The organism is Sphingobium sp. TomTYG75, assembly GCF_054771635.1.
Genome location: NZ_BSRE01000001.1, coordinates 905919 through 960236 on the forward strand (window position 1 = coordinate 905919; position 54318 = coordinate 960236).

At 59.6% G+C, this 54318-nt stretch carries 65 protein-coding genes and 1 tRNA gene (2 of these 66 running past the window's edge); 19 read left to right on the top strand and 47 right to left on the bottom strand.

The genetic code is table 11. The annotated features are described in order from the left end of the window. From ACYU81_RS04490 to ACYU81_RS04535, 10 genes are all read right to left on the bottom strand, one after another. Positions 1-490, bottom strand: the 5' portion of a protein-coding gene (locus ACYU81_RS04490) for a thioesterase family protein (RefSeq protein WP_460986538.1). 248 nt of this gene lie to the left of the window's left edge; the window shows 490 of its 738 coding nt (coding positions 1-490); its start codon is at positions 488-490; the stop codon falls past the left edge of the window. Positions 491-539: 49 nt separating this feature from the next. Next, complete coding sequence (locus ACYU81_RS04495; RefSeq protein ID WP_460986539.1) at positions 540-2171, bottom strand: AMP-binding protein; 1632 nt, start codon at positions 2169-2171, stop codon at positions 540-542. Then, a complete protein-coding gene (locus tag ACYU81_RS04500) occupies positions 2168-3571 on the bottom strand; it encodes an aldehyde dehydrogenase family protein (protein WP_460986540.1) in 1404 nt (467 codons plus the stop codon). The genes ACYU81_RS04495 and ACYU81_RS04500 overlap by 4 nt, the downstream gene beginning before the upstream one ends. A gap of 21 nt (positions 3572-3592) precedes the next feature. Then, positions 3593-5722, bottom strand: coding sequence for a TonB-dependent receptor (locus ACYU81_RS04505; RefSeq protein ID WP_460986541.1), 2130 nt, complete (start codon positions 5720-5722; stop codon positions 3593-3595). Between the two features lie 74 nt (positions 5723-5796). Beyond that, positions 5797-6267 (bottom strand): cytochrome C, encoded by a 471-nt coding sequence (locus ACYU81_RS04510; RefSeq protein ID WP_449473941.1) that lies wholly within the window; start codon positions 6265-6267, stop codon positions 5797-5799. Continuing rightward, positions 6264-6713, bottom strand: a complete 450-nt coding sequence (locus ACYU81_RS04515; protein ID WP_460986542.1) for a c-type cytochrome — start codon at positions 6711-6713, stop codon at positions 6264-6266. The genes ACYU81_RS04510 and ACYU81_RS04515 overlap by 4 nt, the downstream gene beginning before the upstream one ends. Beyond that, the gene (locus ACYU81_RS04520) at positions 6710-7255 is read right to left on the bottom strand and encodes a methylamine dehydrogenase light chain (RefSeq protein ID WP_460986543.1); all 546 of its coding nucleotides are present in this window, start codon (positions 7253-7255) and stop codon (positions 6710-6712) included. Before ACYU81_RS04520 ends, ACYU81_RS04515 begins: the two co-directional genes overlap by 4 nt. Before the next feature lie 3 nt (positions 7256-7258). Next, positions 7259-7846 (bottom strand): thioredoxin fold domain-containing protein, encoded by a 588-nt coding sequence (locus tag ACYU81_RS04525; protein WP_460986544.1) that lies wholly within the window; start codon positions 7844-7846, stop codon positions 7259-7261. Beyond that, on the bottom strand, positions 7846-8334 hold the full coding sequence (locus ACYU81_RS04530; protein WP_460986545.1) for a MauE/DoxX family redox-associated membrane protein: 489 nt from the start codon (positions 8332-8334) through the stop codon (positions 7846-7848). Before ACYU81_RS04530 ends, ACYU81_RS04525 begins: the two co-directional genes overlap by 1 nt. Then, the gene (locus ACYU81_RS04535; protein ID WP_460986547.1) at positions 8334-9356 is read right to left on the bottom strand and encodes an amine dehydrogenase large subunit; all 1023 of its coding nucleotides are present in this window, start codon (positions 9354-9356) and stop codon (positions 8334-8336) included. Before ACYU81_RS04535 ends, ACYU81_RS04530 begins: the two co-directional genes overlap by 1 nt. 298 nt (positions 9357-9654) lie before the next feature. On the opposite strand from ACYU81_RS04535, the gene ACYU81_RS04540 reads away from it, so the two are divergent. Next, complete coding sequence (locus tag ACYU81_RS04540; RefSeq protein ID WP_460986548.1) at positions 9655-10338, top strand: TetR/AcrR family transcriptional regulator; 684 nt, start codon at positions 9655-9657, stop codon at positions 10336-10338. 234 nt (positions 10339-10572) lie between these two features. On the opposite strand, the gene ACYU81_RS04545 is transcribed toward ACYU81_RS04540, so the two are convergent. Together ACYU81_RS04545 and ACYU81_RS04550 are read right to left on the bottom strand one after the other, a co-directional pair. Beyond that, the gene (locus ACYU81_RS04545) at positions 10573-10872 is read right to left on the bottom strand and encodes a CcdB family protein (RefSeq protein WP_460986549.1); all 300 of its coding nucleotides are present in this window, start codon (positions 10870-10872) and stop codon (positions 10573-10575) included. Further along, positions 10872-11123: a type II toxin-antitoxin system CcdA family antitoxin gene (locus ACYU81_RS04550; RefSeq protein WP_460986550.1), complete on the bottom strand. Its 252-nt coding sequence runs from the start codon at positions 11121-11123 to the stop codon at positions 10872-10874. Before ACYU81_RS04550 ends, ACYU81_RS04545 begins: the two co-directional genes overlap by 1 nt. A 330-nt stretch (positions 11124-11453) precedes the next feature. On the opposite strand from ACYU81_RS04550, the gene ACYU81_RS04555 reads away from it, so the two are divergent. The 6 genes from ACYU81_RS04555 (at position 11454) to ACYU81_RS04580 (ending at position 15733) form a co-directional block, all read left to right on the top strand. After that, the gene (locus tag ACYU81_RS04555) at positions 11454-12083 is read left to right on the top strand and encodes a UPF0149 family protein (protein ID WP_449473958.1); all 630 of its coding nucleotides are present in this window, start codon (positions 11454-11456) and stop codon (positions 12081-12083) included. A gap of 244 nt (positions 12084-12327) precedes the next feature. After that, positions 12328-12870: a hypothetical protein gene (locus ACYU81_RS04560; protein WP_449473959.1), complete on the top strand. Its 543-nt coding sequence runs from the start codon at positions 12328-12330 to the stop codon at positions 12868-12870. Between the two features lie 476 nt (positions 12871-13346). After that, entirely contained in the window at positions 13347-13757 is a 411-nt protein-coding gene (locus ACYU81_RS04565) for a hypothetical protein (protein WP_449473960.1), read from the top strand. Between the two features lie 67 nt (positions 13758-13824). Then, entirely contained in the window at positions 13825-14403 is a 579-nt protein-coding gene (locus tag ACYU81_RS04570) for a ParB/Srx family N-terminal domain-containing protein (protein WP_460986551.1), read from the top strand. Then, positions 14403-15152 (top strand): DNA-methyltransferase, encoded by a 750-nt coding sequence (locus ACYU81_RS04575; protein ID WP_460986552.1) that lies wholly within the window; start codon positions 14403-14405, stop codon positions 15150-15152. Before ACYU81_RS04570 ends, ACYU81_RS04575 begins: the two co-directional genes overlap by 1 nt. Before the next feature lie 137 nt (positions 15153-15289). Continuing rightward, positions 15290-15733 (top strand): DUF5681 domain-containing protein, encoded by a 444-nt coding sequence (locus ACYU81_RS04580; RefSeq protein ID WP_460986553.1) that lies wholly within the window; start codon positions 15290-15292, stop codon positions 15731-15733. Positions 15734-15771: 38 nt separating this feature from the next. Here ACYU81_RS04580 and ACYU81_RS04585 read toward each other — a convergent pair whose 3' ends face one another. The 3 genes from ACYU81_RS04585 to ACYU81_RS04595 all read right to left on the bottom strand — a co-directional run bounded on the left by ACYU81_RS04585 (position 15772) and on the right by ACYU81_RS04595 (position 17912). Then, the gene (locus ACYU81_RS04585) at positions 15772-16431 is read right to left on the bottom strand and encodes a hypothetical protein (protein WP_460986554.1); all 660 of its coding nucleotides are present in this window, start codon (positions 16429-16431) and stop codon (positions 15772-15774) included. After that, on the bottom strand, positions 16428-17249 hold the full coding sequence (locus ACYU81_RS04590) for a hypothetical protein (RefSeq protein ID WP_460986556.1): 822 nt from the start codon (positions 17247-17249) through the stop codon (positions 16428-16430). Before ACYU81_RS04590 ends, ACYU81_RS04585 begins: the two co-directional genes overlap by 4 nt. Before the next feature lie 489 nt (positions 17250-17738). Then, positions 17739-17912 (bottom strand): hypothetical protein, encoded by a 174-nt coding sequence (locus ACYU81_RS04595; RefSeq protein WP_460986557.1) that lies wholly within the window; start codon positions 17910-17912, stop codon positions 17739-17741. Between the two features lie 3 nt (positions 17913-17915). Between ACYU81_RS04595 and ACYU81_RS04600 the strand changes: the two genes are divergently transcribed. Continuing rightward, on the top strand, positions 17916-18290 hold the full coding sequence (locus ACYU81_RS04600; protein ID WP_460986558.1) for a hypothetical protein: 375 nt from the start codon (positions 17916-17918) through the stop codon (positions 18288-18290). A gap of 58 nt (positions 18291-18348) precedes the next feature. On the opposite strand, the gene ACYU81_RS04605 is transcribed toward ACYU81_RS04600, so the two are convergent. From ACYU81_RS04605 to ACYU81_RS04660, 12 genes are all read right to left on the bottom strand, one after another. Further along, positions 18349-18591 (bottom strand): ATP-binding protein, encoded by a 243-nt coding sequence (locus tag ACYU81_RS04605; protein WP_460986559.1) that lies wholly within the window; start codon positions 18589-18591, stop codon positions 18349-18351. Between the two features lie 96 nt (positions 18592-18687). Further along, complete coding sequence (locus ACYU81_RS04610) at positions 18688-19227, bottom strand: phosphatase PAP2 family protein (RefSeq protein ID WP_449473969.1); 540 nt, start codon at positions 19225-19227, stop codon at positions 18688-18690. Positions 19228-19304: 77 nt separating this feature from the next. Beyond that, the gene (locus tag ACYU81_RS04615) at positions 19305-21617 is read right to left on the bottom strand and encodes a TonB-dependent receptor (protein WP_460988106.1); all 2313 of its coding nucleotides are present in this window, start codon (positions 21615-21617) and stop codon (positions 19305-19307) included. Further along, complete coding sequence (locus ACYU81_RS04620; protein WP_460986560.1) at positions 21604-22560, bottom strand: FecR family protein; 957 nt, start codon at positions 22558-22560, stop codon at positions 21604-21606. The genes ACYU81_RS04615 and ACYU81_RS04620 overlap by 14 nt, the downstream gene beginning before the upstream one ends. A 57-nt stretch (positions 22561-22617) precedes the next feature. Beyond that, a complete protein-coding gene (locus ACYU81_RS04625) occupies positions 22618-23235 on the bottom strand; it encodes an RNA polymerase sigma factor (protein WP_460986562.1) in 618 nt (205 codons plus the stop codon). A 294-nt stretch (positions 23236-23529) separates the two neighbouring features. Then, complete coding sequence (locus ACYU81_RS04630) at positions 23530-24705, bottom strand: glycosyltransferase (RefSeq protein ID WP_460988107.1); 1176 nt, start codon at positions 24703-24705, stop codon at positions 23530-23532. Between the two features lie 2 nt (positions 24706-24707). Beyond that, positions 24708-25211 (bottom strand): DUF2141 domain-containing protein, encoded by a 504-nt coding sequence (locus ACYU81_RS04635; protein WP_449473979.1) that lies wholly within the window; start codon positions 25209-25211, stop codon positions 24708-24710. Next, entirely contained in the window at positions 25208-26152 is a 945-nt protein-coding gene (locus ACYU81_RS04640; RefSeq protein ID WP_449473981.1) for a hypothetical protein, read from the bottom strand. The genes ACYU81_RS04635 and ACYU81_RS04640 overlap by 4 nt, the downstream gene beginning before the upstream one ends. Before the next feature lies 1 nt (position 26153). Beyond that, positions 26154-27383, bottom strand: a complete 1230-nt coding sequence (locus ACYU81_RS04645; RefSeq protein WP_460986563.1) for a glycosyltransferase — start codon at positions 27381-27383, stop codon at positions 26154-26156. Continuing rightward, positions 27361-28098, bottom strand: a complete 738-nt coding sequence (locus ACYU81_RS04650) for a DUF2334 domain-containing protein (protein WP_460986565.1) — start codon at positions 28096-28098, stop codon at positions 27361-27363. Before ACYU81_RS04650 ends, ACYU81_RS04645 begins: the two co-directional genes overlap by 23 nt. A gap of 336 nt (positions 28099-28434) precedes the next feature. Beyond that, positions 28435-29189, bottom strand: a protein-coding gene (locus ACYU81_RS04655) for an IS5 family transposase (protein ID WP_460986566.1) whose coding sequence is annotated in 2 segments (ribosomal slippage) — positions 28435-28859 and positions 28859-29189 — 756 coding nt in all. Because the reading frame shifts where the segments join, the coding sequence is not laid out codon by codon here. Between the two features lie 112 nt (positions 29190-29301). Next, on the bottom strand, positions 29302-31878 hold the full coding sequence (locus tag ACYU81_RS04660; protein WP_460986568.1) for a PAS domain-containing protein: 2577 nt from the start codon (positions 31876-31878) through the stop codon (positions 29302-29304). A gap of 236 nt (positions 31879-32114) precedes the next feature. Here ACYU81_RS04660 and ACYU81_RS04665 point away from each other — a divergent pair, with 236 nt between their 5' ends. Beyond that, positions 32115-32753 (top strand): PilZ domain-containing protein, encoded by a 639-nt coding sequence (locus ACYU81_RS04665; RefSeq protein ID WP_449473986.1) that lies wholly within the window; start codon positions 32115-32117, stop codon positions 32751-32753. Positions 32754-32943: 190 nt separating this feature from the next. Here the strand turns inward: ACYU81_RS04665 and ACYU81_RS04670 are convergent, their stop codons facing one another. Further along, a complete protein-coding gene (locus ACYU81_RS04670) occupies positions 32944-33798 on the bottom strand; it encodes a hypothetical protein (protein WP_460986569.1) in 855 nt (284 codons plus the stop codon). A gap of 7 nt (positions 33799-33805) precedes the next feature. Between ACYU81_RS04670 and ACYU81_RS04675 the strand changes: the two genes are divergently transcribed. Beyond that, the gene (locus ACYU81_RS04675) at positions 33806-34330 is read left to right on the top strand and encodes a hypothetical protein (protein ID WP_460986570.1); all 525 of its coding nucleotides are present in this window, start codon (positions 33806-33808) and stop codon (positions 34328-34330) included. A 449-nt stretch (positions 34331-34779) separates the two neighbouring features. Here ACYU81_RS04675 and ACYU81_RS04680 read toward each other — a convergent pair whose 3' ends face one another. Continuing rightward, on the bottom strand, positions 34780-35241 hold the full coding sequence (locus ACYU81_RS04680; RefSeq protein WP_460986571.1) for a hypothetical protein: 462 nt from the start codon (positions 35239-35241) through the stop codon (positions 34780-34782). Positions 35242-35541: 300 nt separating this feature from the next. Beyond that, a complete protein-coding gene (locus tag ACYU81_RS04685; protein ID WP_460986572.1) occupies positions 35542-35982 on the bottom strand; it encodes a CBS domain-containing protein in 441 nt (146 codons plus the stop codon). 246 nt (positions 35983-36228) lie between these two features. Between ACYU81_RS04685 and ACYU81_RS04690 the strand changes: the two genes are divergently transcribed. The 3 genes from ACYU81_RS04690 (at position 36229) to ACYU81_RS04700 (ending at position 37188) form a co-directional block, all read left to right on the top strand. Next, complete coding sequence (locus ACYU81_RS04690; protein WP_460986573.1) at positions 36229-36441, top strand: hypothetical protein; 213 nt, start codon at positions 36229-36231, stop codon at positions 36439-36441. Between the two features lie 138 nt (positions 36442-36579). Next, complete coding sequence (locus ACYU81_RS04695) at positions 36580-36933, top strand: hypothetical protein (RefSeq protein WP_460986574.1); 354 nt, start codon at positions 36580-36582, stop codon at positions 36931-36933. 42 nt (positions 36934-36975) lie between these two features. Continuing rightward, the gene (locus ACYU81_RS04700; protein WP_460986575.1) at positions 36976-37188 is read left to right on the top strand and encodes a hypothetical protein; all 213 of its coding nucleotides are present in this window, start codon (positions 36976-36978) and stop codon (positions 37186-37188) included. A 78-nt stretch (positions 37189-37266) separates the two neighbouring features. Here the strand turns inward: ACYU81_RS04700 and ACYU81_RS04705 are convergent, their stop codons facing one another. Both ACYU81_RS04705 and ACYU81_RS04710 read right to left on the bottom strand, forming a co-directional pair. Then, a complete protein-coding gene (locus ACYU81_RS04705; RefSeq protein ID WP_460986576.1) occupies positions 37267-37617 on the bottom strand; it encodes a hypothetical protein in 351 nt (116 codons plus the stop codon). A gap of 114 nt (positions 37618-37731) precedes the next feature. Further along, positions 37732-37989, bottom strand: a complete 258-nt coding sequence (locus ACYU81_RS04710; RefSeq protein WP_460986577.1) for a hypothetical protein — start codon at positions 37987-37989, stop codon at positions 37732-37734. 287 nt (positions 37990-38276) lie between these two features. On the opposite strand from ACYU81_RS04710, the gene ACYU81_RS04715 reads away from it, so the two are divergent. Together ACYU81_RS04715 and ACYU81_RS04720 are read left to right on the top strand one after the other, a co-directional pair. Then, positions 38277-38531 (top strand): hypothetical protein, encoded by a 255-nt coding sequence (locus ACYU81_RS04715; protein WP_460986578.1) that lies wholly within the window; start codon positions 38277-38279, stop codon positions 38529-38531. 624 nt (positions 38532-39155) lie between these two features. Then, positions 39156-39599 carry a DUF6641 family protein gene (locus ACYU81_RS04720; RefSeq protein WP_460986579.1) on the top strand — a complete coding sequence of 148 codons (444 nt, stop codon included), beginning with the start codon at positions 39156-39158 and terminating at the stop codon, positions 39597-39599. 46 nt (positions 39600-39645) lie between these two features. Here ACYU81_RS04720 and ACYU81_RS04725 read toward each other — a convergent pair whose 3' ends face one another. The 3 genes from ACYU81_RS04725 to ACYU81_RS04735 are packed head-to-tail and all read right to left on the bottom strand — an operon-like array spanning position 39646 to position 41066. After that, positions 39646-39942 (bottom strand): hypothetical protein, encoded by a 297-nt coding sequence (locus ACYU81_RS04725; RefSeq protein WP_460986580.1) that lies wholly within the window; start codon positions 39940-39942, stop codon positions 39646-39648. After that, positions 39939-40592 carry a hypothetical protein gene (locus tag ACYU81_RS04730; RefSeq protein ID WP_460986581.1) on the bottom strand — a complete coding sequence of 218 codons (654 nt, stop codon included), beginning with the start codon at positions 40590-40592 and terminating at the stop codon, positions 39939-39941. Before ACYU81_RS04730 ends, ACYU81_RS04725 begins: the two co-directional genes overlap by 4 nt. A 33-nt stretch (positions 40593-40625) precedes the next feature. Beyond that, the gene (locus ACYU81_RS04735) at positions 40626-41066 is read right to left on the bottom strand and encodes a hypothetical protein (protein WP_460986582.1); all 441 of its coding nucleotides are present in this window, start codon (positions 41064-41066) and stop codon (positions 40626-40628) included. A 178-nt stretch (positions 41067-41244) separates the two neighbouring features. Between ACYU81_RS04735 and ACYU81_RS04740 the strand changes: the two genes are divergently transcribed. After that, positions 41245-41634 carry a hypothetical protein gene (locus ACYU81_RS04740; protein WP_460986583.1) on the top strand — a complete coding sequence of 130 codons (390 nt, stop codon included), beginning with the start codon at positions 41245-41247 and terminating at the stop codon, positions 41632-41634. Positions 41635-41882: 248 nt separating this feature from the next. Here ACYU81_RS04740 and ACYU81_RS04745 read toward each other — a convergent pair whose 3' ends face one another. From ACYU81_RS04745 to ACYU81_RS04755, 3 genes are all read right to left on the bottom strand, one after another. Further along, the gene (locus ACYU81_RS04745) at positions 41883-42956 is read right to left on the bottom strand and encodes a helix-turn-helix domain-containing protein (protein ID WP_460986584.1); all 1074 of its coding nucleotides are present in this window, start codon (positions 42954-42956) and stop codon (positions 41883-41885) included. Position 42957: 1 nt separating this feature from the next. Next, entirely contained in the window at positions 42958-43608 is a 651-nt protein-coding gene (locus ACYU81_RS04750) for a hypothetical protein (protein WP_460986585.1), read from the bottom strand. Positions 43609-43701: 93 nt separating this feature from the next. Beyond that, entirely contained in the window at positions 43702-44616 is a 915-nt protein-coding gene (locus tag ACYU81_RS04755; protein ID WP_460986586.1) for a hypothetical protein, read from the bottom strand. A gap of 311 nt (positions 44617-44927) precedes the next feature. Here ACYU81_RS04755 and ACYU81_RS04760 point away from each other — a divergent pair, with 311 nt between their 5' ends. Together ACYU81_RS04760 and ACYU81_RS04765 are read left to right on the top strand one after the other, a co-directional pair. Next, complete coding sequence (locus ACYU81_RS04760; protein WP_460986587.1) at positions 44928-45146, top strand: helix-turn-helix domain-containing protein; 219 nt, start codon at positions 44928-44930, stop codon at positions 45144-45146. Positions 45147-45152: 6 nt separating this feature from the next. Next, positions 45153-45401, top strand: a complete 249-nt coding sequence (locus tag ACYU81_RS04765) for a DUF7662 domain-containing protein (RefSeq protein WP_460986588.1) — start codon at positions 45153-45155, stop codon at positions 45399-45401. Here ACYU81_RS04765 and ACYU81_RS04770 read toward each other — a convergent pair. The 9 genes from ACYU81_RS04770 to ACYU81_RS04810 all read right to left on the bottom strand — a co-directional run bounded on the left by ACYU81_RS04770 (position 45385) and on the right by ACYU81_RS04810 (position 52906). Then, entirely contained in the window at positions 45385-45597 is a 213-nt protein-coding gene (locus ACYU81_RS04770) for a hypothetical protein (RefSeq protein ID WP_460986589.1), read from the bottom strand. The genes ACYU81_RS04765 and ACYU81_RS04770 overlap by 17 nt on opposite strands. A 99-nt stretch (positions 45598-45696) precedes the next feature. After that, entirely contained in the window at positions 45697-47910 is a 2214-nt protein-coding gene (locus ACYU81_RS04775; RefSeq protein ID WP_460986590.1) for a KAP family P-loop NTPase fold protein, read from the bottom strand. A gap of 18 nt (positions 47911-47928) precedes the next feature. Then, positions 47929-48114, bottom strand: a complete 186-nt coding sequence (locus tag ACYU81_RS04780; RefSeq protein WP_460986591.1) for a hypothetical protein — start codon at positions 48112-48114, stop codon at positions 47929-47931. A 20-nt stretch (positions 48115-48134) separates the two neighbouring features. After that, positions 48135-49445, bottom strand: a complete 1311-nt coding sequence (locus ACYU81_RS04785) for a hypothetical protein (protein ID WP_460986592.1) — start codon at positions 49443-49445, stop codon at positions 48135-48137. Between the two features lie 87 nt (positions 49446-49532). Beyond that, positions 49533-50690 carry a hypothetical protein gene (locus ACYU81_RS04790; protein ID WP_460986593.1) on the bottom strand — a complete coding sequence of 386 codons (1158 nt, stop codon included), beginning with the start codon at positions 50688-50690 and terminating at the stop codon, positions 49533-49535. Next, the gene (locus ACYU81_RS04795) at positions 50680-51522 is read right to left on the bottom strand and encodes a recombinase family protein (protein ID WP_460986594.1); all 843 of its coding nucleotides are present in this window, start codon (positions 51520-51522) and stop codon (positions 50680-50682) included. Before ACYU81_RS04795 ends, ACYU81_RS04790 begins: the two co-directional genes overlap by 11 nt. A 1-nt stretch (position 51523) precedes the next feature. After that, a complete protein-coding gene (locus ACYU81_RS04800; RefSeq protein ID WP_460986595.1) occupies positions 51524-51853 on the bottom strand; it encodes a hypothetical protein in 330 nt (109 codons plus the stop codon). Positions 51854-52065: 212 nt separating this feature from the next. Then, on the bottom strand, positions 52066-52731 hold the full coding sequence (locus tag ACYU81_RS04805; RefSeq protein ID WP_460988109.1) for a rolling circle replication-associated protein: 666 nt from the start codon (positions 52729-52731) through the stop codon (positions 52066-52068). Between the two features lie 99 nt (positions 52732-52830). Continuing rightward, positions 52831-52906, bottom strand: a tRNA-Thr gene (locus ACYU81_RS04810). A gap of 187 nt (positions 52907-53093) precedes the next feature. Between ACYU81_RS04810 and ACYU81_RS04815 the strand changes: the two genes are divergently transcribed. Next, on the top strand, positions 53094-54318 hold the 5' portion of the coding sequence (locus tag ACYU81_RS04815; protein WP_460986596.1) for a PAS domain-containing protein. It continues 50 nt past the right edge of the window; only the first 1225 of its 1275 coding nucleotides appear in the window; it begins with the start codon at positions 53094-53096; the stop codon falls past the right edge of the window.

A 54318-nucleotide genomic window follows, 5' to 3' on the forward strand; every position in this document is an offset into this window, starting at 1 on the left:
CCGTCGCCGACACATCCTCGCCGTCAAGCAGCGCCAGAGGCGAACGAACCCAGCAGCGGGCGCGGCCCCGCCCGTGCTGTTGTCGCCGCACCTCCACACTAGCGATGAAACCTCCGGCCCAGAGGCTGGACGGATTCCAGCCGACTATGGTGTCGGGCGGCGGTAGGGTAGGGAAATTGGTCGCAGCAAAGGCGCTGCTGTCGCTGGCCTGCGTCAGCCAGGCGCGCAGGACGATGGCGGGGCGGCCGCCATGGCTGAGCCGGGCCTCGACCAGTTCGATGGTGCGGCCTGGTCGCAGCACGATCACCTCTATCTCCACGGACTCCATCGGGATGACGCCCCATATGTCGTAGGAGAGACGCGCGACCTGCAATCGATCGTCCCGTCGCGCGGCGTGATCGGTTTCCACCGCATAGAGCAGCAGGCCGATCGCTGGCGCAACATGCTGTTCCGCGACATTCCATGCGCCGCCGACATGGCTCGTGGGCATGAACCTCCCATCGTCCATCCGCAGGAAATAGGCCTGTGGGCCGCTGTGTTCAGACCCCAAGACCCAGTTCCCGTTCCATGATCGCCCGCATCTCGAACTTCTGCGCCTTGCCCGTCACAGTCATCTCGAACCGCTCGACGATGCGCACGTAGCGGGGAACCTTGTAGTGGGCGATGTGCCCGCGACAATGGTCCTGAACATCCTGTTCCGACAGGGTGGCGTCAGCCTTGGCGATGATCCAGGCGCAGACCGCTTCACCGAATTTCGCGTCGGCGACGCCGAACACCTGCGCGTCGGCGACGGCGGGGTGACGAAGTAGATATTCTTCTATCTCGCGCGGATAGATATTTTCACCACCGCGAATAATCATGTCCTTGATGCGGCCGGTGATGCGGACGTAGCCCCGCGCGTCCATCGTCGCCAGGTCGCCCGAATGCATCCAACCGTCGGGGTCGATCGCCTCCGCAGTGCGGTCAGGATCGTTCCAATAGCCCAGCATCACGGCATAGCCGCGCGAACAATATTCGCCCTGCTGGCCGATGGGGAGGATCGCGCCATCGGGGCCGACGACCTTCGCCTCCGCATGGGGGTGAACGCGGCCGACCGTGGTCACCCGTTCCTCCAACGGATCATCCGTCGCGGTCTGGGTAGTGAGCGGGCTGGTTTCGGTCATACCGTAGCCGATGGTGATCTGGGTCAGGTTCAGCCGGTCCATCACCTGCCGCATCACCGTTTCCGGACAGGGCGATCCCGCCATGATGCCGGTGCGCAACGTCGATACGTCGAATGCGTCCAGATCCGGCTGGTTCAAGATGGTGATGAACATGGTCGGTACGCCATGCAGCATCGTGCAACCTTCCGCCTGCACTGTGTCGAGCACCAGCCGAGGATCATAGGCTTCACCGGGATAGATCATCGCCGCGCCGCTGGTCAGCGCCGCCATATTGCCCAGCACCATGCCGAAACAATGATAGAGCGGCACCGGGATACACAGCCGGTCGGCGGCGGTGAGACGCATCGTGCGGGCCGAGAAATAGCCATTGTTGAGCACGTTGCGATGGGTCAGCGTCGCACCCTTGGGCTGGCCGGTGGTGCCGCTGGTGAACTGGATGTTGATCGCATCATTGCGGTCGAGCGTCGCCTCGATCAGGGTCAGACGATCGGGGTCGGCCTCCGCATGCAGATCGGACCAGTTCAACAAGTCCTGCTGCCTTTCGTCACCCAGCACGACCACTTGGCGCAGCGCCGGGAGGCGGTCCGGCCCGATGTCCCGCAGCATCGCCACATAGTCGCTGCTCCTGAATCGGGGCGCGGTGACCAGCAGGCTGCACCCGACCTTGTTCAGTGCATATTCGACTTCGCTGGCGCGATAGGCAGGATTGATGTTGACCAGGATGGCGCCGATCCGCGCCGTCGCGAACTGGATCACTGTCCATTCAGCGCAATTGGGCGCCCATATGCCGACGCGGTCGCCCTTGCCGATGCCAAGGTCCAGCAGCCCAGTGGCTACAGAATCGACCTGTGCAATTAATTGCGCCCAAGTCCAGCGGATGGACTGGTGTCGCGACACCAGCGCGAGGCCGTCACCATGCTCCGCTGCGACCTTCAGCAACGCCTGACCGATGGTGGTTTCCAGCAGCGGGACGTCGGTGGCGCCCCGCGCTATCGACAGGCCGCTCATCGCTTGATGTTGATGACTTGCAATTGGGTATATTCCGCCAGCCCTTCCTCGGCCTGTTCCACGCCCAGCCCGCTATTCTTGAAACCCGCCATGGGGATGTGCGGGCCGATGGCGATATGCTGGTTGACCCAGACCTGCCCGCTTTCGATCCGCGCCGCGATGTCGGCGGCGCGCGCCACATCAGCGGACCAGACCGATCCGCCCAGCCCATAGTCGGACGCGTTGGCGCGGGCGATCACATCCTCCACATCGTCGAACTTGATCAGCGGCAGGATCGGGCCGAACTGTTCCTCGTCCACGATCGTCATGCCGTCGGTCACGTCGCGCACGATGGTCGGCGCGATGAAATAACCGGCCCGCTCCATCGCCTGTCCCCCTGCCACGATCTTGCCGTCGGATCTGGCGGCGTCGAGGAACCTCTTCACTTTCTCGAACTGCATCGCGTTCTGGATCGGCCCTATTTGCGTGCCCTGTTCCAGCCCGTCGCCCACGATCGCCGCCTGCGCCAGCGCCGCCAGTTCCTCGCACATGGCGTCGTAAATATCGGCGTGGATATAGGCGCGCTTCACCGCCAGGCACACCTGTCCGCAATTCAGGAAGGCATTGCCGAAAATCGCCTTCGCCGTTTCGCGGACATCGACATCTTCCAGTATGATTGCCGGATCATTGCCGCCCAGTTCCAGCGTCACGCGCTTGAGCCCATCGGCACTGCTGGCGGCGATGCGCTTGCCGGTCGCGGTGGAGCCGGTGAAGCCGATCTTGGCCACATCGGGATGGGTAGTCAGATGCGGCCCCAGATCATTGGCGTCGGTGATGATATTGACGACCCCTGCCGGGAAAATCTCCTTGCACAAAGCTCCCAGCGCCAGCGCCGTGGCGGGCGTGGTCGGTGCGGGCTTCAGCACGATGGCGTTACCCGCCAGAACCGCCGGCCCGATCTTCCAGCAGGCGACAAGCAGCGGGAAGTTCCAGGCGATGATCCCGACCACCACACCCAGCGGCTTGTGCTTGACGGCGATATAGCCCGCTGCGTCATCCTGAATAACGCGATCCGGCAATTCCAGGGTCGCATAATGGCGCAGAAAACCTTCGGTCCAGGCGACCTCGCCCTGCGCTTCGGGCAGCGGCTTGCCCTGTTCCTGCGTCAATAGTCGCGCCAGTTCCGCGCCGTTGGCCGCGACCGCATCGGCCAGCGCGACCAGCTTCGCCTGCCGCTCGGCATAGGGCACCCCCGCCCAGCCGGGCTGCGCTGTCTTGGCCGCCGCGATCGCCTGATCCGCTTGGGCAGCCGAAGCGCGCGCGACCGTGGTGAACGCCTCGCCCGTCGCCGGGTTGACGACCTCCATCTGGAGGTCGCCATCGATCAGTTCGCCGCCAATCAGCAGCTTATAGTCCGCCATTATCCTCTCCTTGCGCTGTCTTTAGAATTTCGCGCCAACCGTCACACCATATGTCCGCGGATTGCCAATGTGATTATAATCGAAACCAAAGCCCGCGAGCAGGTCCACGCGCGAGGTGAAATAGAATTTCTTCGTGAGGTTCTTCGCCCAGAGCGAGGCATTGAAGCGCCCGTTCGCGCTCTCCCAGTCGATATGGCCGCTGAGCAGGGCATAGCCCTTCTGCTTCAGACGGGGGATGTTCACCACCTCGAAATATTGACTCGACTGATAGGCGACTTCCGGGTGGAAGGAGAGGCTGCCGAAGCCGCCTTGCGCAACCGTCCAGTCGATCCCGCCGTTGAGCGTCAGGCTCGGCGCGTTGGACAGGCGATTGCCACCCACATCGACGCCGCTGACCGTGCCCTGCTTGATCTTCGCAGACAACACGCCCAAGCCCGCGCGCATGGTCAGCATGTCGGCGGCCCGCACGGTCAGTTCGGCCTCGCCACCATAGATTCGCGACTTGGGGATGTTGAGCAATGTCTGCGCCGCGCTGGACGGATCTACGTTGATGAACTGCTGATTCTTGTAATCATAATAGAAACCGGCAACGTTTAGCGTGATGCGGCGATCCCAGAACTGGGTCTTCGCGCCGACTTCATAGGATGTCACCTGCTCCGCCTTGGCCACCGACAGTTCGGACGGATCGAAAAAGGCCTGAGCATTGAAGCTGGGCGCGCGATAGCCACGGCTGACGCTGGCATAGAGAAGGTTGCCGTCGGTCAGCTTGTAGTCGAGGCCGATCTTGCCGGAGAAATTGTTTTTCCTGAAGCGCAGGTCGGACAGCGGGATCAGGGTCGCGACGACGCTGTCGTCGACACCCAGCGCCTGCGAAATGAAGCCGTTCTGTCGGCCCGTATCATGGGTATAGCGCAGGCCGCCACGTAGCGTCACCGCCTCGCCGATCTTGTATTTGAGGTCGGAATAGACAGCGACGCTCTTCTTCACCTGGGTGAACTGGTTCTGGACCTTGCAGGCCAGCGGCAGGCCATCGGCACAATCCTGTGCGTCGATGGCGCCGTCCGCGTTCACGTCGACATCGGTGGCAATCTCGAAGGCGGTGCGGTTGAAGACCTTTTCCCGGTTGAAATAGACGCCCAGGATGAAGTCGAATGGACCGCCCGTGTCGCTGGTCAGGCGCAAATCCTGTGCGAACTGGCTGGCCTTGTCATAATAGGGGATTTCCAGCAGCTTGGTTGCCGTGCCGTCCGTATCCTCGCGGAAGAAGAGCGTGCCCTTGTCATAGGACGTGATGCTGGTCAGCGCGATCGCATCGGACAGATCGACATTGGTGGTCAGCGCCACCGATGTCGTGCGGGCGCGGCGGCGGGTGGATACGTCGGACGCAATCTCCCATCGCGACAGACCGGGCGGATGGTTGGCTTCGGGCTGGGCATAGATGCCGTAATTTTGCGGGTTCTGGAAACTTGTGGAGGCGCGCAGGACGAAAGTCAGCCCCTCGACCGGCTGGGCCTTCAGCGTTCCGCGAAACGCATATTCGCGGGTGCTGGCAAGGTCCGGCATGCCGGGCTCGACATTTCTGAACCAGCCGTCCGCCCTGGCGAAGGTGCCCGCCACGCGCAGGGCGGCTTTCTCGCCCAGCGGCACATTGACCGCGCCGTTCGCCTCGAACCGGTTATAATTGCCATAGCCGACGTTCACATAACCGCTGGTTTCACCCAGCTTCGCTTCCCGGCTGATGATGTTGACCGCGCCGCCCGTGGTGTTCTTGCCATAGAGCGTGCCCTGCGGCCCGCGCAGCACCTCGACCCGTTCGAGATCGTACATGGCAACGCCAAGAAAGGCGAAATTGCCTTTATAAACTTCATCATAATAGGTGGCGACCGGGCTCGACTGGTTGAGGCTATAGTCGGACATGGACACGCCACGCAGCGCGAAGATCGGCGTATTGTCGCCTACAATGGAGGTGAGCTGGAGATTGGCGACCTTCGTCACCAGGCTGTCGACGCTGCTGACGCGCGACTTTGCCAACATATCACCACCTATGGCGGTTACAGAAATCGGGACAGACTGTACATTTTCCGACCGCTTGGCCGCCGTAACGACGATTTCGCCTTGCGCGTCATCCTGCGCGAACGCCGGATTCATCATGCCAAGACCTGCGAAAGCCGCACAGCCGCATGCTACCAACCCTGTATATACTTCCCCCATCGATTATACTCCAATCATGGTTTTCCCTGTTCCATTCCTGCATGTTCGAACCCTGCCACCAGTCGCTCTCTTGTAGCGACGCGATCCAGTCGCAGGGGGTTGCGGCGCAAGGCAGCGATTTCCGTGGCGGAATAAGGCCTGAAATCGATTGGCAGATGCTCTGCGTCGAAAGTGTAAAGTGTCCAGTTGACGAGGTCCGCCAATCGCCGGTCGTCCAAATCGACCGTGGCGACGCCCGGCACCTGGCCGAGGAACGCCCGCCCGCCCGGCACCATCAGAAAACGGGCGACTATGCCGCGCATCGGCGGATTGGACCGATCGTCGCCGCCTCCGTCCGGTCTATGGCAACCCTGGCATTTCAAAATATAGTCTTGATGGGCCTGACGCGGATTGACGACGCCCGGCATCGCTCGCTCGCTCGCTCCAGCCGCCAAGGTCGCGGATAATGCGACAAGGCCTGCCAAAGCGAGCAGGACGAGCTTCACTTGCCGCCCGCCCCTTCATGGAGCTTCGCGACATCGGCGGCGTTCAGCGCCTTGCCGCCGACCCGATATCCGGCCACTTCCTGATCGGTGAAGGGCTTGAAAACGGGACCGATGCTGGCGATCGACCCGCCGACATGGTTGAGCACTGCCGCCACTCCAGCATCGTCCAGCCCGCCCTGCGCCGGCATCATGCCGCGATAGGCCTTGCCCTCGACGCTGATCGGGCCGTTCAGTCCCTTGATTACAGCCAGCGCCAGATAGCGGCGGCCACCCGGCTTGGCGGCCAGGGTACGGAAATCGCGCCCCAACGGCGGATAGGCGCCCGGTACGCCAGCGCCGGTCCGGGTGTGGCAGGCAGCGCAGCGATTATAGATGGTCGCGCCATCCTGCGCCGCTTGCGCTATCCCTGCCGTCATTAGCAAGGCCAGTCCCACGGCGATCTTCATTTCGGTTGCTCCAGAGCCGTGCCGACGATCGCTGCAACCGAGCAATTGTAGATGCTGCTTTCGGTTCCCAGACACCAATTATAGTCGTTGTTCGACTGGGGCCGGACCTGCGGCCGGTCGCCTTCATTGCGATTGCACAGGCACTGGCCGCAGGAGGACACGCCGCAACAATCATTATAGCTGATGATATAGGCGCGGCCGTCCGCCGGGTTGGTGCAGGTGCCGATCCAGGTGATAGGCGACATTTCCGTGCCCGGCGGGCAGGTGTTGACCGTGCCGCCGCAACAGGAACAAAGGAAGCCGTCGATCGCGCAATAGCGCCAATAATCGCAACTCGCCGGATTGCCGGGATCCTGCGGCGTGCCGGAGGTCATCTCAGGCCGGGCGGCACCGGGGTGGGTGGCGGCGCGCGCCACCGGCAAGGCGGGCAGCATGGCCGTGCCGGTCATCCCCGCTCCAAGCCAGGCCAGCAAGGAGCGGCGGGACGTGCCGCGCGCAACGGTCCGGGCCATCCGTTCGGTGAGCTTGTCGAAACCGTCCATGGTTCAGGCCTCCTTCCGACGGGCAAGGAAGTCCTGGATCGACGCGACGCCGCGTTCCTTTGCCTCGAACAGGCTTTCCAGATGCTCACGGCTGTTGATGAGGCCGAGCGAGGCGACCTTGCCATTTTCATCCAGCAGCACGGCATAAGGCAGCTTCGCGACGCCAAAGGCGCGGCCCAAGGCTTCGGAAAGAATGATCGGCAGGCCGACCAGCCCATGGTCGGACGCCATGGCGCGATAGGCGGGTTTAGCGCCATCCCCCGCGATCACCACATCGATCCAGTCCGCCTCGGCGCGCGCGGCGGAGCGCAACACCGGCAGCAGCGACTTGCAGACCGGGCAGTCGGGTGAGGCGAAAAAGAGCAACTGGCTGCGCCCATCGCGTTTGCCGCCGATGCGCAATTTTGCGTCGTCGATGGTGATGAGGTCCATCGGCGTGGCCGTCTCGCCGATCTTCACGCCCTGATGCAGGGTGAGCGCGCCTGCGGGAGCGATCCGTTCGTGCAGGATGCCGACCTGTCGGGCGAGTGCCGCAATCAGCAGCGCTTGGGCAATCACCGCGGCCCAAAGCAATATCTGGGATGTTAGCATCAGTTCTTCCTCCAAACAGGCTGGGGAATGGCAAGGAGCTCGGCCGCACCGAACCAGAGCGCCAGGAAGCCGGCGGAGGCGAAGGGCGCATCGAGCGTGAAGGGGGCCTGGGGCAACAGGATCACAAGGGCTGCGAGACCGGCGAGCAGCGCCGGGCGGGCGATCTGGACCCAGCCGACCAGCTGCTCCCGGGCTACGAGGTCGCAACCGCAATCAAGCGACTGGCCCCGGCGGCGCAGCAGCAGCAGGGCATAGAGTGCCCAGAGCAGCAGCGCGATGATGGCGCCGACCGACCGCAGTGGTCCAATCAGCAGACACAGGGAAGCGGTCGTTTCCGCAACGCCCCCCGCGATCAGCAGCAGCGGTCCAGCCGGTGCTGTGGCCCCCACAAGCCGCGCCGCCGCCGTCCCGAGCCGCTTGCGATCAATCGCCTTGTGCAGCGCCGACACGCCCAGCAGCATGGCGAGGAAAAGGGAAAGCGCAGCCATCATGGCACCGTGATGACGATGGGGTTGGCCGCGACCGTTGCGCCCAGGGTCCGAAGGAAAGCACCGGTCGCGGCGTCATGCACGTCGATCACGCCGTCCGCCCGCGCCACGATCAGTTGCGGCGCATCCTCACGCGTTACGGCAATGGCCAGCCCCTGCCCCTTGAGCGCGATACGGGAGAGGCGCATCTTCCTGACCGGATCGATGACCCAGACTTCGGTGCCGCCATCCTTGTGGCTGCCTTCCTTGCCGTTGGGGCTCATCAGTACATAGAGCAGCCCCTTGGCGTCCGAGGCGATGACCTGCCAGCCGCCCGGCCGCCATTGCGGGGCGCCGCCGTCCGCCTTGCCGACGCTGAAGGCGCCCGGAAGCGGCCTGGCAACGGGTCCGGACAGGTCGATGCCCTGGACCATGCCATAATAGCTGACGAACCAAGCGGTGCGGCCGACCATGGCGGGTGTGCCGAACAGCGGCTGCCGGTCAATATCCTGCACTCTGGCCACGCTGCTGGAGGAGGCCGCCTGCCCCTTTTCGTCCAGCGTCACGCTGAAGATCGACCCATCGGCGCACAGGCTGCTGAAGCCGCGCTGGCCGCTGGGATAGATTTGAGTGCAGCCGGGCAGATCGATCTCCCCCAGCACCTTGCGCCCTTCCAGATCGACGACGGTGATCGACTGGGCCGGGTTGAAATTGGCGACCAGCGCCCATTTGCCGCCATTGGTGAACTGGAAAACGTTGGGATAGGTAACGGACAACTGGCGCTTGCCACCGGGCAGGACGATCTCACCCTTGGGTTGAAGCGTTTTCATATCCCATATGGTTATGGCGTCGGTTCGTTCCCCGCGCGTGAGACGGCTGTAGAATGTTTCTGCGGTGTAAATCTCGCCGCGATCCGGCGCTACCAGTTCATTGGCGAACTGGGCCGCGCGTACCAGCCCCTTAAGTGGCCGGTCCGCCGAGCGAGTATCGACCAGCGCCAGCTTGCCATCGAGGATAGAGGCGAAGTTGAGATCATGGATCAAGACCCAACTTTTCGGCCAATTAACAGGCAGTTGCGTGACACTGGGCAGTGTTTCTTCGGGCAAGGGCGCAGGAAATTTTGTGGTGTCGGCAGATGCTGACAAGGGCATTGCCGCGCCAAGCAGCAAGCTCAGACCAATGGACCGCATGTTCGTAATCTCCCGCTGCGGATCTCGTCCGCTTGAGGATGATTATGAATAAGCAGCAACAATTCTGTCAAGTGACCTAAATTTGTCGTTCGACATATTTATACGAACCTCTATAGTTCACCTGATTGAACGGAAAATAACGGATATTCAGATGGATGAAGCGGAAGGCCGGACCGCGGCCCTGATCATGGCGGAACGGGATGGCGGCTATTCTAAGGGGCACGAGACGCGCGAGCTTATCCTCCATACCGCCCTCAATATCCTGATTGAGGAGGGCTATCGCGCGATGAGCATGCGCCGAGTCGCGACCGACTGCGGCATCAAGTTCGGCAACCTGACCTATCATTATCGCAGCCGCGATGATCTGGTCCGCGAACTGCTGGAAGCGGTGATCCGTGGCTATGAGGTGGAGTTTGACCAAATCATCCATTTGCCGGGGCCGCCCGCCGAACGGCTGCAGCGCATCTGCCGGTTAATCCTGGAGGATATTCGCAGCAAGAAAACGACGCACCTTTTTCCAGAACTTTGGGCGCTGTCCAATCACGATAGTTTCGTGCTGGGCCGTGTGCAGGAATTGTACGAACGCGCCCGCGCGCCGCTGGCCGAAATAATAGGCGAGATGCGACCAGATTTGTCTTTTGAGGACCGCAAGGCAATCGCTCTATTCATCTCTGCGTCGATGGAAGGACTGACACCTTTTAGCGGCTACGAGAAACCATTCGAGCCGATCATGTCGACGCTGGAAGCTATTGCCATTCACTCGTTCGTTTCTCTGGTCGAAACTTACGATTGTGGAATGGCTGCTGAGCAACGATCCCAGCCTTCTTCAGAATGACAGCCTTTTGGGGCATCATTACGAAGGCGACTCACCGATCGGGCGAGAGGCCAGTTTTTCTGCCAATTTACGATCAAAGCAGGCGGCACTTCACCTTTTCCCACGCCCTACCCAAACGCAGCGGAAATCCCGTTTGGGCCGCTTCCTATTGAAAGCATTTTGATAAGACGCGAAGTCCGAATGCGACCTGCGCTATACCTGCGGACCGCCCCAATAATCGACCCGATTGCCCTTTCAAAATCCGATAGTCAGCATGTCCAGCGCAGCACTAATAACGTCTTGTTCAGAAGCGAGGGATTGGACGGCATCCCCCAGTTCACGGGTCGGGACGCTCGCTGCAAACTGCGTCGCCATTACCAGCCTTTCGCTTTCCACAGCCAAAATCGGGTTCAATCGCATAGCGGGTTTCGGAGCCTCGCTGATCGGCAACAGTGGGACCACCAAACGGGTGTTGAGATCGCTCAGAAGGTCTGCCTGACAATCGAGAACATACGAACCGCCCTGCTTCAATCGATACACATCAAACTTCGCCATTAGAACCGACGATGCTGACTCAAGGGCAGACCATGCTGTTCGACATAGCTGTTCGAGCTTTCTAGCGCGGCGGCATTCTCCTCCTTCCAGAGGCGACCCCGCTCCATCGCAATCTGCTCAGCCAATCCAACCTCACAGGCGCGGGAAATATTGATGCCCAGCCGCTTTGCTTCAGCCACAAGCGCTATATCCAGCGACACATTGGTCGGCTTGCGAGCCTGCGTCGCCAAATCATACTCGTGCCTGCCCATTAGAGCCTCCTCATATTTATGCGCACATATATGCGCATTTCAAACGAGGCCGTCAAACAATGTCAGATCGCGAAACATAGCCACTAGGAGCAGGCTATCGGCGAACCGACTGGACATGCGCGCATGCTACTCGGCCTCCAAATCTGGCGACCCAGTTCTAGTGGCCGGAGTTCCTACGCCCCAACCTCCGGCTTTCACGGATTAAAGCAGCTTCGCAATAGGCGTTTGTATCCGCCTGTTCATATAAGATGGCAGGTTCTGCGTGAGACAAAGCGGAGGAAGACGACCACGCCCTCACCTCGAGCTATGGTCGCCTCCATGAGCGATTACTTGGACGAACTCGACGACCTGCTGATCAACCAGTTTGATGAAGGCATGTTGCTGTCGGAGTTAGACGGTTTTCTCACCGGCATCATCGTCAGCCCCGACATGGTGCCACCTTCAGCCTGGATGAAGCAGGTGTGGGGTCCAGATACGCCCAAATTCGATGCGCCCGAGGAATTGCAGCGCTTTTTCGACCTCGTGATGCGGCATCATAATGAAACTCTCATTGGGCTTGACGAGCCGGCCGGCTTTGCCCCGATCCTGGAAGTCGACACCAGAAGCAATGAAACGCTCTGGGAGCTTTGGATTGAGGGTTTCTCAAAGGCCATGAAACTCGCCCCTCGAGGGTGGAACCGCATACGCGCGCAAGCAATGATGAAGGGCCAAAGGCAGCGATCGCCGGGATCACCGAACTTGCAGCCTTCGCAGATGGCCGACATGAGCTGCCCGAGGAAGGACCGCTGGGACCGCGAAGCACCAGACCTGATCCCCATTTGGGTTCAGATGCTTCACGAGTGGCGGCTGGAGAATGATCAGAATCCGCCGATGACTGCGAAAGGCGGAAAGGTAGGTCGGAATGATCCCTGCCCTTGCGGATCAGGCAAAAAATACAAGAAATGCTGCGGCTTGAATTAACGGCCGTTCCTTCAATCTTGCGGACTTATAGGCAAAAATGGTACTGGCTCGCTTGACGTATGCCGCTGCTTAACGCCCTAGGGATAATACCTTTTTCCCGCTTGTACGAATCAGCAAATTACTTACCCTGCGCAAGACAATGGAACTAGGAGCAAGTCGCGCGCCATTCCAGTTGCTCGTCTAACGCGGGAAATGCGCTGCTCTGGAGCTGACGAGGGACTGAAGAGATTAAGCGGGGTATAGCATGAAGGGTGAAATCCTCGGCTTCAGCGATGCTCACGGTGGTGCAATCTCCGGCGAGGACGGCACCCGCTATCGCTTTCACCCTGCAGATTGGCGCGGCTCCCTTGCCCCCTTGGCGAGCGAACGCGTCGATTTCGAGATAGTTGAGGGTCGTGCGATCGACGTCTATCCAATCGGGCCGACAAGTCAGACGGTGGCAAGCCATCCTGTAGCGGCAGCGACTGCCCAAAACCCTAGTTCCGCTCGTTGGACCACACCGATGTTCGGCATAGGGGCGGCTATTGTCGTACTTTTCTACGTCTTCTTGATCCCACCGGCGCTGTTCCATCCGATGGGCGGCAATTTCAAGCCACTGCTGTTGATAGGCCTGTCAATCGCGGCCATTGTATGGCGAAACAAGCGGAGTTTCGCCCGCACAAACCAATATGGTGTTGAGACCTATCGCGGCTTCGGTCATCTCATGGGTTCTGGCATGGTCGATCTGGTGGTAAGTTTTGCAGCCATCGCAGGTATGGTCATCGGCGGGTTCGCATTGCTTTTTTGATCCACAAACGAATTGCTCGCGCAGTGTCGGGGTGGTTCGAATTAACGCCCGTTCCTTTGATCCGGCCGAATTATAAGCCCAAATTGCCTCTCACAGGGAACCCACGACGGACCCATCTCAAAGCGCTTCTGGTAGGGAAAACTCGACCCATAAGGCCAAAGCTATGGTGCGCGACGCAGTCCTGAGCTAACCGGTCTCTTCCCTGCATTTCCCTGATAACTGCCCAAACTGCTTTTCTCGAGCGAAAACGACGATCGTTGCGCCAGAAAAGTCGCAGAAAACCGCCATTCAGTAGCTGGATTTCCCTGCTATCCAATGCAGGGATTTTGTCCCATCGATGCAGGGAATTGCACAGGTTTAACAGGGAAGATGATCCTGGCCGGCGTGACCCGTGAAAAAATGTGCGTGCCGTTTAAACGTTGGTAGTCGCGAAAACCCGATACATGGTTCTGACGGTCTCCACGAGAAGGAGAACGATGATGATGCAAGGCCCCTGGCACCTGTTCCATCCCGACAGCCCCGGCTATCTTGAGCGCAGGCTCGCAGAGGGTGAACCTGTATCCAGAGCGGATCTGGCGCGGGTCTTCGAAGCGAATCCCGGCTACAGGTGGGAGGGCGCGCTTCACAACCTTTACAGCCAGATGCTGAACGGGACGTTCAGGGGCAAGCCTGGGCCGAAGGAGCGATTCAGCTGGGCGATGTGGCAGTGCATCAACGCCTGGGTCGATCTGGAGGCTGAGGATATCAGGGCAGACCGCGCTGGGCGTCCGCACGAGCGTTCCGATTTCTCCCCGATGCAGCTGGCCTATGAGAATACGGCGCGCAGGTTCGGGCTTGGCACGGGCGCGGCGCTTGCGAACAGCCTGAGCTCACGAAGATTGCGGTGAGATTCCATGATCGCGGCGGATCGTCGCGCTGTGACATCTGACTGCCTCCTGCAACGAAGGAGGTTTTATGGAAACACAGCGCGGCCCCCTCTCGCGGGGGGATCTGGTGGAGCGTGATATCGCGTTTCTCAAGCCGCATGCGCGTAACGCGCGCACCCACTCGAAGACGCAGATCGGCCAGATCGCCAGGAGCATCAGGAAGTTCGGATTCACCAACCCGATCCTGATCGACGAGGAGGACCGGATCATCGCCGGCCACGGCCGCGTCGAGGCGGCGAAGAGCCTTGGCATGACCCGTGTCCCCGTCCTGCTTCTGGAAGGCATGAGCGAGGCCGACCGCAAGCCCTATGTCATCGCCGACAACAGGCTGGCGGAGCTGGCCGGCTGGGACCGCGAGCTGCTGGGCCTCGAGCTGGGCGATCTGTCAGCGCTGGTGCCGGACTTCGACTTTGACGCCATCGGCTTTGAAATCGCGGAGATTGAAGCGCTGCTGAACGAGACAAATCCGAAGGAGGTAACGGAAGACGCCGTTGATGAACCCGAGCGAAAGGCGCCGCCTGTCACGCGCCTGGGGATATGTGGCAGCTTGGATCCCACCGGATTCTCTGCGGCGACTCGACAAAGCCGGAGGTCTTCGAAAAGCTGATGGGCGATGAGCTCGCGCAGATGATCTTCACCGACGCACCCTATAATGTGCCGGTGAACGGTCACATCTGCGGGCTTGGCAAGGTCCAGCATGACGAGTTCGTCATGGGGGGCGAGATGAGCCGCGCGGAGTTCACCGACTTCCTTGCGAAGGTCATGGACAATCTCGCCGCGTACAGTGTGGATGGCTCGATCCACTATCAGTGCATGGACTGGCGTCACATGGGCGAGATGCTCGAGGCTGGCGAGCGAGTATATGACAGCCTTCGCAATCTCATTGTCTGGAACAAGGACAATGGGGGCATGGGCAGCTTCTATCGCTCCAAGCATGAGCTGATTTTCGTGTTCCGGAAGGGCGCGGCCGCGAACATCAACAATTTCGCGCTGGGGCGGCATGGCCGCTATCGCACCAATGTCTGGGACTATGCGGGTGTGAATTCCCTCAGGGCCGGGCGCGATGAAGAGCTTGCCATGCATCCGACGGTCAAGCCTGTTAAGATGGTAGCCGATGCCATGCTCAACTGCTCGCGCAGTGGTGGCATCATCCTCGATGCCTTTTCGGGATCGGGCACCACGATCATGGCGGCTGAGCAGACCGGGCGCATTGCGCGCGCCGTGGAGATGGATCCGCATTATGTCGATGTGGCGGTCCGTCGGTGGCAGAAGGCAACGGGCCAGGAGGCCGTCCTCTGCGGCTCCGATCTCACTTTCTCGGCTATCGAGAAGGTGGTGAACGAATTCGACATGTGAGCGTGAGGACAGCGCCGACGTGCGCCGGCGCTGTCCTCATCTAATTGTCGCGGGGTTTTCATGACGGACATTCCCTGCATTGCGGGCCTATCGCCATGTCACTGCGGTGTTGCAGGGAACTGGAGGTCTTATCCGATATGACAGATGATGATTATGAGGTCGGCTATGGCAAGCCGCCGGTGGCAACGCGCTTCAGGCCCGGCCAGTCCGGAAATCCCAATGGCCGGAAGAGGAAGCCGAAGCCGCAGACGGCGCTGAAGCCGATCTTCAGGGAAGTCCTGGAAGAGGCGGTCACGCTCAATGGCCGGAAGTATACACCCATGCAGGTCGTGGTTCGCTCGCTGATGAACAAGGCGATGAAGGGCGACTTGCGGGCGATCAAGACCATATTTGAAATGGAAAAGGAGCTTGGGCTGGACAAGCCACAGGGTCGCTCTGGTGTTCTCAAGGTCACCAGAGTGCCGCCTGAACTGCGCAAGCAGTGGGCCGAAATGCAGCAGGCCAAGTTCCGCGGTGAAGACCCCGAGGGGCTTGCAGCGCTTGACGCAAATCTTCCCGAGAGTGAGCGGGGGCGCTACTGAAAGACGCGGCCGCGTCCGTGAGGGCGCGGCCGCTTCGCCTATATGCCGCAGTCTGCCAGCGCACTCGCGAGTGATTCGTCGAGCGGCACCGGCCTCAGGCCCTCGTTGGTGAACTGGCCCACGCGGTACATACCCGTGCCGGGCAGACCGGTCTCGGGTGCGGCAGCCTTTGCACGGAAGAGGAGGCCGCGACCGGCGCGCATTTCATCCAGCATTGCCAGAGCCGTTTCACCCTGGGCAAAGGTACTGGTTGCGGTGGCGCTCAGGATCATCCGGTTGCTGAGCGCCATGGCATCGGCCATCGCTTTGGCCGCCACCGAATTCTGATCCGTGCCGGCGGGCGGAACAGCGGGCGTGTCGATGGTCATTGGACCATCTTCTGCCCGCAGTTCGCGGAAAGGCCGGTCATCCACCCGCCAAAGGATTGTCCCGGTGGGGAGGCGGAAACGTCCCCCGCTGCTCACGCCGACCAGCAGCCCGTGGACCGGATGCTTCTCGATGACCGGATAGAGGAAGCCGGTACGCGAATATCGTGTCTTACCAACATAATCGAGCGCGGTGACGACGCAGCGGGTGGCACCGGTGACTGGGTCGGTCGTGCGGGTTGCCTGCCATGTATGGGGAACCCTTTCCTTTGCCCCGGCCGGGATGGTCAGGGTCATCGCAAGAAACGCAGCGGCGGTGGTACGGACTTTCATGGGACAAGTGCCTCCCGAAGCTGGCGGACAAGAGTGTCGAGTAGGCTGCGTTGTGCCGCATCGGGTTCATGGGGATCGGCAAACCGCCAGCGGCGGTGTTCGAGGAACAGCGAGATCCAGAGATCGCGCGCGCTGCCCTGCCAGCCCCCGGTCCGGGTGGCGACCGCCAGCCCGGCCTCAGCGAAATTGTTGGCGTCGCCCTGGCCATCATGCTGAAGCAGGGCATAGCCGTCGACCAGATGGGCAAGCCCGGCAGAGCTGTTCCAGTCGCAATCCTCAGGAATGGCATCGAAGCGGCCGGACCGGACGGCAGCCAGCCATGGTTCGGCCGGTTCGGGCAACGCGGCCATATGGTCGATCAGAGCGGATAGGTCGGGATGTCGCTGCCCGAAAAGGCGATCCACGAGCTCCTCAAGACCGCCGATCTTCTCGAACCTTCTGGCGAATATGACGCGATGGTCCGGACGCTGCTTCTTCTTTCCGCGGCTATGGGTGGCGATCCGATCGCCAAGCGGAGGGATCTTCTCTCCCGGAGGGTTGCCGAAGAAGCGGTATGACACTGGCCGCATTGTCAGCGGATCATAGGTCATCCAGATGATGCAGGCCGATGGCTTGATTGCGAGATTGACATGGGCGGTGACCTCGCGGGCCGCGCCTCCCAGCACCTGTCCCTTGAGCTGGACATGGCGGATGATGCCGTTCGCCTCGATCACCAGATCATAACCATCACGGTCGCAGTCGGTGCGCAGCAGTTCGAAGGGCTGGTCACGCAGCAGCAGTTCGGAAGTGACGGCACCGCTCAGATGATATTCCAGCACCTTCTCGATGAGCGAAGAGTGGCGGGAAAGCTGTGCCCTGGCGGCGGCGTTACGGATCGTGGCAGGCGTCAGCAGTCTTGCTCCTCTTTATGGGGAGCGGCGCTGATGCCGTGGCCTCACTCGTCGCTCCTATGTCCACTCGGGGCGACGGCCAGAAGCCGGATGTTAGTAACCTGCTATGCACAGGCGCATGCGCCTTTACCGTTGCCGGCTGGACATGCGCGCATGCCACCCGGCCCCGGAAAATCCGCGACCGAGCATGCATAGAGTGAGGTTACTAAGCCCCGCTTCCCGGCTTTCACGGGAAGCAGGGCCACATTGCTCGACTTGGGGCGTCAGGCAAGTGGAATGTCGGGAAAATTTCAAGAAAGGTCTGAGGATCGCCCGAGAGCCGGCATGACGCGCCCATTTGCGCCCTCCCCTTCAGAATATTCGCTCCCATGGCCGAAGGGAGGGTGCGGCTAATACCGCACCCTCCCCAGTACAATCTCAGGCGGCTTCCCAGACCTGGTTCAGGATCCTGGCGGTCATCGCCGCTTTGTCCTGCGGCAGGAACCGCCCATAATGTTGGGCCACCATCTCCGGCGTATCCTGAATGGCGTAGCTTGCCTGCTCATAGGAGCCGGTATGCTTGAGGATGTGGGTGGCAAGAACATCCCGCACATTATGCGGCCCATGAACGCAATGTGGCACGATCAGGATATCGCCGGCCGCGACGCGATCTGGTCCAAGCGCTGGGGCATCGCGCCCTCGATCAAGCTCGGCCTTGAAGGACCGACCAGTCTGGCGGTCAGCTACTATCATCTGGATACAGACGAGCTGCCGGACTCCGGCATCCCTTACCTCTACACGATCGGCAACGCCCCGGCGGGCGTGACGGAGACCGGCCCCGCCCAGGATTTGACCACCATCGGCGGCCGTCAGGTCAGCGTGCCGCGCGGCGCCTATTATGGCCTGAAGGCACCTATGTTTCCAACCCTGCCACCGGCGCCGTTATCGCCACCGGCTCGACGATCAGCCCACGCTGCTCGACTGCCATGATCGCTCGCTACAACTGCACCACGATCGACAACCCCAATTCCAGCGATCCGTGGGTCAGCTATGCAAGCGACACGTCGAGCGTGACCGCGGCGATCCAGCGCAGCCTCCGCAAAACGTGGACTCTCTCGAAGACGACAACCAAGGCGGTGTCCTTCAGCGTAAAGTCGGCGCCATGCGCCTCGGCAATGGCTCGCACCATGCTAAGGCCCAGACCATGCCCCGGCGTCGCGCGCGCGGGTTCCAGGCGCACGAAGCGTTGCTGCACCCGTGAGCGATCTTCCTTGGCTTGTGCGTCTTGCACACGCCAGAGTTAGCGCTGCATAGCGCACGCCATGGTTGCGATGAGGATACATTTTCCCAAACTTCGCGATTTCAAAGTTGTTGTCGGATCCAGGGATCAAAAACGCAGAGCCAGACTCGCGCCTGCGCCATCATGGGCGGCCCATGGAAAGATCCTGATGTTGTCGTCCTTCCTGCCCGTCAGCAGGAAGCCGCTCGCCTCGCCAATCGCCATGCCGGCTGCAACGTCAAACCAGTGATGCTTCTTGCCCTCGACCCTGGCCACACCGACAAAGGCGGCCACGAGTTGAGCGGGCACGCCTACCTGCCAGCCATAGCGATTTTGCAGCGAAGCGGCCGCGGCAAAGGCCGTAGCAGTATGCGCGGAAGGGAAACTGTGGCGATTGGAGCCATCGGGTCGCATTTCGGGGAAGGTCTGCTTCAACCCCTCAGAAATCAGATAGGCCGCTCCGACGCTTTCGCCCGCTTGCAGTGTCCCTTTCCAGTCGCCGTTAACCGTCGGCAGACCGAGCGCGCTGGCGACGACGACGGTCCGGGCGATATTGCTGGCCTGTGACCAGCCATGCGGCGACGCCATGGCATAGCCGGGACACAGGGAAAGAACAGCGCCCAACAGGACGCCCGACAATCTGCGCATGAATGACCCCTTGGGCTTGATACCCATGGGAGCATCGACGGCACGGCGGGTTGTTCACCTCAGTTGCGCGAATTTCCTCACCACTGGCGCGCGAGCGAGATCATGACGGCGCGCGGCCGAAGCGGCGTATATTGCGGGGCGGAGCGGATCGAGAAGGGATTGCCGAAGGCGAAACTGTCGCCGCGGACATCGAACAGATTGTCGATCTGCAAGGCGGCGGTCCATCCGTCGCGCTCCAGCATGGAACTGAGCGCCACGGTGGCATAGGGCCGCATCGACCGGTCGAGATCATCGTCGAAGCTCAGCCGGGCATGTCCGATATAGTTGGCCTGGATCGCGCTTTGCCCGCTCCAACGGGCCAAGGCATAGCGGCGCGACAAAGTCGCCCGCACAGTCAGATCCGGCGCGATCGGCAAATGACGATCCGCCAACTCGATCCCAGTCGGGCTATGGGTCAATCGCGCATCCTGCGCCGCCGCACCCAGCGTCAGTTCATAGCCCGCGCCCATCTGCCAGTCCACCGCGACTTCGACGCCGATGATCCGGCCACGCCCGGCATTGCGGGTCGAAACCAGGCCGTCGGCCAGCAGATAGTCCGACTGGATGTCATGCCAGTCGGTATAATAAGCGCTGCCCGACAGCATCAACCCATCGCCCCACAGGCCCCGGCGCATGCCCAGATCGAAACTGCCCAGTTCGTCTGCATCGAAGCGACCCGATAGGGTCGTCCCCGTGGGCGTCAGGCCGCCGGGCCGCATCGCCCGGGCGTAACGCAGATAGACCAGCCCGCCCCCCTGCAGCCGATAGGACAATGCCAGGCTGGGCGAGAGGATCAGCATGCCCTTCGCCTCGCCCGCATGCGGGCGCCCCGCTTCCTCCGCCTCATCCTCGGTGCGGGAATGATAGATGCGCAGACCCGGCGTCACATCCAGCCGGGCCAGCAGGGGAAGCATCGCTTCGCCGAACAGGGCATATTCCGTCACGACCCGATCGCTCTGTTCAATGGCGTGAGGCAAACCGTCAGCCAGTGTCAGCGTCGCCCGATCCCGTGCCGCCGCGCGCAGGAAAGACGCCCCCGCGACCCAGCGGCTCCCCTTTCCGGAAGAGAGGCGCATTTCCTGATTGAACAGCGAATAATGCCGGTCATCATCGAAGCGCACCGTGCCGGAAAGGCCGAAATTGCCGGCCGCATCATTGGCGTCGAGGGCATAGCCGACCGCATTCCTTACATAGCTGGCGACCCACAGCAGCTCCAGACCGCCGAGACGACCGGTGACCGTGCCATGGAACAGCGCGAAATCATTGTCGGTCGGCTCGGCAAGGCGACCGGGCCGCGTCAGCCCTTGGCCGGCAGCCAGCACATATTGGCTGTCGCGCGAGGCTATGTCCTGCGCGGCATAGCCCAGATCGACCGACCAATCCTGCGACGCCTGCCATTTGAGGCCGAGGCGAAGGCCCCTCGTCCGGGTCGAATTGCTGTTCTTGCCGGTGGCTGCATTGTCGATCCACCCGCCGTCGGTCAGGCGATAGCCCACCGCCCGCACCGCCAGCCGGTCCTCGATCAGGGGCAGGTTGACCACGGCCTCTCCGCCGAGGCCCATGCCGCCATGGTCGACCGCCGATGCCGAGAGCCTGCCCCATGCCGACGCATCCCCAAGGTCCGGGCGCCGCGTCACGATATGATAGATACCGCCCAGCGCGCCCGATCCGTAGAGCGGCCCTTGTGGCCCCTTCAATATCTCGACCTGCTCGACATCAATTAGGCGCAGGTCGGGGTCGGGCGCATTGAAGGTGACGCGCGCATCATCGACCTGCACCGCCACGGTCGATTGGCTCTGACCAAGGAAGGGACTATCGGCCACGCCGCGGATGAACTGGCGATTTCGGCCGGGACCAAGGTTGGTCATCGCAAGTCCTTCGACCCGCATACCCACGTCCCGGCTGTCCAGAGGACGCGAGGAGGATCGGAGCGTCCCGATCGGCAGAACCGATAGGGACAGCGGAACCTGATCCAGCGCCAGCTCTCGCTTCTGCGCGGTCACGACGATGTCCGCGCCGGGTCCGGCAGGTGCCGCTTTCCGCGCCGCAAATATCTGTGATGGAGCAGAGCGCGGGACCACCTCCAGCCGATAAAGGCGGGGAGCCAGTTGCACAGCCCGCAAACTGGTGCCATCCAGCAGCTTGCGCAGGGCTCTTTCGGCCGACATGGTCCCCTTGATCGGCCGCGCCGTTACCACCGGCAGCGCGCCCGGATAGCCGACCGAAAGCCCCGTTATCTCGGAAAAGCGGGCCAGGCTGGCGACAAGCGGTCCTGCCGGCAGGTCGAACCCATATCGCTCCTCCCGCGCCTGAGCCGGGTTGACCCCGAGCGCCCCTTCAGCGATCAGCACCGCCAAGGCGAAGGGCGCCGCCAGCCTGCGGATGCATGGCCACGCCCATGACCGTCGCAAGATCGGGCAGCAGTCTCGATCCATCGCCAATGACCAGCGTGCCCGAAAAATGTCTGGTCTCCAGAGAAGGATCGACGATGACGCGCTTACCCGAATAGCGTGAAATATCCGCGACGACGAGAGCCAGCGGCGCATCGCTGTAGGAAAGCCGTCCCTCGCGCCAGCTCCCCACTTCGCTGGCCACCACGGGCGCCAGCGTCAGATGGCCGTCCGCTCCGCTGGTCAGTTGCTGACCCGCCTGCAACCGTACCTGTCCGTCCGCCTTGTCCGAGACTACGGAGACTACGCCCTCCGACACCCCGATACGGAATGTGCCGCCGGAAAGATTGACCGAGAAACGGGTGCCGATATCGGTGATGCGATAGGGGCCTGCCTGCACCGTCAACATGCGGGACGGATCATGGCGGACGGCGAAATAGGCCTCGCCACTCGCCAGTTCGATCCGTGTGGCATCCTTGTCCTGCACGACGATGCGGCTGGCGGGCGACAGCAGGATATTCGCGCCATTGGCGAACGCCACGGCCCGGCTCTTGCCCGCGTCGGCGGCATAGACGCTGGGGGCTTGTCCGGTCCGCAGCATAGGCAGACCTACCGCCAACGCCACAGCCGCTACGAACGCGCCACCCAGCGCCCATCTCATCCGCCGTTGCGGGCGGGGGCTTGCCGCCACCCCCTGCACGTCCAAAAGCGACCCGACGGCATCCTTATGTTCCTCCACAATCGCGGCGGTCAAGGCGATGGAATCGAAAGCCTCGCGATGGCGCGGGTCCGCCTCCAGCCAGGCCATATAGCCCTCCCAGTCGGCATCGTCGCGCTCAAGCGCCGCCTGCCAGGCCAGCGCCTCGTCGATCATCCCTTCATCCAAGTCCGACTGCGCCGTCATTGGCGAGCCCCTTCCTTCCCTATCATCCGTCACAGACGGCGCGCGATCCGCCTTACCTCAGCGCAGAAGCGCGCGTCGCAAATATTTCATGGCGATGGCCATATGCTTTTCCACCCCGCTCTTGCTGATGCCCAGCCGGTCGGCAACCTCCGCATGGCTCAGGCCCTTAATCTTGTGCAGCTCAAAAGCACGCCGCGCACCGTCGGGCAGATTGGCGATGGCCGATGCGAGGGCGGCGACCTCTTCCCGCGCGATGATCTGATCCTCGGGCGTTTCGCGCCGGTCGGTCGGCTCGATCCCGGCCGGCGTGAAATCCGTTTCCTGGTCGGACCAGCGCCGTTCGCGCGCCATCCGCCGCTGCCGCTCCCGCAGCCGATCCACCACCAGATTCTGGGCCATGCGGAACAGATAGGCGCGGCCGTTGCCCACTGGCCCCGCCGGCCGCTGCCGCGCGCGCAGCCACAATTCCTGCAGCAGATCCTCCGCCTCGGCCGGATCGCCGACGCGCGCCTGCAACAGCCGCCGGAGTTCAGCGCGGTACAGACCGTAAAGCGTCTCAACATCTTCGTCCTGATCGGCGTCCATGAGCCCGTCTTTTTCGGCCCGCTCACGCAGCGGCAGCAGCTTCGCAATCGTTTCTAACTGAAGCAACGCGCCGATCAACAACCTGTGCACGACATGAAGAATATTTCATCATCGCCGGGAAAAGGACTGAGGTGATGGTCACAGCACAACGTCTCCATTTGTTTCGCCCGACCCGATCGCGCCGCCATGTCATGCGCCTAGCGGTCGTTGCGCAGCGCCCACCACATGATGGCCGTTGTCCAGGACCAGGACTCGCAGCTGAAACGAGAGCGCAGTCCGCAAGGATGTTCCGTGCCACGGTCTCGCGCCGGTTGCGTCGAGGATCGCGCGGCCCGCTTACGAGCGGCAGAGCGCGACAAGAGACGGAAAAACGGAAGGCGATACCTAAGCAACATGCAGCTTCCTCCGTTCGATTTGCCGATAGACAGCGAAGAGCTGCCGGAAATGATCATCCATCGTCATGGTCGAAGCGGCGAGCGCCGTCGCATGCCGTCGTTGTGCTTCCGGCCCGCTCGTCAAAAAGGCGGTGATCGTCGCTGCAAGGCTATCCGTCTGCGCGGCGCGATAGCGAAAGCCCACGCCCTGCGCCGCCTGATCGGACGCGCCCCCTTCGTCGGGAACGATCACGGGCAAGCCGCTGGCGCGCGCCTCCGCCGCGACCATGCAGAATGTTTCGGCTTCGCAGCCATGGACCAGCGCGTCGGCGCTCGCCAGCATCTCCGCCAGCCGGTCGCGCTGGGTAATTGGGGCCAGCAACTGGATATGCGGATTGTTCGCCGCCGCCCGCCGCACCCGGGCGCGCTCGCGGCCATCGCCGACCAGCACCAGCCCGACCGGATTGCCATAGCCTGCCGATGTCACCGCCTCGATCACCTGCGGCCAGCGTTTTTCGGGCGCATGTCGCCCCACGCCGAGCAGCAATGTCGCATGCGGTGGCAAGCCGCACCGTTCCAGCAGTCTTGCGCGCAAGGCCTCGTTGCGTTTCATCGGCGTGAACCAGCCCGGCTCGACCCCCATGGGCAGAGTCGCCACCCGTTCAAGCCCACCGCTCAGCAAACGGCGCGACAGGCTGTCGCTGGCGCTGACCACAAGGTCGAAGCTCTGGTCCAGCCGCCGCAAATGGCGCCAGAACCAGTCGAACCCCCGGTCGATCCTCTCCCGGCTCAGCACCGATCCGAACCAGCGATAGGCGTAAGCCGACAGCGGATCGGCATGCATGATGAGCGCGCGGGGCGCGTCCCCCTGCCAGCGCGCGACCATGGCGGCGCTCGCCCAAGGGGAGGATGCCTCGACCAGATCGGGTTGCAGCCGGTCCAGCATGGCGTGGAGCGACCGCTCATTGTCGAAATAGGAATAGCGCCGGTCCAGCGGAAAGCGCCGCGCCGGCAACATCACGATGCGGCCGCCCCCCTGCGCTTCCACGACCCGGTCATCGTCCGACGGGGCGAGGATGATGATCTCATGCCCCGCCTCCGCCCCGGCCTGCAGCTTGCGCTCGACATAGGTTTTCACCCCGCCGCCGCGCGGCGCGTAAAAGGCGCAGACATCGACGATCCGCATCGTCACTTCTCCACGGGGCCGAAGGAGAAAAGTCCCCGGCGATAGTTGATCCTGATGCTGATGCGGGCCGGTCCCGACCCGACTACTGCGCTCGCCGCGGCGGCGCGTGGCTTAGCCCAGCCGAGTTTGGGATTGCCGGCGAAGCCGATGCCATCGACCGACAGCGAAAAGCGGCGATTGGCGTCGCGGTCGTGCATCAGGCTGAGCGCGTAGCTGCCCGGCCCCGGCGCGCGGATGCACAGTTCCACAGCGCCCGAGGTCGGCACCGACAGCTCGACCCGCCGGAACGTCCTGCCCGCCGCGATCAGGATATTGTCGTCGGCCAGAAAATCCTTGTCATTGGCGGGATAGAGCTCCAGCTTCAGCCGGCCCTTGCGGTCCTTGAGCCCCAGCACGTCGACCAGAAAGGCCGGACCATTTTCATTGGCGCGGCACTGTCCCTCGGCCTTGCCCAGATCGGGGGTCGACGGGATGGCGACGCCCGCGAGAAGAAAGCCCGTGATCATTGCGCCCGGCTCTCCCGCAGCAATTCGGTCGCACCCAGCACCATGCCAACCAGCAGATGCGCGGCGAGGATCAGCGACGCCATCAGCGCCATTGCCGCCACGATCTCGCTGTCGCGCCCGATCAGGAAGGCAGCCATGCCTGCGAACACTACATCCTTGTTCGGCAGGAAGGGCAGGCGCGACACCAGCTGGCGCAGCGTGCCAAGCAATATCCACCAGCTGAGCGCGATATCGGGCAGCAGCAGATGCCACATCACCGCCGCCAGCACCGTCGTCGCGACAATGCGCAGCAGGTGGATGGCCGCGACGATCCACAGTTCCCGGCGCGGCAGGGTGAACAGCCTGCGCCGCAGCAGCATCGCCACCAGCGAGGAGGCAAGGACGAAGAGGATCGATCCGCCGACCTCCCATCGATTCAAGCCCGCGTCCACCGCGCCCATCAGCGGCAGGGCAAAGGCGACCATCAGCAGCGTGACGCCATTGCCCACCAGCGCCGACAGGATCGTCACGTCCTTGATCGCACCGAAGGGCGCCGTGGTGATCCGGGCGCTCCGTCGCGCCCAGGCGTAGAAATAGACCTCGCCCAGATAGCCGAGCAGAATCTCATTGCTCACCAGTTTGCGCAGCAGCGCGCCGAAGCCTTCCGCCGGGATCGTCCAGAGGCGCCGGAAGATGACCCATTCGGACAGCGGCCCGGCGAGATAATAAAGCGCAAAGGCGCCCCAGAAGCCGACCGACAGGGGCATCAGCGCCAACAGGCTGCGCGGATTCAATCCCCGGAACTGGTGCAATGCCACCACCAGGATCAGTACCGATACCAGAGGCCCCGCCCAGCGGGTCCAATTGCGGCCCGACTGGATCAGCGGTTGGGGATCGATCGCTACCCCTTCCAGAGTCGCGACGGGTGGGGAAAGAAGGCCGGTGGAGGCTTCGCCGGTCATGTCATGCTCGTCTTGATGGACTGGAAGGAGAGACGACGCGACGGATCGACCGCCACAGTCGCCGGGGGCGGATTTTTTCATCATCACCTGCGCGGCGCGCGACCGCCGCGAAACTGGCGAGATAGGTGCCGGAGGCGGCCTCCAGCGTGAAGCGACGCGCCTGCTCCAGACTGGTGGCGCTGTCCTGCGTCCGCTGGCCCGCTGTGGCGATCGCCTCGGCCAATGCCCGCACATCGGCGACCGGCACCAGATAACCTAGCCTGCCCTCCTCCAGCAGCGCGGACATGGCCGCGCTGCATCGGGTGGCGATGACCGGCACGCCCACCGCCAGCGCCTCCAGCACGACGGCGGGCACCCCTTCATAGGTTGATGACAGCAGCAGGATATCGCCTTGTGCGATCCGGCTGGCCGGATCGGGAACATGGCCCGCAAAAGCGACCCGCTCGTTCAGCCCCAGGCGGTCCGCCAGCATCTGCAATGCCCGCCGTTCGGGACCGTCGCCATAGATGGTCAGCTGGTCCTGCGGCTGCGCACCCCGCGCAAAGCCGTGCAGCATCAGCGCGAAATTCTTCTGCGCCGCCAACCGGCCGATGGCGATGAAATGGCCGCCCTCCGCACGCGCTGGGGCCGGAGGCGCGGCCCGCAACCGATCGATCTGCTCGCGCGAGAGGGCGGGATCGGGAATGACGCTGATCGCCGCAGCGCCGGGACGGATCAACGTCGCGATCTCCGCTTCCAGTCCCTCCGCCATGGCGACGAAATGGTCGATGAAACGTCCCTGTATACGTAGCCAGACATGATAGAACATGCGCACCGGCCAGCGCATGTCGCGCCGCTCCAGGTCATTGCTGATCTTGGCGACCACCGGCGGGCAGCGGCGTCCCAGCAGCAGTTTCATCGCCACCGCGACCACCGCGTAGCTGTTGCCCGCGCAGAACAGCAGGTCGGGCCGTAGGCGTCGGATCGCCGGCGGCAGCGTCACGATCATCCACAGCGTCTCGCACCAGACGATGGAGACAGGCGGCGGCTTGGGCATCTGGCAGTCGAGCCCCTCACCCAACTCCGCCCGCATCGCTCCATCGGCCCGCCCCATGAACAGTGGCGCGTCGACCCCCGACGCCTTCCAGTGGCGCACCAGCCGCAGCGCGACACGCTCTACCCCGCCCGGTTCGAAGCTGTGCAGGAAGGTCAGGATGCGCATGACTGGATCAGGCCGCCAGCAAATCGCCATAGGGCGCGGGCGCATGGGTGCGTTTCAGACGTTCCAACACCCGATCGATGCTGGCCAGCAGCCGCGGCACATGCGCGTCACCCGGATGCACCGCCACGCGCGCCACCGGCGCATGACGCAGCAGCGGCGGCAGCAGGCGCGCAGCCAGAAGGGACGATGCGATCCGCGTCGGGCTCCGGCTGGCCCATGTGATCACCGGCCCCCGCGCCAGCACCCGGCCGGTCCCCGGCTGCCACACCTTCATATGATCCTCGGCCAGCGTAAAGCCGGACGCGGCCAGCGCGTCGAGCGCCGGGCGGCCATAGAGCCAGGCCGGCGCCACGAAGCCCGCAACCGGCCGGCCGATAATGGCCTCGATCAGGGTGCGCGCATCGGCCATGCGCCGGGCCGCGACTTCGCCGTCCAGCCCCAGAAACTCTCCCTCCCCGGCCGTCATGTGACGCGCCTTGAAGCGCGCGGCCGGACCCTGATGCACGGCCATGTCCTTGTGGAACCAGCCATGGGCGAACATGCTGACGCCCCGGTCGGACCAGCCCCGCAATTTCCGGGCAAAGGCGCTGCCGGGTCGCAGCGGATGCGCACCCCAATGATCGGGAACGACCAGCATCGCCAAGTCGCCGGCGTCGACATGGCGAGCCAGTTGCTCCAGCAACAGATCGACCTCCGCTTCGAATCGCGGGCCAACATCATGGATCGAAACAAGAAGTTTCCTCACGACTGCCCCCGCAGACCGAAACTCTCGAACTTGCAGGCCCGGCCTATGGCCATGATCCATGACGCGGCGGCTACGAGATGTGTTGGCCGCAATCTTTTGCGCATAACAACATGACGGCGCTCAGCCCGGCAACCGCAGTTGTTCCTCAATATTGAGCACTGATCGGCCCTGGAGACAGACTTATGCTCTGTCCGAACTTACACTTCGTCCTCGATTTTCCGGCAGCTATCGGCTGCAGGAACACTGTGCAGCGAGTAACTGCTTTCGGGGATAATTATCGGAGCGCCGAACGGCGATAATCGGCGCATTTCCGTAGTTAGGGTCAGGACTCATTGGTCATAACCAGAAGATGACGGTGGCGGCGAGTGCGATGGCGGAGAAGAAGGCGGTGGGGCAGCGGTCATAGCGGGTGGCGACGCGGCGCCAGTCCTTCAGCCGACCGAACATGATCTCGATGCGGTTGCGGCGCCTGTATCGGCGTTTGTCGTATCTGATGGGCTCGTTGCGCGATTTCCGGCCGGGGATGCAGGGCTTGAGGCCCTTTTCCTCAAGGGCTTCCCTGAACCAGTCGGCATCGTAGCCCCGGTCGGCGAGCAGCCATTGCGCCTTGGGCAGTTCGTCGAGCAGGGCTGCCGCACCGATATAGTCGCTGACTTGGCCAGCGGTCATGAAGAAGCTCAGGGGACGGCCGTTGGCATCGGTAACGGCATGGAGCTTGGTGTTCATGCCGCCTTTGGTGCGGCCGATCAGGTGGCCGAGATCCCCTTTTTTACCGCCAAGCTCGATGCCGTGCGGTGCGCCTTCAAATAGGTTGCGTCGATCATCACCGTCCTGCGCTCGGCTCCGACGGAGAGCCCCTCCATCATTCGCGTAAAAACGCCCATCCGGCCCCAGCGCTTCCAACGATTGTAGAGCGTCTTGTGCGGGCCGTATTCCTTCGGCGCATCCCGCCAGCGCAACCCGTTGCGATTGACGAAGATAATCCCGCTCAGCACGCGCCGATCATCCACCCTCGGCCTGCCGTGGCTCTTCGGAAAATACGGCTCAAGCCGAGCCATCTGCTCGTCCGTCAGCCAGTAGAGGTCGCTCACATTCAGTCTCCTTGCGGAGCCTGAATCAGATCATGCCTCTCACATCAATGGGTCCTGACCCTAGCCCGCCTTAAGTTGAAGGAAGGCATATGACGTGCTCTCAACAGCCCAGTCATCCGCGACAATTCAATAACAGCGGCGGGTCGCATTGAAGAGGTAGGGTGAAACAAAAGTCTGCGCCTGCGCGATCATTAGGCTCAGCCCAGATCCGGCCTCCGTGATTCTCGATAATCGTTCGGCAGATGGAGAGCCCAAGGCCCATACCGTTGGCCTTGGTGGTGAAGTTTGTTTTGAAGATTTCGGTCTTCAGTATATCGGGAATACCGCTTCCGCCATCGCTTACACGGACAACAGCCCTGTTTTCGCCCGTAGGCATGGCCGATACAACAATTTGCTTGACTGATCCCGATGCTTCGCTGGCCTCGCAGGCGTTGCGAAGAAGGTTGAGAACAACCTGCTCGATCTGAACTCTGTCGATGAGAACGGCGTCGGCAGCCTCGTCGACTTCGAGTCCGATCCCTTGCCTTCCTACGCCATTGTGGCCGCACAGCTGAATGGCCTCGCTGATCGTCTCGCGGAGGCTGTCGGGCTTTCGTTCAGGCGCGGTATCGCTCGCCTGCTCGCTAAGCTTGCGAACGATCTCGGCCGCGTATTGCGCGCCTCGCTCCGCGCCTTCGACTGCTTGCAGAGCGGCTGCGCGATCATGTGGCTCGCCCGCTTCGACGTAGCGCCTGATGCCGCCGACAAATCCAGCGATCGCCGTCAATGGCTGGTTGAGTTCATGTGCCAGCGTCGTCGCCAGCGCGCCCATCGCGCTGAAACGGGAGAGATGGATGATCTCGGCCTGCATCCGCTGGAGCGCGATTGTCGCCTCCATGCTGTCCGTGACGTCGAGATTTAAGCCGACAAAGCGGGCGGCACGAGCGCGCGATCCGGGAACAAGGCTCCCTAATCCGAGCACCCATCGGCAATTTCCGTCTGCGGCAATTGTCCGGTAGCGGATAGAAAGGCTCGTCTCCGTCCTCACCGCCGCCTGGAGCGCTTCGCGGGTGTTCTTCAGGTCGTCATGGTGCAGACAGGCGCTCCACTCTTCATCGCTCAATTCCGGTGGACCGTTTCCGGGCAATCCATGCATCTCTCGGCTTCGCGGACAGAGTTGAAGCCGATACGTCTCAAGATTCAGATCCCACGTGCCGGCGCCAGAATTGCTCTGGGCAAGTGCCAGCCGCTCCAACGCCTCCTTCGCACGAACCTCCTCCGCTTTACGCTCGCTCACGTCACAGGCCGTGCCGACCATCCTAAGTGGCGCGCCTGATTGCGGATCGCGGGCGACAACGCGGCCTCGATCGAAGTTCCAGCACCAACTGCCATCGCGATGCCGAAGGCGATACTCGCAGGCAAAGGTGTCGCATTTGCCGTCGAGATGTTCCTTTAGCCGTTCTTCTAGGATCGGCCAGTCGTCAGCATGCACCAGTTCACGAACCGCATCGATGCCGCCCCCCAATTCCCCCGGGGCATATCCAAGGTGCCGAAGGAAGCGCGCCGACATGGCGATGTGGCCGGTTTCGAAATTCCAGTCCCATGCGCCGTCGCCGGTTGCCTCCAGCACCATGCGAAGGGTCTCCTCATTCATCTGCGATGCGACGCTCTTCTGTCGTTCCGCAGTAATGTCGCGAAACGCAACCTGCAGCCCATTCGCTATCGGACGGACGTTCACGTCAAACCAGCAGTGCACGTCAGGCTCGAAGAACTGAAACCGTCCAGCTGTGCGTTCGGCGGCGGCCCGATGAAGTTCTGCCCAAGCGGCCGTATGAACCGCCAGCGGGAAGCTGTGCCAGATGATTGTCCCTCGCAAATCTTGGCCTCGGCCGATTTTGTCCACAGCGTTCCGGTTCAGGTGGATGAAGCGCCAATCACGATCGAGCAGGAAGATACAGTCGATGGCCCCCTCAAGCAGTTCGTCGGCTGGGGGCAGCGGCTCCGCCACGTCTGGACCTGCAACGGGCCTCATCGCGCGCGGCGCCGGTGCAACGGGCGGCAAGCCGGCAGGCCCGGTAGGCTCTGAACATCCGCCGATGAGCGGCGAGAGCCCGGCATCAATCGCAATGCGGACCGCTTCAGACAGCGTGCCGCAGCCGAGGTCCGCCATCATCCTTGCCCTGTGCATTTCCACAGTTCGATGGCTGAGCTCCAGATGACGCGCGATCACCTTGTTGCTGAGGCCGCCCAACAGCCCCTGCAGAATTTGAAGCTCACGCGGTGAGAGTTTCTCAGTACGGATCAGTGCATCCGCACGGCCTTGTGTCCGACGACGTTCCTGGGCACGTAGATCAAGCGCCCGGGTAATAGCGGCCAGGAGTTCCTGTTCCTGGTAGGGTTTCTGGATGAAATCGATGGCGCCAAGCTTCATTGCCTGAACCGCGGTACAGAGATCACCATGGCCGGTCATCATGATTGTCGGGATCGCGACACGTCGCTCCACCAGCCGGGCCAAGGTGCCGAGGCCATCGAGTCCCGGCATGCGCAGGTCAAGGAGCACGCACCCGCGGTCTAGGTTTGCCTGCTGCAAGAATTCCTCTGCGCTTGCGTAGACTTCCGTCGGATGTCCACGACTGGCAAGGAGATAACTGGTGGCCGCGCGAACATGCGCATCATCATCAACGATATGGACTAGAGGCAACGCGATCACCCTGCAAACATGACCACCTCATAACCCAACTTGGCTTTGGGCGCGAGCAATCGGTATACCGTAATAGTCCGGTATTGCGTGGCCAGCAGTAGCACCCGGATTGCGACTCAGCAGCCTCCGGGCGTCAATTCTGCCTGCAATGGTGAACGGCCTCTTATACAGGCCACCGTAGACGCTACGAATTGTTCTCCCGATTGCCAGCGTGCAGCTTTGGTCCATGGACCGAGGAGCACTGCATGGCAACGAAGATGGATACTGACCCTCTGCGGCTCAATCTGACGGGCTGCAGCATGGCTGACCACATTAACCTTCCCACCGTGAATCGCGTAGCACGCCTCCATGTTGGGAATGAGACAGGGCTGGCCAGGATGCACAGGATATCGAATGGCGGGACGGAGCTCTCGTCAGTCATTGACTTACGGATCGGACAGTTGATCAGGCTCGACTTGTCGGAAACGGTTTCAACAACGGCGACCGTCATTTTGAAAGATGGCAAGCGGTACATTGTGGCTTTCTCGCAGACCGTGAACTGTGCCGAGCTGCTACGGCAACTGGTGCAGGAAGCCCGCTCCACTGAGTCGCGCCCCTTGCGTCTCAAAACTCCGCTAATGAGAGTTGAGGGGCAGAGCCTTGCTGGCTCTCACCAACTCGAACTCGAAAACATCTCGCAACAGGGCATGAAGGTGCGACACGATGGATCCTTTCAACCGGGGCTCCGCGTCTGGATTCAGTTGCCAAATGGAATCGAGCGCCGAGGCGTCGTTCGTTGGGCAGACAAGCGTTCGGCGGGCCTACTGCTCGCCGACATCCTATCTGCTGATGACCTGGGAGCCGTCAGCCGTCTTCGATTCTCTCGGGGCGAAGGGTGTTCCTGATGCCTCAGGCGTAACGATCCCAGAGTTTTCTGTGGGTGAGCGATGGGGGATCGTTCCAGCGGTGAGCCCTCTTGCTACCACCGACCCATCCCTGCCGTTAAACCATAGCCTTTACCTTTCCAGGTACAGACCGTCAGCTAACGAGACACTTGGCTATCGCCCATCAATGTTCGATGCCTTCCTCAGTCGGTCAGCGTGCCGCAATCTGCTGCGTTCCACACCGGCCTCGATCATAGTTGCCGACAGTCCGGATGATCTCGCCCTGCCGCGGCTCGACGCGATGTCCCTCTACGATCCCGGCCAGCACCCGCGCGATCAACTGGTCCAGGCGCGTCACCACATAGCAGGCGACGTCCGGTTCTGCATGGCCATCGCCTATACCGCTGTCGTCGGTCAGGAAGATGTAGCGCCCATCCGCCTCCTGCCGATCGAGCATCGACTGCAGGCGTCCCACATCTGCGGAAAGAGGGAAGGATCGCGTGACATAGTCGTCGCCGCGGTCGCGATAGACGACCAGCCCGATCCGGACATCCAGATTGCCGGCATCCCGTTTTAGCCGGGTGACGATGGAGCCAAGTTCCGCCTGTAAATAGGCCATCTCGTCCCCCATGCTACCCGTCGTATCGACAACCAGGACGAGGTCGAGTGCTTTGACAGAACGCGCCTGGCCGGGGACTGTCAGCGTGACGGTTTGTCCGCCCCGTTCCCGCCACTGCACGGTGCGGCTGACCGTTCCAGCGTCCGAGGCTATGCTGATTCGGGTCCGGGATTCGGCACGATCATAGCCGGGGTAGAAGGCGGCAATCCCGTCCGCGCCCGTTTCCAGATGCAGCGCGCCGCCGGGGCGCTCCGCGGAAATCCGGGCCTGCGGCACTGGCTGCCCTGCCGCATCGACGACCCGGATGCCGACATGGCTGCGCGTATCGACAAAGGGCAGGCCGCTATCGGCGAGTGAGCTGGAGGCACTGGTTCTGGACGAGCTCAGGACCGTGATAGCGGCAGCCGTACGGACCGCAGTTGCCGGATGCACCCTGGGGAGCGACACGATCGAGGTGGTACGTGACAGATGCGGTGCCGCGATAGATGCTCTGTCCTCCAACAGCGCCGTCCAACAAAGACACCATCTGCTTGACGTAGTCCGGCGCATCGACATCGGCGACGGCAGGCTCGTCATTACCTTTTCACTGGAAGCCATCGACCAGCATCTGGCCGGTCAAGAGGAGCTTGAGGTTGGGATAAATATGGTTCGCACCGGTCGTCAGACCAGAATCGCCATTCCTCCGTCCGCAACGCAATCCGCCCGGCCCAATTCATCGCTGCTCAAGCTGGTAGCGCAGGCCTTTGCAGCCCGGGCCGAGATGGACAAGGGTGGCAGCTTCCTGGAGGTCGCCGCGCGGCTTGGCTGCGGCCGGGAATATCTCGCCGATCTGCTGCGTACCAGCTATCTGGCACCGTCGATCATCAAGGCTATCCTCGAAGGCCGCCAGCCACCCGACCTCAGCCGCAAGCGGGTGATGCAGACCAACCGCATCCCGCTGGACTGGCGAGGCCAGGAGGCGATGTTCGGGTTTGGCTGAGACTCGCCAACAGTAGCAACCAAGGAGCGGTGCCGATCGGCACCGCTTCTCGTTTTGGCCCGCGTCAATTCCGGGTCCACCAAAAGCGCCTTCGGAGATATGGCGCCAGATTGCGCCGCCCGTACCGTCCAGAGTGGTCTCTGTTTTCCAGAGCGCATTTTGCGTGCGGGCAAGCCTCGGAAATCACGGCAGATTTCCGCCCTTGGCGAGAGCCTCTCCGGTCTATGGGTATATGTAGGAGAGAGTGGTGCCGCTTACGTGACTCGAACACGTGACCCCATCATTACGAAGAACATATCTTCAAATAACAAATTGATTTTACAGGTCTTTTCTTTCATTTTACCCATGTTTGACCATTAAAATGATCCAACTTTTTCCTATAAAACTCAGCTGGTTAGGAGGAAAAATTGCAGTCTATTTTGACCCCAGCTGGGTCACGGGAACAGAGACTATTTCGCAGACGCAGGGGCGACAAATGACATGTCAGTTATCCTTGTCCGATCTTGCCTTAGATATCGGCTACGAGACTGGTATGCCTTGCTAGTGACTTCACCGTCTGCAAACTGGCGCGCCAACAAGCTTTCGTTCCTTTCCACGACTTTCATCAGAGCTCTGAGGCTTTCGTCATAATCTGCCGCTTTCGTTGCCCGTTCATGGGCGAAGACATGAGGCCCATGCTCAGGATATGGAGTAGCGTTGACTAGCTGCCGGGTATGTAGAGAGGCGTCGCGATGAAATTCATACGCCGTCCGGGTTGCAGCTGATTCAGCGTTCATGATGGAGGTCTGTTCTTGAGCAAGCAGGGAGTTTAGGTCGCGATGTGGCAAATCAGGCTGAACACCTCCGCCATCATCTTCCCACCGCGTAATGCCGAGATCGCGTGAAGACATTTTATCTTTGAGCTGGGCCATCGTGCTGCTCCCTTGCGTTTAAGCGGGAGCGCGTATCATCTCTCAGCCGTCCCATGCTGAATCTGCCGGACGGTAGAGCATAGATGGTAAACCGGTCAGCAAATTACAATGAGTAGAGCGGGAGCGCCCGGTTCGCTCTGTCCGGCGGATCACCAAAAGCGGCTGTTCCGCTTCCCCCCTGCATTCTCGTTCCCCGATTTCGAACCTCTGCGCCGCGGTGTTAACCCGCTAGTCCGGTTCGGGGTGAGCAAACTGTTCAGCGGCAAGCGACCAAGTGCCTAGCAAGTCCGTTCGGGCGGGTTAAATGTGCCGTTCGTAGTCGCCTTGGATGTAGGCGCGCATCGCGTCAGCTTCTTGCTCGATCTGGTCGAGCCGTGATTTTACAAGATCGCCAATCGACACGAACCCAACTACCCGATCGCCATCCACCACGGGGAGATGACGGACGCGCTGCCGTGTCATCAAAGCGAGGGCGACAATGACCGCCGTATCGGGGGCGACGGTGAGCACGGGTGAGGTCATCACCCGATCGACCGCCCACTCCATTACCGCTGCGCCGTTGGTTCGAAGTGCGTAGATCAGATCACGTTCGGACATGACGCCGACGATCCGCTCCCCGTCCAACACCGGGACCGCGCCGATGCGACCATCGGCAAGCAGCTCAAGGACATGCCACACCGTATCGCGGGGCGTGACGGTCACAACGTCGCTCCAGCTTCGCATAGTGCCCGAAATCGTCATACTGCCGTCCTGACTGCGCGGCCCTCTGTGCTGACATTATACCATGCGCGAATGGGGTGGTCCAAACCCATTCCTCTCGCGCCCATACTGCGCGAATGACCCCGAACGGATCGCGATCATGTCGGACAGAGACCCGCCCCACCTCCTTCCCACGCACGGGTGACGGGAACAGATCACGTCTGGCGTAGTCTTGCTGATATAAGGCCTGCCCGGTGCTAAGAACGTGAACCCTCCAAGGAAGTCGCTATGAGTGGCATCACGAAGGAAGAATTCTGTCGGCGGTTTAAGGCCAGGATGATCGCTATCAATGGGGAAACGTTTGCCGATGGCAGGAATGTCGCGGACTACGCCGACGACGCGGTTTGGGGGTACTGGGACACCGATTGGCAACGGGATCAAGGCCCGGAGGCCTGTGCAGATGCCGACAAGGAAGAGCGGGGCGAAGAAGACGATGAGTAAGATGTAATTCTGATATGCGCCAGGCGGCGTTAGGCAGCCCGGGTCGAGCGTGTTATACTAACACATCCCGGTTCCGACTCTGTGCGGGCATGCCGTGACTGAGAGACAATCGCGCTCCCGCTCGACGAGGAGAGTGACATGTCCACCTCACCAAACATACCCTTCCCATTACCACTTCGGCAGACTGTTCTGCATGAGCGGGTCGAGCGGCAGGGGCTCGCACTAGGTGCTTCACGGGAACGAACGTTCCGCGCTCGTGTCCTCTCGCAACAGAACGAACGCAATCTGGAAGCCGCTATGGACAGTTGGGCGAACGAGGGCGGCACTGCCACCAGCGTTCCGCCGACACCGAGGCTCACCATTGGACCGAAAACCAGCACCCTCCAGTTTTCCGCTGATCTATTTCGTGATGACACTTTGGGACGTGCAGTCATTTTGAACGCTGCTCTGGTGTTGATTGCTACAACTATTCTCGTTGTTATAATCAATTGATGGGACATTTCTGAGCCTAATAGAAATAATATGGAGAGAAAGATGAACCCTACCCAGAGTAATTTAGACCTCGCAGTCGTGATGATCAACGCTCAATTAAGGCTGCCTATCGTTCCTAACAGCACACAGATGAAACTGAAAAACCTAGAAACTTTGCTGACCACTGCACGAGATCAGGTGGCTTGCGGTGATCTTTTGACCCGTTCTGACATACATCATCTCAATAAAGCCTTTGATGAGCTGGCAGCACGCTAACGGCGCCTGCCGCTCTCATCGATCATAATTGCCGCGAATGTCGATACGTGATTGTTTTTGCTTCAACTGCGACTTGGCTCACGGGTCAATCGCAGCAGCTTCTTTATCAAGCGCTTTAGCCCGGTCACGCGCTGCATCGCGTAACTGTGCAGCCTTCGCCTCGAGGTCTTCGGCTTCAACGTCGGCTTGTCGCTGATAGTTTTCTCCCTTGGCCTTCAGCGCTTCGGCAGAAGCCCGTCTGGCTTTTCGAGCGGCATTATCTGCTCGATCCTGCACCTTACCCGCTCTCTCTGCAGGGCCGGAGCCCTCATAAGCTACGCCCGATGCGTTCGCCGCAGCCTCATCTTGCTTTTCTCCAGCCTGCTCAGCGGGGCCTTCGCATCCTGCCAGCCAGACCAAAGGAAAAAAAGCCAGAAATAAGCCTTTCAAGGGCCGGTGGCTTTCGCAGGGGGCAGGTCTAAATGCTTCCGGGTAAGGTCGCGATCTTGTCATACTGAATTCCGTCGATACTGATGCCGGGCGCGCAGCGCAGGTGACGTTCGCCTAGCAACGACCGCCCTCATTTTCCCAATCGTCGAGAGCGCAGGTAAGTTCATTATTCCGTGCAGCGCTCCACCGTTGTGAAGCATTTTCTTCTGTGAGCTTCGCCTCTCGCTGAACATAGGCAGCTAGCCAGAGCCTAGCTGCTACAATTTTTTCATAACCGTGGACCGACCCGGCATAGGCAATCCGCGCAACGGCGCTGACGAAATCATCCGCCCAATCCGCCTCTCGAGGCTTGGATTTCGTGATCGTGATCATGGGAGAAACTCCCGTCATGCAAGCGGGAGCGCCCAAGTCTCTCGGTCACGGGATGCTTGCAAACAGAATCCGGTGATAAATCATCTTATCATATATGGAGCGAACCGGCGGCATTTTTTGCGCGGCAGGCAACTCCGTAGTAGCCACCCCTTGGCCAGTGATTCAGAATCCGAGAACTGTTCGGCCCCTATGGAGGCAAAAGCGGGAACATCGGCTCTTCGCCCAAATAAGACATATTGACGGCTGGCAGATTGGCCGTTGTCCATCCGCTTCGCCTAATGGACCGCATGGCAACCAACAAACAGGGGGTGCCTGCCGACCATGACGGCGATGACGAGCTTGAGATCGAAGTCGAGGGACGCAGAAGCGGAACCAAGTTCGCCCTTGGGGTGCTTACGGCTCGACCGGAAGAGTGGCAGGTTGCCCTTGATGCGCTATCGTTGGAAAGACCGCCACCAGGACTTGGACCGCTCGCGCCAGTTCGCGATGCATTCGTGCGGACCGTCGATGTCGTGGTGCCGTTACCCAACCAGCATATGTGATGGAATCTGCGTGCTCTTCAGAAGAGCGGCGGACATGATAGTCGAATTGCGTTTCGATGCGCATAAAGGCTCCAGCTGAGCGGGAGCGGCTATCTCTCTGTCACTGACAGGCTCAGGTTGGCCAGCGATGGCTGCATAATACCATCTTTGTAGCAGCGAGTCTTTTCTAGTTCTCTCCGGTCCGCTTCCCACGCCGCTGGCTTCGTCTGCCCATAAGCGCCAACACTAGCTCTTTCGGATAGGTGCTATTGCTATCCATCGGAATTACGCGCTCGGCTGCTGAGCAGGCTTTCAGCTCGCATTGCGACCCTAACCTAGCCCGACATCTTTCGAGGTGCCGGGCTTTTTCGCGCCCGGCCTTTCCCACTGCGAGCTATAAGTGACTCATCCGAAGCCGGTATGACGCGGCAAAACGAGAAACCCCGGAAAGCCCCGCTGCCTAGAGCGGCCGGAATCGGGCCTAAATGCTGGCTACACTGTGACTTCGTGCCAGCCATTTGCCATTCCGCATCCACCCCCGAGTATGGCAGGGAGTTGGGAAATGCCTTGCAAGGTTAGAGATTAGCCGTTGTCCCAAGGGCCGACCTTGCGGACGGCGCGGCGACCAACAACAGGAGGTTGTCCATGTCACTGCTTTCTTCGCTTACTCTCGTCCAGTCCAATGCCACCGAAATGCGGACCCGTGGCATCAACACCATGCGCCAAAAGCTGATCGACCGTATCGGCGATCAGATCGCGCTGGCGCAGGCATCGGAAGCCGGGAAAAGCTATCAGCGAATGAAATATCGCCGGGTCCGTGACGAAGCCAGCGACGAAGTTACGGAAACGCCCGTCCGCACCCGCGTCCGTCCGTGGTGGCTGGAGGACAAGGATGGGACGATCATCGTCTGGATCAAATATGGGAATCAGACGCTGGAGCTTGCCAAGGGGAAAACCGCCATCCGGGTCAAGGATCGGCTGGAGCTGGTCAAAACCTTCGAGACCGTGCGAGAGGCTGTCCGCGCCGGTGAATTCGACACGCATATCACCAATGCCGTCAGCACGTTCAAGACCCGCTTCGGAAAATGACATTGCGGGCCGAAATGCCCCCCTCCCACGAGGGGGGCGATTTCTGTCAGATCAGATTAGCGGCGCATGCGCGCTCGAAATCTTGCCAGTATCTGGCCTCCTTCACGATGCCATCTGCCATATGTAGTGCGGCGTCCAAGGTCTGCGCATTATCGAACTCCAGACTGGAAGCATCAACGCTGCCCCGGAAGGCGTCGATCAAATCGAACCGCCGATCCCGGTTAGTGGATATGGCCTGCGACATCAGAAGACCTAGCGCATCCTTCATCGCATGGAGTTGGCCCTCCAGCTGCTCAATCTGGGCGTGAGCTGATCGCATTACAGTTTCTTTGGCCATGCTCACTTGCCCTCCGCCTTGAAGACAAACGCTTTCGGAGGCTGTTCAGCTACCCACACGTGATCGTACATGTCGATCACCTGCCCCTTGTAGCTTATAGAGTTGATGAAACCGCCCCAACCAGTCTGGACGATATTCAGGTCCATAAGGTCAGGATCGAATGGGCTGCTATCCTCAATTATGAATGTGCCAGAGCCAACGCCGAAAGTCCGACCAGCGGCATAGCGACGGCGGGGCTCTAGCTGGAAGAAACTCCGGTCATCCACTTGGTTGATTGGCCAACCGGTCTGTCCCGGGTCTTGCGCGAAATGCAGCAGCAGATCGCCATCGGGAGACATAGCCCTGATCTCCACGCGCCCTTGGAGCTCTATCCCGCCAACACAAGCAACATTGCAAATGCATCCCCAGTTTTTCTGCGACCGGCGCGGGTTAATCGGCGTGCCATCCAGCCGTTGATCGACGCTCAGTTCCTTCTCGAAAATATGCACCCCGAACGCTTCGACATCTTGCTTTTCCCAGTAGGCCGCCACGTCATTTCTGATTTTGCCTAGCTTCACCAAACCGGCATAACCAGTGATATGAATCTGGGTGCGACTGGATCGCGTTTCGAATGGGAGAACGGGCGGCTGAGAAAGCAAATTAAGATCTTTAAACATAATTAGATGGTCCTATTTTCAAAGATTATAGAATTAATTTACGGTCGCCGGAAGGGGCATGCAGAGCTTCCCGTTAATTTTGATTGCATCCAAGAAGCAGCCGCCATGACGAACATAAGCGATTGGGTTAAGAATGAAGTTGCCCCAATCGATCACCTCCTCCATCTCAAGCTGAAATTCCAAAACGACGCTTTGCCGTTCGTTGAAAGCAGCGACGCCGTGCTTATCGACCCATCCACCGGCCATGGGCTCGACATTGAAGACGAAAGTCTGGATGCAATCGCCCTTGTCATCAAAGATGCGGCCCTCGTGTTCATGGCTCAAATCCACCCCCATGATGAAGGGAAGCGGGGTTGAGGTGGCCGGATCAAAGCTATTTTGCTCCTGGGAAGCCCAGACGGGCTCGACCATAGGCAGGCCACCCTGTCCTGCGATGCAGACGTGATAGGCGTAGGTGTTGGCATTACGAAACATTGTTAAACTCCGTCATTAAACCAATGGATTAGATTGGGTGGGTTTGGATTAAATTGCCCTTAAAGGACGGAGGCTCAATATCATTGGTTTTAATTCGTGCAAGGGTTATTTTAATTCTGCCCCAAATTTTTTTTGGGATTGGATTGAAGGCCGCCCGTCCTCCTGTTAAATTCCGCTTATGGAAAGCACAGTAGACGTTCTTGCGGCGCTTAAGCGCAAGCTGTCAGAGGAACTGGATCACGCGATAGCGAAGGTCGCAGCAATCGAGGCCGAAATGGCCGCCGTCGAAGCAGCTCTTGCTGCGATCCCACAGATAGAACCTGTCGAGAAACCTGCTACGCCGCCGAGCGGTGGACGGAAGATGAGCGTAAAGGCAATGGTGCTGGATGCATTGGAACGTCATTTCCCGCAGGGAGCGTCCGCCCTCGACCTGCTGGAATGTTTCGCTAAGGAATATGGCCGGGATGACGTAGCAAGGACGAGCCTCAGCCCGCAGCTGACGACTCTAAAGAATGACGGCAAGATTGCCCGCGACGGCATGGCATGGACACTGGTGAAACATGACTGATCGTAACGCGCCAACCACGTGTCCGAAATGCGGGCGGTTCGCACTGGAATGGCATGTGTCGGACGTGCCGTTACATGATTATAGAGTCCAGTGCGGACCTTGCCGCAAATTCGCCGGATGGAAATCGGAGGCGCAGCTCGCCATTCAGCGGACCGTAGCTGACGTAAGGGTAATCCCCCTCCGTGAGCCAGGGCCTACGCTGGACGAGTTTTTTACGTGAAGACCCTCAGCGTCTTAAACACGCCCAACTAGACGATCGCCAGCGAGGGCCGGTCATTTCGCGCAGGCGGTTCCTCGGACGTGGCCGTCAACCCAAACAGCAGATTTTCAAGTTCGCCGTGTGGAATATCCAGCTCATCCGCGATATCCGCTCGCGTCGATTTCTGTTCCCAAAGGTCATCCAAAACCATCTTCCAAAGCGCAGATGTTTCACGAGCCATGCTCTCCGGCTCGCTGCCACCAAAATCCGTGCGAAGCTGAATGTTGAACGTTCGATATTGCCAATCGGACAACAGCCCTAGCTTATGCAGTCGATATGTAAGAGCTGCAGCGGACACACCCCAGCGCTTCTTCCCCGAGATGATTTGACGGAGAGACTGGATACGCGGCATTTCCGCAAGCACGTCTGCTCGCGGCATAAGGAACGAACTGGCAAAAGCATTTGCCTCAGCTTCGGCCTGCTGACCCTGATTCGATCCCCCATGCTTATGCATGACAAGATGGCCAAGTTCATGGGCCGCATCGAACCTGCTGCGCTCGGTGGTTTTGAACGTGTTGAGGAAGATGAACGGTTCAGCGTTTCGCCAGCATGAGAAGGCGTCAACATTCTTGGTATTTTCCGCTAGAGAAAACACTCGGATGCCCTTGGCCTCAAGCAACTTAATCAGATTGCCTATCGGCTTTTCACCAAGTCCCCATTCCTGACGCAAAGCACGGGCCGCTGTAGCTGGATCGCGCTCCGGGCCAGCATCAACCAGATTAGGTTTAGGAAGTTCATATTTAGATTGCAGCCAATCAGCCACCAGATAGGCAATGCCCCCAGCCGCGATTGCAGCGTTGCGCTCCCGCTGCGTTACCGATGACAGGCTCCGAAAGCTGACCGCCTCCGCAGGCAAAGTGTCGACATCACCACCGTAAAAAAAGGCGAGCGGATATCCCACCGCGTCAGCGATCCGCTGCACAGTCGCCTCTTGTGGCACCTGCTTCCCTGTTTTTATCTGCGACAGGCTCACGACCGTCACGTCTGCTAGTTCTGCAAGCGCACGAGCCGTAAGCCGACGACGATCCATCGCCAGCTCCAAACGCGCTGGATTGAAGATCATGTTACTTCCGCGCGATCGAGAACTCGTACGGATCATCGTCTTCGGGCTTCCTCACACCGGGGCTACGGCCCTTCCAATCCCCGCTCCTAACGATGAAGATGCGTTCAAGGAAGCCCTCGAAGTTCCCACCTTCGATTGCGGCAGGCAACGACAGCTCCGCCCGCACATCTGCCTCATCCTGCTCATTCACGGACACACAAAGGAACCACAAGCTGGAATTGAGCTTGGCAATTTTCTCCGGCGCAACCTCGGGAAGTTCGTCTTCAAGAAACAACAATCCCTGCGCCTGTTCTATAGCCGCTTTGGCTGCCGGCCCCTTCCCGCTAACCGCTTGTGGCCCGCGAATGCCGACGCAAGCCTGATCCACAGACTGGTAGACAATCCGAATACCGGATTCCGGATGCACCACAGACTCTATCCCGTTTGTGCTGTCCATCTCCCACCCCTTCGGGAGAAACAGAAATCGCAGGTGCCGAGTGCCAGCAAAATATGCCTTACTGCCCCCAGCGGTCCGCGCATCAACCGCCACCACATCATTCCGAGCGGCTATGACCGCCTCTATAAGCGGGAATACCTCCTCGACGCTGATGCCAAACTTCGAAAGGCGGTTAGCGACCTCAATCGGTTCACGGTAAATGCGAACGGCGTGCATGTGCTACCCTTTAATTTTTCTCAGCTCATTTGTGTCATAGAAAATTAAAGAGCGCAAGCGGGCATCACCCTGCTCGTTGTGGATCATTAGTTTTTACGCACCACCACATTCATGCTGTGAGTCTGACAACTCCCATTTGCCGCCCGTGCGCAGGTTGGTTGCAGCGTAAGACCTGCCTCGATCATCTCCCGGTGGGCAATTCCGGGGCACGTCCGTTAGACAAAGCTTGATGGGATCGCCAATCCGGCTCTCTTCCAGTTCGGGGATCACATCGTAGGAGACGCCATACACGCCGTTACCATAATTGACGGCACTCCCCGAATCGGGAACTCCTCCTAGACGAGTGCCTAGCGACTTAATCACGGTTTTGCTGCAGTTGCCGATGGTCGTAAATGTCGCGGCAGGGTTTGCTTCATCAGCATCCATCCGCTTCCCACCGTCTGTGCAATCGTGGATGACCTCCGAAATGCCCGAGGCGGTCTGATCTATTTCCACAACCTCTGATCCGCCTTCAACCGGCAACCGGATGTGCAAGACGGACCCCTTCGCAAGCTCCAAACTGGTCAAAGGCTTGCTCGAATTATCGAGAATAAGCTGATTATCCCGTCTGGGGTTGATGGCGTTACCATTCCGGGCGGGCAGCTCATCAACCCGGACGCCGTAACTGATGACCGATTGTACAAGCATCAATCCTCCGCTGACTTGGAAAGCGGCAGCGGCAGCGGCCGGATTTGGCGCAGTGGACATGGATACCGGAGTACCATTCTCGCTATCGACCGTGGTGAACAGATAGTAGAGGTTTTTGTGGTTGGAGCATCTGATCGCTACGCGAATACGGGCTGCTTGGCCCTGGAAAGCCCGACTAGCGGACAGGATTTCCGCGTCAGTCATTGGATCGACGCGGCTATTTACAGCCCACTCGCTATTCTCATCGGTGGAAGAATCCAGAACGCCGAGCGGCTCTGAGGGCGCAGCCACATTCGCAGCACTAGCCTCAACATCGTCCATCGGTGGGAGATTCCTAATGTATAGGAACAGCACTCCCGACGCCAACGCCAGCAGGCAGGACCAACGAAAGACACGCCAACGCCTGCGTGCGCGGCAACTGGGGCAGATTAGAAGTTCCCCCGCGCGTACCATCTGATCGCTGGCAAAGGCCCCAAGACAATCATGACATTCCTCGCGTGCATTTTGAAACATTCATCCCCCCATGACACCTAATCGTGTCATCCCTATTCCCGATCATCCCCTTGACTGGCAACAGAAAATGACACGATTGGTGGACAGACATTTGCCGAGACCTGCGGCCATGTCCCGGCATGGATTTGGTCCAGCTCCTCGGCAAAAATGTGCGGCATTACCGCCAGCTGCGCTGCATGACGCAGGAGGAGCTTGCCCATGCGGCGGACATGAAACGCACCTATGTCAGCGATCTGGAGCGGGGCACCCGTAATCCAAGCGTCCGGGCCTTGGGCAGACTGGCGAATGCACTGGAAGTCGATCCCGCCGTACTATTGCAGCTCTCTAACCAAGCGTGAAGGCTTATGAAGGCAAGAAAATACAACGGTCTTACCCCTCACCTGAAGGCGAGCAAGGTCTCCGAATTCGAAATAACGTTCTCGGAGATCGAGCAGATCATCGGTTCGTCACTGCCAAAAACCGCGAACGATAGGCAGTTCTGGGCGAACACCACCAAGCATCGTAGCACACTCCGAAGAGCCGTTGCGGCTGCGGGGTTCGAATCATTTCTCGTGTTTGGTTCGAAACGGGTGAGATTTAAGCGCGCTCTGTGATAGCGGTCACTGCCTCGCTCAACACCGTCAGACGATAACCCGCCTCCCTAAGCCGATTGGCGAGTGAGGTGATTTGCTCGACATCATCCTCCGCTTGCCCTTGCATAGCGAGATCGCTGGCGTCCTCGCAGAGCGCGGTCATGAAGGCGAATAATTCTTGTATAATGGCGAGGGGCGAAGGTTCGCGCTGATCCATAAGACGGCTTCCTGATCGTGAAAGCGCGTGTATCCCTCCGAAAGCAGCTGACGACTACAGGGGGTGGCAACCGTAGCTCGTCTGGGGTGAGCCAACAGATTATGTACGATCCCCATTTTGAAATGCCCGAAGAATTAGACCGGCTTCGTCCCGCATTTCCGGCGTTTCTGCTCCAACAGCTAAGGCTTCGACCCTTCCTTTTGCGCTATCGAAGTCCAAAAACGGCTCCAGATGATCGCGTTTAAGAACCTCATAAGACCCCCGCGTACTCAGCACTGAATTGGCCATGCGGTGCAGCATATCCATCAGCGCCGCATCAGTTTGAATAGCGGCCTTAACTAACTGCCGAGGCCCATTTTCATCTCCACCTTGACGCCAAGCAAACAAAAGCCCGATGGTATCGGGCGTATTCAACACCTCATCAATCGGCATCTTTTGGTAGCGGGACAGCATAGCGGCGGTGATAACGTCCAGCTCTTGAGCGGTAAAAAGCCATTCGCTCTCTGGACGGCGGCGGTCACCAAATCGGCCTTGGGCAAAGGTATCCCGGCGGAATAAAGATGTCAGCCATCCCACGGCCTTGCCTTGAGTGAACAGCCGCTCGACGATGGCCAATCTTTGTTCAGGATTTCTGTTTAGCAAGGTAGGAACGATCCGTTCAGCCCTATCCCATATGGAAAAAATGCCAAACCGGTCGAATGGCCGGTATCTGAATGCCTCGTCCATGCAATCAGCAAGCGCCAGGAGAATGGTTGCCGCTTGCTCAGCCACAAAGCTCTCTGCGGGGACTCCATTGAGCCGTTCCAGCAGAATATCCCCTTTCCCCATAGCATCAGAAATGGACTGACGGTGAAGGCCCATAAATGCGTCAGATGCTTGCTGAATTCCCGCGGCTGCACCTGCCCAAAACGCATCAAACTCTGCTTGCTTGATAGCATGTAACGGTTCACCGAGGGCAAAATAAAGCCGATAGTGGTCTGGGCTTGCCAACCGTCGCTTTAAAATCGCGGCATCACGGTCCGATCTCCCTACCTTTGCGAAAATGGCGAAGGCAGCACCATCCTCTCCAAAATTAGTATCAATGCCGGGCAACTGCTCCGCGAAAAAATGCCGATAGTGCAGATCATGAAAATATCCCTCATGCACTGACTGGGTCAATGCGGCCAGACTGCGCGCCGCTGCCGTTTCGCTGATTGAACCGACGCCAATTGATTTTGTGGATGCCTCGATGGAATATTCCTCAATCCAGCGATAAAGCCTTGGCTCTCCATCCTTGATGAGTTGAATCCAGACTAGATCGGCCAGGTCATAAGCCTCTCTACCCAGTGCGGTCACGAGGAAACGTATCGAATCCAATGCTTTTGTGACGGAGCGAGGCGTTTTCAGCTGTTTGCCGCCCTCGTAATCCACCACGGATTTCAGGCGGGACAACTCATCTTCGGTCTTGGCCTGCGCGAATTTACTTAACTCGTTGAAAAACCACTGGCGCAGTTGAAATGCTTCAGGGGATGGAACCATCACTGTAAGCTGAACAATTTTCTCCAGAAACGCATGACCATCAGTGATGTTACCGGCATTTCTCACCCCTTCAGCCAGCACCTCACCGTCGTAGCAGAGCACGTAAATGACATTGGGAAAATCGGCCACAGACCGAACCAAACGAAGAACCTCCATCATTTCTGCTGGCTCAAGGCGATCTACATCATCGATCGTCACTAAAAATCGATGCCCCAGATCCCTCAATTCATCTGTCAATTTATCTTTCAATCTCGACAGGGAGGCGGGCTGCTCGCTCTTCGTCGATGCAGCACCTAGCGCCTTCACTCCCTTGCCAATCCATTTCAGTGGTCCCCAAGCCTCACCGGCAAGCTCGATGGCATCGCCAGCCTTGCTCAGATAGGTCGCATACCTACGGGCGGTTTCGGCCGCTTCCTTCGCCTTAATGATGCTAGAGGCACTAGCATCACCTTGTTGATATTGGACGCTGGCGATTGCGCTGGAGAGCGACGCCATGAAAGAAGTTAGCAGTGCGTCTCTATTGCCGACGAGCCACGGTCGAAAATGCACCACGGTAGGACGCTGAGCGTCCTCCAGCTTGGCCAGCTTGAGCTCCATCAAGCCTAACAGGCTAGATTTCCCTGATCCCCAACTGCCGTTGATACCAATCACCATGCCCGCGTCTGTGGCGTGACTTACCAAGGCGGTTGCCAAACGCTCTGCGATAACCTCAAATCCCAAGCGATCCGGGTCGTCTGATCCGAGCGCCCGGTCCCCGGTTAGCATTTGTGACGATGGGAAATCATTCAAGGCCATGGCGCTACTAAATTGGATTCAACCTTCTATAGCAAGCACCTGATCATCCCTATCTTCATCGAGCATGTTACTATCGGCTATCAACCAGCGAATGCCAGCCGAGAACCATGCAGCTGCTCGACATTCATCTCTACCGAGATGCTTCCCATAAAACATGTCGATCATCTCGACGCTGGTGCGGGCATTCAGCGCCAGCGCCGACAAGTCGATGGCATCGCCGCTGATTATCCCTCTCTGTGCCGCTTGTTCAGCCGTAGTCGCCGATCGATAATCTTTCGCATAGCCTTTAACGCTGTGTCCTCCCTTGGCAAATCAACATAGGCCAGCAGTGCTTCATGTTTATCAAACTCGCGGCCATGGAATATCCAATGCAATATGTGCCGGGTAAAAAGATCGCGGAGCATCTGGCTCTGCTCCATAAAGGCATCCTCATGCCCCCGTGCATGCACATGCTCATTCCTAAGGCGTGCAACGTGGTTCAGTTGCCACCTAGTGAGCTGGTAATCATCGTCCGCGAAACTAGCTCGGTCGATTACCTTCTGATTGGAGCGTTCGCGAGCTGAGTCTTCGACGTATATCTTCTCAAGCGCAGCCCAAAACCGAAGCAGTCGGTGGTTGCCGTCACGCGATTCGAAAGCATCTTGTGCAAGCTGAAGCGCTGCCACAAGCACATTTTTGAGGGGATGTGTGGCGAGCGTTGAGAGAGCTTTCTTTGTGAAAGAAGCAATTTTAAGATATTTCTTAAATTCTGGAATTTGGTCATTCCATGCTTTTTCGTCATATTTCGGATCATACCAAATTCGGTTCTTTCCGAGAAATTCTCGCTCTTGGAATATAAACTGGAATGGACCCATTCGGAGCTGCCCCGCCGTCCAATTATGACCCGCCATAATGGTCCAACTGCCTCGGCTCTCGTATATATTCATGAGTGCCATCAACAATTGAAGCGCATCTAGCATCCGATCCACAGCGTCGTCTTCGAATCGTTCCCGACAGCTCAGAATGATATACCCGGAAGGCCGGGGCTGACTTGGATCGATGTACCCAACGCCAGAATTCTCGAACGGCGAAAGCCGAAGCCACTTTGGCAACTGCGCGGTGGTACGGATTGAAACGTCGCCCCATTTGAATTTAATTTCCTGAGCTTGATCCATCCCTTTAGCTCTGATTTTTGTCCACAGAGTGAACTTCTTCAGGCTGACAGCACGATCCGTTCGCAGAAATTCCTCTGCTCTTCCAATAACCGTTTCAGCTGTCAGCGGCCCGTCTCGGCGCGCCTGAAAAAGTGCTCTACGAAAGAGCCGAATGGCTGCTGAACGTCGCAGCGCCGGTTTAACGATAAAGGCATCCGGAAGGATTTCCTGCAAATAATTTGTTGCGCGAAAGCCAGGAAAGCTGAGGCCGCCTCCTTCCAGCACGGTGGAACTGCTTTCGAAGTCATCGAAGAACGCCTGCAGCTGTTCGTCCGACACAAGCTTAATGTTGCGCTTTATCGCCATGGCCGCCCATATAGTATGAGCTCCAAACGGCGTCACGGTGCTATGAGAGCCACGATCTTACGTTTGATGCCATCAGGCGTTTTACCTAGGTAGCTCCTGAAAAACGTTCATCCGGCAGCTCCGCTAATCCAGGAATGCCAGTTTCTTCCCATGTAGCTGCTCGACATTCATCTCCGCCGTGAGATGCTTGGCGTAGAATCGGTCTATCATCTCCACGCTGGTTCGGGCGTTCCTCGCCAGCGTCAGCAGATCAATGGCATCGCCGCTGATAAGCCGGAACATAATCGCCGTGTGTCGCAGGGAATAGATCGTCCTGGCTTCTCCGCTTGCCGACACTGACAATCCAGCGGATTCCACCACCACTCGGAACTGCCGACGCAGCATTTCCAATGCGAAGTTTCGTCCGGTATATTGCGGCAGGAACAGGAAATCGTCTGGACCGCCGAAGCCGTTAGCCTGCTGCTCGTCCAATATCTCCTGATATATCTCGACAGCACCGGGCATGGAGATGATCGGCGTAGCAACGGTCTTGCTGAAATCCGTGGAAATCCGAAGATACTGCGTCCTGTTGGTCCGCACGATCTCAATGTGCCGATGGCGCAGCAGCTTGGCATCGCTGGGCCGTAAAAATGTGTCGACCATGATCATGATGAAGCGGCGCAATTCCTGACCGATAATCTGCGAACGGACCTTTGTTTTCGCAGCCGCATGGTCGGCACATGATTTCAGCAGCCGGTCAAATTCTAACTCCGAGAACCAACCACGGGTGCCCTGCTTCAGACTGACCTCCGGCATCATCGGCACATGCGTCAACGCCCCTGCCCGCACAGCAGTCTTCAACGTCTTGCTGACCATAACCATGATCCGCTTTATGGATGCGGATTTCAGCTCAAGATCGGTTAGCTCGTCCACCACCTCCTGCATTCGCTGATAATCCAGCTTTCGAATGTCGATATTGCCGATCCGGTCAGATAGATGCTTCTTGAGAATCCATTCGTTGAAGCTGACCACCGTAGGTGCCCGTTCCCCACGCTTCACCTTCTTTCGGTCTGCCTCGATGGTGTCAGCAGCGAACCGGTTGAAGCTGTAATCGATCTTCTCAGGGGTCTTCCGATATCCCAGTTTCTCAGCAATTGCTTGCGCCTTCTGACGGGCGTCATGGACATCCTTCGTCTTCAGTGATCTCGTGACCTGCCGACCATCCTTACGAAACCGGGCGTAGTAAAATGGCGAACCAGCAACGCCGGTCAGCGAAACAGGACCGATCCGCTCAACGTGCATGGGCGATTCCCTCCATGCGAAGGCGGATAACAATGTTTTTCACCGTCTGCGCCGTAAATCGACCACCTTTGGCGGCATCGATACCAGCGACATTTAGCTGATCTGCCATAGCCGTGAACGACCAACCATCGGCCAGCATCGGCGTCAAAATCGGTTCGAGGGATCGCGCATATTCCAATGCCTGCTGGCGATGCCGCTCCTTCAATGCCTGAGCATTCTTACCCAAAGCGACCCCCCGCTTCTTCGCCTCGGCCAAGGCGCTGCGGGTCCGCTCGGAGATCAACCGTCGCTCCTCCTGTGCCAAGGCAGCAAATATATGCAGCTGGAAATCCGTGGCGTGGGGCATCTCGGCCACCACCAAGCCAATTCCCTGTTCCATGATTCCGGCAATGAAGCTGACTTTCCGGGAGAAACGATCCAATTTCGCAATCAGGATTTTCGCGCCATGCTTCTTGGCATGGGCAATCGCCTTCCAAAGCTCTTCCCGGTTATCAGCCTTCCCGGACTCGACCTCGACAAATTCGGCAATCACCTCATCATCAGCATTCAAGAATGCTTCGATCTTCGATCGTTGCGCAGCCAATCCTAAGCCGGACCGCCCTTGGGCGGCTGTCGATACTCGAAAATAGGCAACATAACGGCTCATCACCGGGCTCCGTCCAAAATAAACCTTGGTTTGTCGTGGACGGGCTCCCGCCATCAGAAGGGATGGACAACGGGCATTCTGGCGAACCGGATTCACCGGGTAAGCAAGCAGTTGCGAAATGACAGGATTTGAAATGGACTTTCCATTTCCAAGGCTAAAAATCCATGAAACGTCCGAAGCATCCATTTTAGCGGGCCTCCGAAGGCTTTTCATCCTTTCTTCCAAAGCTCGAAAATTTCCGTTTCAAGCCGTTCTGAACGTCATTTTCCGCCTTCGGCGGCAAATCATCCAAATCCGTGCCATCGCTCCTTTCAAAGGCTGTATTCAGGCTCTCATCGATCTTTCGAACCTGATCGAATCTGGAAAATGCCTGCTGACCGAATTCTAAAATGTACCCATAGAGCAGCTCATTCAAAATCTGCGATCTGGGTTTGCCGTACAAACGGCATAGCTTATCGAATGTCTGTAGAATGGTTGTTGGCACGTTGAAATTTACCAGTGTCTTAGTTTCTGTCATATATGCTCCTTAGTTATTTTTATAATACATCCTTCGGATGGTGCTTCGCACGATGTTAATGTGTTTTTGTATGATTTTTACAGAAGTGACTTTTAGAACTGTTTTGAAGGTTTTTAGATAATATTGTAGAATCAAGGCCCGATACAGTCTTCGAACCAAGTTGGGTTTGTGGATGATAGCGAAGGTGGTCGAAGGGGTCTTAGACCCAGCAATCAACTCAGGTGAGAGTTTTCCCAGTCGAACGATTCATCGTACACGACCTTACTCTGTAGCTTGCTAATGTAGGACACCCATCCCTCATCGCAGAGGGATTTGACGTAAATCTCGTTGTATCCCCACGGGGTCCGAGACCAGCAGTCACGGATCATCGCAGGATATTCCAGTTCCAGTTCCGGCCGGGGACAATCGAGAATCAGATGGTAGTGGACACGGATACCGTTTCCTCCCTCGATCACCGGAAGGACGTTAATCCGTTTCCCGTACCGAGCAGTAGCCTTCCCATAAACCTGACGGTTCAGGAAGTTCATAAAGTGTCGGAAATTCTTCCTAGCCTCGTACATGTCGATCTTCTGATACCGACCAGCGAAACCACCGGAACCCGCTATCCCCTGTTTCAGTGTCAGGGTCACAGCAAAGGGAGACGCGAATCGCTGGAGATCCACGAATGACAGGACTGACTGACGGTAGGAAGTTCGATCTTGGTTTGTTCTCATGGGGACGTGCAGGAGGGATAAGGGGTTTGTGGTATTTAGTGGGGGATGAAGGGGAGACGGATAGGAATTAAAGAAAATCCGTACATTCAATATATCCGACACGTCGAATCGCACCAATAGCCTGTGAACAGCTATGGAAGAAAAAGTGGTCCCCGGTGGGATCATCACGGATTTTCTATCGCGACAGGAACGACCAACTGCCGGTTGTGATACGATCACACCGGGAAGAAGTCCGAAGACTAATAAGTTTCAAATTGAGACTGATGGTGCCGCTTACGTGACTCGAACACGTGACCCCATCATTACGAATGATGTGCTCTACCAACTGAGCTAAAGCGGCGTTGGGTGGGCCAGATAACAGCGGTTGGTGCGCAGGACAAGCGGGCAATGCATCTTCGTGCACCATCTCTTCCGGGGCAAGGGGCGCGCGCGTTGCGTCAGGCTCGCCGCTTCTTCACGGCATGTTTACCATCCCATGGCAGTGTCGAGTCTCAGGAAAGCTTTTCTTCTGGATTAGGACCGACCGGATGGACACTCTGCGGGGGCAGGAAATCTCCAATGAACAGGATGATTTCGACTATGCCGATCACGAGGCGATGGAGCCGCCGTCCAGCGTAGGCTCCGACGAGCGACGCATGCAGGTGCGCGCCTATAATTATTGGGCGTCCCTGCTGGGCGACCGCACGCTTCCGTCGATCGAGGATCTTTCGCCCGATCATCTGGAAGATTTCGGCCCGAACAGCGTCCTTCTGGATTTCAGCACCGGACTCGATAACCCGGCGGTCGTGTATCTCGGCACCGCGCTACGGCGTGAGTGCGACGTCACCGGCGCCATCCAGTTCATCAACGACGTGCCGTCGCGCTCGCTGTTGTCGCGCCTGACCGACCATTATCTGCAGATCATCGCCAACGCCGCGCCGATCGGTTTCGAAGCAGGCTTCCTCAACCAGCGCGGGTCGGAAATCCTCTATCGCGGCATCCTCATGCCCTTCTCCTCCGATGGCGAGACGATCGATTTCGTGTTCGGCGTCATCAGCTGGAAGGAACTGGCGAGCCAGGCCGTCGCCGACGAGCTGGGCCGTGAAGTCGATGCCGCCCTGCGCAGCAGCGCCGCTCCGCATGCCGTAGCACCGATCTGGGCCGATGGTCCGGCGGCGGGCGAAGATGACGACACGCTCGACCTGTCCGGCATGGAAAGCCCGGCCGAGGACGCGCCGCTCGCCGACTGGCTCGCCCTTGCCCGCGACGGCGCGGAGCAGGCCCGCACCAGCGAAGCCCGCACCCACGGCGCCCTCTACCGCGCCATCGGCCTCGCCTACGACTTCGCCCTGATGAGCGAGGCGTCACCGGAAGATTATGCCGAGATGCTTGCCGACGCCGGGATCAAGCCCCAGGCGCGCAGCCCCCTAACCGCCGTGGTGAAGCTGGTCTTCGGCTCCACCTATGACAAGACGCGCATCACCGAATATGCGACCGCGCTGGAACATGCGAAGAGCGCAGGCCTCGGCCTCGGCGCGCTTGGCGACTATCTCGGCGAATATCCCGGCGGCCTCAAGGCGCTGATCCGCGACGAGCGCGCCCAGCGCCGCTCGCTCCTACCCCCTCGCCCCGACCCTAGCCAGACCGCGCGCGCCGCGATGAAGGCCGCCGCGCCGATCGACCCTGTCGCCATTTCGACCGATGGAGACGGCCTCGCCGTCGTCATCGCCCGGCGGGAAGCGGACGGCACTCTGGCGATAGTCGGCGCCCTTC

What these genes read in the sequence shown, in the direction of transcription:
- ACYU81_RS04710 (WP_460986577.1), bottom strand. Translation starts at nt 37,989, where the DNA reads ATGATCACGATCACGAAATCCAAGCCTCGAGAGGCGGATTGGGCGGAT.
- ACYU81_RS04540 (WP_460986548.1), top strand. Translation starts at nt 9,655, where the DNA reads ATGGATGAAGCGGAAGGCCGGACCGCGGCCCTGATCATGGCGGAACGG.
- ACYU81_RS04765 (WP_460986588.1), top strand. Translation starts at nt 45,153, where the DNA reads ATGAAGGCAAGAAAATACAACGGTCTTACCCCTCACCTGAAGGCGAGC.
- ACYU81_RS04755 (WP_460986586.1), bottom strand. Translation starts at nt 44,616, where the DNA reads ATGGACGATGTTGAGGCTAGTGCTGCGAATGTGGCTGCGCCCTCAGAG.
- ACYU81_RS04640 (WP_449473981.1), bottom strand. Translation starts at nt 26,152, where the DNA reads ATGACCGGCGAAGCCTCCACCGGCCTTCTTTCCCCACCCGTCGCGACT.
- ACYU81_RS04570 (WP_460986551.1), top strand. Translation starts at nt 13,825, where the DNA reads ATGGAAACACAGCGCGGCCCCCTCTCGCGGGGGGATCTGGTGGAGCGT.
- ACYU81_RS04545 (WP_460986549.1), bottom strand. Translation starts at nt 10,872, where the DNA reads ATGGCGAAGTTTGATGTGTATCGATTGAAGCAGGGCGGTTCGTATGTT.
- ACYU81_RS04600 (WP_460986558.1), top strand. Translation starts at nt 17,916, where the DNA reads ATGCGGCCCATGAACGCAATGTGGCACGATCAGGATATCGCCGGCCGC.
- ACYU81_RS04515 (WP_460986542.1), bottom strand. Translation starts at nt 6,713, where the DNA reads ATGAAGATCGCCGTGGGACTGGCCTTGCTAATGACGGCAGGGATAGCG.
- ACYU81_RS04575 (WP_460986552.1), top strand. Translation starts at nt 14,403, where the DNA reads ATGGGCGATGAGCTCGCGCAGATGATCTTCACCGACGCACCCTATAAT.
- ACYU81_RS04585 (WP_460986554.1), bottom strand. Translation starts at nt 16,431, where the DNA reads ATGAAAGTCCGTACCACCGCCGCTGCGTTTCTTGCGATGACCCTGACC.
- ACYU81_RS04610 (WP_449473969.1), bottom strand. Translation starts at nt 19,227, where the DNA reads ATGCGCAGATTGTCGGGCGTCCTGTTGGGCGCTGTTCTTTCCCTGTGT.
- ACYU81_RS04620 (WP_460986560.1), bottom strand. Translation starts at nt 22,560, where the DNA reads ATGACGGCGCAGTCGGACTTGGATGAAGGGATGATCGACGAGGCGCTG.
- ACYU81_RS04505 (WP_460986541.1), bottom strand. Translation starts at nt 5,722, where the DNA reads ATGATGAATCCGGCGTTCGCGCAGGATGACGCGCAAGGCGAAATCGTC.
- ACYU81_RS04525 (WP_460986544.1), bottom strand. Translation starts at nt 7,846, where the DNA reads ATGCTAACATCCCAGATATTGCTTTGGGCCGCGGTGATTGCCCAAGCG.
- ACYU81_RS04680 (WP_460986571.1), bottom strand. Translation starts at nt 35,241, where the DNA reads ATGGCCCAGCTCAAAGATAAAATGTCTTCACGCGATCTCGGCATTACG.
- ACYU81_RS04740 (WP_460986583.1), top strand. Translation starts at nt 41,245, where the DNA reads ATGGAAAGCACAGTAGACGTTCTTGCGGCGCTTAAGCGCAAGCTGTCA.
- ACYU81_RS04580 (WP_460986553.1), top strand. Translation starts at nt 15,290, where the DNA reads ATGACAGATGATGATTATGAGGTCGGCTATGGCAAGCCGCCGGTGGCA.
- ACYU81_RS04730 (WP_460986581.1), bottom strand. Translation starts at nt 40,592, where the DNA reads ATGTTTAAAGATCTTAATTTGCTTTCTCAGCCGCCCGTTCTCCCATTC.
- ACYU81_RS04720 (WP_460986579.1), top strand. Translation starts at nt 39,156, where the DNA reads ATGTCACTGCTTTCTTCGCTTACTCTCGTCCAGTCCAATGCCACCGAA.
- ACYU81_RS04635 (WP_449473979.1), bottom strand. Translation starts at nt 25,211, where the DNA reads ATGATCACGGGCTTTCTTCTCGCGGGCGTCGCCATCCCGTCGACCCCC.
- ACYU81_RS04800 (WP_460986595.1), bottom strand. Translation starts at nt 51,853, where the DNA reads ATGACAGAAACTAAGACACTGGTAAATTTCAACGTGCCAACAACCATT.
- ACYU81_RS04750 (WP_460986585.1), bottom strand. Translation starts at nt 43,608, where the DNA reads ATGCACGCCGTTCGCATTTACCGTGAACCGATTGAGGTCGCTAACCGC.
- ACYU81_RS04550 (WP_460986550.1), bottom strand. Translation starts at nt 11,123, where the DNA reads ATGGGCAGGCACGAGTATGATTTGGCGACGCAGGCTCGCAAGCCGACC.
- ACYU81_RS04695 (WP_460986574.1), top strand. Translation starts at nt 36,580, where the DNA reads ATGTCCACCTCACCAAACATACCCTTCCCATTACCACTTCGGCAGACT.
- ACYU81_RS04700 (WP_460986575.1), top strand. Translation starts at nt 36,976, where the DNA reads ATGAACCCTACCCAGAGTAATTTAGACCTCGCAGTCGTGATGATCAAC.
- ACYU81_RS04495 (WP_460986539.1), bottom strand. Translation starts at nt 2,171, where the DNA reads ATGAGCGGCCTGTCGATAGCGCGGGGCGCCACCGACGTCCCGCTGCTG.
- ACYU81_RS04745 (WP_460986584.1), bottom strand. Translation starts at nt 42,956, where the DNA reads ATGATCTTCAATCCAGCGCGTTTGGAGCTGGCGATGGATCGTCGTCGG.
- ACYU81_RS04795 (WP_460986594.1), bottom strand. Translation starts at nt 51,522, where the DNA reads ATGGATGCTTCGGACGTTTCATGGATTTTTAGCCTTGGAAATGGAAAG.
- ACYU81_RS04790 (WP_460986593.1), bottom strand. Translation starts at nt 50,690, where the DNA reads ATGCACGTTGAGCGGATCGGTCCTGTTTCGCTGACCGGCGTTGCTGGT.
- ACYU81_RS04775 (WP_460986590.1), bottom strand. Translation starts at nt 47,910, where the DNA reads ATGGCCTTGAATGATTTCCCATCGTCACAAATGCTAACCGGGGACCGG.
- ACYU81_RS04665 (WP_449473986.1), top strand. Translation starts at nt 32,115, where the DNA reads ATGGCAACGAAGATGGATACTGACCCTCTGCGGCTCAATCTGACGGGC.
- ACYU81_RS04645 (WP_460986563.1), bottom strand. Translation starts at nt 27,383, where the DNA reads ATGGCGATTTGCTGGCGGCCTGATCCAGTCATGCGCATCCTGACCTTC.
- ACYU81_RS04560 (WP_449473959.1), top strand. Translation starts at nt 12,328, where the DNA reads ATGAAGGGTGAAATCCTCGGCTTCAGCGATGCTCACGGTGGTGCAATC.
- ACYU81_RS04520 (WP_460986543.1), bottom strand. Translation starts at nt 7,255, where the DNA reads ATGGACGGTTTCGACAAGCTCACCGAACGGATGGCCCGGACCGTTGCG.
- ACYU81_RS04770 (WP_460986589.1), bottom strand. Translation starts at nt 45,597, where the DNA reads ATGGATCAGCGCGAACCTTCGCCCCTCGCCATTATACAAGAATTATTC.
- ACYU81_RS04565 (WP_449473960.1), top strand. Translation starts at nt 13,347, where the DNA reads ATGATGATGCAAGGCCCCTGGCACCTGTTCCATCCCGACAGCCCCGGC.
- ACYU81_RS04760 (WP_460986587.1), top strand. Translation starts at nt 44,928, where the DNA reads ATGGATTTGGTCCAGCTCCTCGGCAAAAATGTGCGGCATTACCGCCAG.
- ACYU81_RS04715 (WP_460986578.1), top strand. Translation starts at nt 38,277, where the DNA reads ATGGCAACCAACAAACAGGGGGTGCCTGCCGACCATGACGGCGATGAC.
- ACYU81_RS04805 (WP_460988109.1), bottom strand. Translation starts at nt 52,731, where the DNA reads ATGATCCCACCGGGGACCACTTTTTCTTCCATAGCTGTTCACAGGCTA.
- ACYU81_RS04630 (WP_460988107.1), bottom strand. Translation starts at nt 24,705, where the DNA reads ATGCGGATCGTCGATGTCTGCGCCTTTTACGCGCCGCGCGGCGGCGGG.
- ACYU81_RS04690 (WP_460986573.1), top strand. Translation starts at nt 36,229, where the DNA reads ATGAGTGGCATCACGAAGGAAGAATTCTGTCGGCGGTTTAAGGCCAGG.
- ACYU81_RS04500 (WP_460986540.1), bottom strand. Translation starts at nt 3,571, where the DNA reads ATGGCGGACTATAAGCTGCTGATTGGCGGCGAACTGATCGATGGCGAC.
- ACYU81_RS04735 (WP_460986582.1), bottom strand. Translation starts at nt 41,066, where the DNA reads ATGTTTCGTAATGCCAACACCTACGCCTATCACGTCTGCATCGCAGGA.
- ACYU81_RS04530 (WP_460986545.1), bottom strand. Translation starts at nt 8,334, where the DNA reads ATGGCTGCGCTTTCCCTTTTCCTCGCCATGCTGCTGGGCGTGTCGGCG.
- ACYU81_RS04685 (WP_460986572.1), bottom strand. Translation starts at nt 35,982, where the DNA reads ATGACGATTTCGGGCACTATGCGAAGCTGGAGCGACGTTGTGACCGTC.